This is a genomic window from Onishia taeanensis, assembly GCF_900100755.1.
Lineage (GTDB): Bacteria > Pseudomonadota > Gammaproteobacteria > Pseudomonadales > Halomonadaceae > Onishia > Onishia taeanensis.
In genome coordinates this window covers 115,344-171,150 of sequence record NZ_FNCI01000005.1, presented here as the reverse complement: position 1 = coordinate 171,150, position 55,807 = coordinate 115,344, and the positions used below count along the sequence as shown (strand labels likewise).

55 protein-coding genes and 1 other RNA gene (2 of these 56 only partly in view) are annotated in these 55,807 nt (G+C 64.7%); 19 read left to right on the top strand and 37 right to left on the bottom strand.

The features are described 5' to 3' along the window. The 3 genes in view from dxs to BLR71_RS09365 are tightly spaced (at most 47 nt apart) and all read right to left on the bottom strand, a layout consistent with a single transcriptional unit that may run on beyond the window. Positions 1–476 carry the 5' portion of a 1-deoxy-D-xylulose-5-phosphate synthase gene (gene dxs, locus BLR71_RS09375; RefSeq protein ID WP_092525384.1) on the bottom strand. The gene continues 1,447 nt to the left of window position 1, outside the view, so only the first 476 of its 1,923 coding nucleotides appear in the window; the start codon lies at positions 474–476; its stop codon lies off the left edge, out of view. A gap of 16 nt (positions 477–492) precedes the next feature. Continuing rightward, positions 493–1,371, bottom strand: a complete 879-nt coding sequence (gene ispA, locus BLR71_RS09370; RefSeq protein WP_092525449.1) for a (2E,6E)-farnesyl diphosphate synthase — start codon at positions 1,369–1,371, stop codon at positions 493–495. 47 nt (positions 1,372–1,418) lie between these two features. Then, positions 1,419–1,673: an exodeoxyribonuclease VII small subunit gene (locus BLR71_RS09365; protein WP_092525447.1), complete on the bottom strand. Its 255-nt coding sequence runs from the start codon at positions 1,671–1,673 to the stop codon at positions 1,419–1,421. Positions 1,674–2,121: 448 nt separating this feature from the next. Between BLR71_RS09365 and serA the strand changes: the two genes are divergently transcribed. The 3 genes from serA to BLR71_RS09350 all read left to right on the top strand — a co-directional run bounded on the left by serA (position 2,122) and on the right by BLR71_RS09350 (position 6,339). Further along, entirely contained in the window at positions 2,122–3,372 is a 1,251-nt protein-coding gene (serA, locus tag BLR71_RS09360; RefSeq protein WP_092525382.1) for a phosphoglycerate dehydrogenase, read from the top strand. Between the two features lie 274 nt (positions 3,373–3,646). Beyond that, the gene (trhO, locus tag BLR71_RS09355) at positions 3,647–4,630 is read left to right on the top strand and encodes an oxygen-dependent tRNA uridine(34) hydroxylase TrhO (RefSeq protein WP_092525380.1); all 984 of its coding nucleotides are present in this window, start codon (positions 3,647–3,649) and stop codon (positions 4,628–4,630) included. A 356-nt stretch (positions 4,631–4,986) separates the two neighbouring features. After that, a complete protein-coding gene (locus BLR71_RS09350; RefSeq protein ID WP_092525379.1) occupies positions 4,987–6,339 on the top strand; it encodes a uracil-xanthine permease family protein in 1,353 nt (450 codons plus the stop codon). A gap of 36 nt (positions 6,340–6,375) precedes the next feature. Here the strand turns inward: BLR71_RS09350 and BLR71_RS09345 are convergent, their stop codons facing one another. The 9 genes from BLR71_RS09345 to puuE form a co-directional block, all read right to left on the bottom strand. Then, the gene (locus tag BLR71_RS09345) at positions 6,376–7,578 is read right to left on the bottom strand and encodes an amino acid deaminase (RefSeq protein WP_092525377.1); all 1,203 of its coding nucleotides are present in this window, start codon (positions 7,576–7,578) and stop codon (positions 6,376–6,378) included. 119 nt (positions 7,579–7,697) lie between these two features. Beyond that, positions 7,698–8,186 carry an ureidoglycolate lyase gene (locus BLR71_RS09340; protein WP_092525445.1) on the bottom strand — a complete coding sequence of 163 codons (489 nt, stop codon included), beginning with the start codon at positions 8,184–8,186 and terminating at the stop codon, positions 7,698–7,700. A 20-nt stretch (positions 8,187–8,206) separates the two neighbouring features. Next, the gene (locus BLR71_RS09335) at positions 8,207–9,058 is read right to left on the bottom strand and encodes a bifunctional allantoicase/(S)-ureidoglycine aminohydrolase (RefSeq protein ID WP_092525375.1); all 852 of its coding nucleotides are present in this window, start codon (positions 9,056–9,058) and stop codon (positions 8,207–8,209) included. A 169-nt stretch (positions 9,059–9,227) separates the two neighbouring features. Beyond that, complete coding sequence (locus tag BLR71_RS09330) at positions 9,228–10,085, bottom strand: MurR/RpiR family transcriptional regulator (protein WP_092525373.1); 858 nt, start codon at positions 10,083–10,085, stop codon at positions 9,228–9,230. Between the two features lie 52 nt (positions 10,086–10,137). Beyond that, positions 10,138–10,866: an amino acid ABC transporter ATP-binding protein gene (locus BLR71_RS09325; protein ID WP_092525371.1), complete on the bottom strand. Its 729-nt coding sequence runs from the start codon at positions 10,864–10,866 to the stop codon at positions 10,138–10,140. Continuing rightward, on the bottom strand, positions 10,847–11,503 hold the full coding sequence (locus BLR71_RS09320; protein ID WP_092525369.1) for an amino acid ABC transporter permease: 657 nt from the start codon (positions 11,501–11,503) through the stop codon (positions 10,847–10,849). Before BLR71_RS09320 ends, BLR71_RS09325 begins: the two co-directional genes overlap by 20 nt. After that, the gene (locus BLR71_RS09315; RefSeq protein WP_092525367.1) at positions 11,500–12,171 is read right to left on the bottom strand and encodes an amino acid ABC transporter permease; all 672 of its coding nucleotides are present in this window, start codon (positions 12,169–12,171) and stop codon (positions 11,500–11,502) included. Before BLR71_RS09315 ends, BLR71_RS09320 begins: the two co-directional genes overlap by 4 nt. Positions 12,172–12,185: 14 nt before the next feature. Beyond that, a complete protein-coding gene (locus tag BLR71_RS09310; protein ID WP_092525365.1) occupies positions 12,186–13,001 on the bottom strand; it encodes a transporter substrate-binding domain-containing protein in 816 nt (271 codons plus the stop codon). Between the two features lie 406 nt (positions 13,002–13,407). Further along, positions 13,408–14,337: an allantoinase PuuE gene (gene puuE / locus BLR71_RS09305; protein WP_092525363.1), complete on the bottom strand. Its 930-nt coding sequence runs from the start codon at positions 14,335–14,337 to the stop codon at positions 13,408–13,410. A 435-nt stretch (positions 14,338–14,772) separates the two neighbouring features. Between puuE and BLR71_RS09300 the strand changes: the two genes are divergently transcribed. Together BLR71_RS09300 and BLR71_RS09295 are read left to right on the top strand one after the other, a co-directional pair. After that, complete coding sequence (locus BLR71_RS09300; protein ID WP_092525361.1) at positions 14,773–15,519, top strand: aspartate/glutamate racemase family protein; 747 nt, start codon at positions 14,773–14,775, stop codon at positions 15,517–15,519. 149 nt (positions 15,520–15,668) lie between these two features. Further along, entirely contained in the window at positions 15,669–17,033 is a 1,365-nt protein-coding gene (locus BLR71_RS09295) for an NCS1 family transporter (protein ID WP_092525359.1), read from the top strand. Between the two features lie 92 nt (positions 17,034–17,125). Here BLR71_RS09295 and BLR71_RS09290 read toward each other — a convergent pair whose 3' ends face one another. From BLR71_RS09290 to uraH, 3 genes are all read right to left on the bottom strand, one after another. Further along, on the bottom strand, positions 17,126–17,875 hold the full coding sequence (locus tag BLR71_RS09290; protein WP_092525357.1) for a GntR family transcriptional regulator: 750 nt from the start codon (positions 17,873–17,875) through the stop codon (positions 17,126–17,128). A gap of 73 nt (positions 17,876–17,948) precedes the next feature. Further along, positions 17,949–19,157 carry a urate hydroxylase PuuD gene (locus BLR71_RS09285; protein ID WP_092525355.1) on the bottom strand — a complete coding sequence of 403 codons (1,209 nt, stop codon included), beginning with the start codon at positions 19,155–19,157 and terminating at the stop codon, positions 17,949–17,951. Positions 19,158–19,177: 20 nt separating this feature from the next. Beyond that, positions 19,178–19,528, bottom strand: coding sequence for a hydroxyisourate hydrolase (gene uraH, locus BLR71_RS09280; RefSeq protein ID WP_092525353.1), 351 nt, complete (start codon positions 19,526–19,528; stop codon positions 19,178–19,180). Positions 19,529–19,624: 96 nt separating this feature from the next. Between uraH and uraD the strand changes: the two genes are divergently transcribed. The 3 genes from uraD (at position 19,625) to BLR71_RS09265 (ending at position 22,310) form a co-directional block, all read left to right on the top strand. Continuing rightward, entirely contained in the window at positions 19,625–20,176 is a 552-nt protein-coding gene (gene uraD, locus BLR71_RS09275; protein ID WP_092525351.1) for a 2-oxo-4-hydroxy-4-carboxy-5-ureidoimidazoline decarboxylase, read from the top strand. Between the two features lie 137 nt (positions 20,177–20,313). Continuing rightward, positions 20,314–21,144 (top strand): IclR family transcriptional regulator, encoded by an 831-nt coding sequence (locus BLR71_RS09270; protein ID WP_092525349.1) that lies wholly within the window; start codon positions 20,314–20,316, stop codon positions 21,142–21,144. Positions 21,145–21,194: 50 nt separating this feature from the next. Beyond that, the gene (locus tag BLR71_RS09265; RefSeq protein ID WP_340147966.1) at positions 21,195–22,310 is read left to right on the top strand and encodes an aspartate carbamoyltransferase; all 1,116 of its coding nucleotides are present in this window, start codon (positions 21,195–21,197) and stop codon (positions 22,308–22,310) included. Between the two features lie 103 nt (positions 22,311–22,413). On the opposite strand, the gene BLR71_RS09260 is transcribed toward BLR71_RS09265, so the two are convergent. Further along, positions 22,414–24,078, bottom strand: a complete 1,665-nt coding sequence (locus BLR71_RS09260; RefSeq protein WP_092525345.1) for a bifunctional diguanylate cyclase/phosphodiesterase — start codon at positions 24,076–24,078, stop codon at positions 22,414–22,416. A gap of 278 nt (positions 24,079–24,356) precedes the next feature. Between BLR71_RS09260 and BLR71_RS09255 the strand changes: the two genes are divergently transcribed. Then, on the top strand, positions 24,357–25,406 hold the full coding sequence (locus tag BLR71_RS09255; RefSeq protein WP_092525343.1) for a homocysteine S-methyltransferase family protein: 1,050 nt from the start codon (positions 24,357–24,359) through the stop codon (positions 25,404–25,406). A 41-nt stretch (positions 25,407–25,447) separates the two neighbouring features. On the opposite strand, the gene BLR71_RS09250 is transcribed toward BLR71_RS09255, so the two are convergent. Then, complete coding sequence (locus BLR71_RS09250) at positions 25,448–26,491, bottom strand: zinc-dependent alcohol dehydrogenase family protein (protein ID WP_092525341.1); 1,044 nt, start codon at positions 26,489–26,491, stop codon at positions 25,448–25,450. A 138-nt stretch (positions 26,492–26,629) separates the two neighbouring features. Between BLR71_RS09250 and BLR71_RS09245 the strand changes: the two genes are divergently transcribed. Then, entirely contained in the window at positions 26,630–27,094 is a 465-nt protein-coding gene (locus tag BLR71_RS09245) for an Lrp/AsnC family transcriptional regulator (RefSeq protein WP_092525339.1), read from the top strand. A 21-nt stretch (positions 27,095–27,115) separates the two neighbouring features. Here the strand turns inward: BLR71_RS09245 and ruvX are convergent, their stop codons facing one another. The 8 genes from ruvX to BLR71_RS09205 form a co-directional block, all read right to left on the bottom strand. Continuing rightward, positions 27,116–27,571, bottom strand: coding sequence for a Holliday junction resolvase RuvX (gene ruvX / locus BLR71_RS09240; RefSeq protein WP_092525337.1), 456 nt, complete (start codon positions 27,569–27,571; stop codon positions 27,116–27,118). Then, positions 27,571–28,128: a YqgE/AlgH family protein gene (locus BLR71_RS09235; RefSeq protein ID WP_092525335.1), complete on the bottom strand. Its 558-nt coding sequence runs from the start codon at positions 28,126–28,128 to the stop codon at positions 27,571–27,573. Before BLR71_RS09235 ends, ruvX begins: the two co-directional genes overlap by 1 nt. Positions 28,129–28,142: 14 nt before the next feature. Then, entirely contained in the window at positions 28,143–29,033 is an 891-nt protein-coding gene (locus tag BLR71_RS09230) for an energy transducer TonB (RefSeq protein ID WP_175491642.1), read from the bottom strand. A 10-nt stretch (positions 29,034–29,043) separates the two neighbouring features. Further along, positions 29,044–30,039, bottom strand: a complete 996-nt coding sequence (gene gshB / locus BLR71_RS09225) for a glutathione synthase (protein ID WP_092525443.1) — start codon at positions 30,037–30,039, stop codon at positions 29,044–29,046. A 134-nt stretch (positions 30,040–30,173) separates the two neighbouring features. Beyond that, positions 30,174–30,938: a CvfB family protein gene (locus tag BLR71_RS09220; RefSeq protein WP_092525331.1), complete on the bottom strand. Its 765-nt coding sequence runs from the start codon at positions 30,936–30,938 to the stop codon at positions 30,174–30,176. Positions 30,939–31,036: 98 nt separating this feature from the next. Continuing rightward, positions 31,037–31,777: a 16S rRNA (uracil(1498)-N(3))-methyltransferase gene (locus BLR71_RS09215; protein ID WP_092525330.1), complete on the bottom strand. Its 741-nt coding sequence runs from the start codon at positions 31,775–31,777 to the stop codon at positions 31,037–31,039. A gap of 27 nt (positions 31,778–31,804) precedes the next feature. Next, complete coding sequence (gene secB, locus BLR71_RS09210) at positions 31,805–32,314, bottom strand: protein-export chaperone SecB (protein ID WP_092525328.1); 510 nt, start codon at positions 32,312–32,314, stop codon at positions 31,805–31,807. A 62-nt stretch (positions 32,315–32,376) separates the two neighbouring features. Then, positions 32,377–32,799, bottom strand: a complete 423-nt coding sequence (locus tag BLR71_RS09205; protein WP_092525326.1) for a rhodanese-like domain-containing protein — start codon at positions 32,797–32,799, stop codon at positions 32,377–32,379. 241 nt (positions 32,800–33,040) lie between these two features. Between BLR71_RS09205 and gpmI the strand changes: the two genes are divergently transcribed. The 3 genes from gpmI (at position 33,041) to BLR71_RS09190 (ending at position 37,308) form a co-directional block, all read left to right on the top strand. After that, the gene (gene gpmI / locus BLR71_RS09200) at positions 33,041–34,612 is read left to right on the top strand and encodes a 2,3-bisphosphoglycerate-independent phosphoglycerate mutase (RefSeq protein ID WP_092525324.1); all 1,572 of its coding nucleotides are present in this window, start codon (positions 33,041–33,043) and stop codon (positions 34,610–34,612) included. Further along, complete coding sequence (locus BLR71_RS09195) at positions 34,609–35,886, top strand: murein hydrolase activator EnvC family protein (RefSeq protein WP_245696395.1); 1,278 nt, start codon at positions 34,609–34,611, stop codon at positions 35,884–35,886. The genes gpmI and BLR71_RS09195 overlap by 4 nt, the downstream gene beginning before the upstream one ends. A 114-nt stretch (positions 35,887–36,000) precedes the next feature. Then, positions 36,001–37,308, top strand: coding sequence for a S41 family peptidase (locus BLR71_RS09190; RefSeq protein ID WP_092525322.1), 1,308 nt, complete (start codon positions 36,001–36,003; stop codon positions 37,306–37,308). Between the two features lie 180 nt (positions 37,309–37,488). Here BLR71_RS09190 and BLR71_RS09185 read toward each other — a convergent pair whose 3' ends face one another. The 4 genes from BLR71_RS09185 to BLR71_RS09170 all read right to left on the bottom strand — a co-directional run bounded on the left by BLR71_RS09185 (position 37,489) and on the right by BLR71_RS09170 (position 42,070). Further along, positions 37,489–38,739, bottom strand: a complete 1,251-nt coding sequence (locus BLR71_RS09185; protein WP_092525320.1) for a UbiH/UbiF/VisC/COQ6 family ubiquinone biosynthesis hydroxylase — start codon at positions 38,737–38,739, stop codon at positions 37,489–37,491. Positions 38,740–38,814: 75 nt separating this feature from the next. Beyond that, positions 38,815–40,059: a 2-octaprenyl-6-methoxyphenyl hydroxylase gene (gene ubiH, locus BLR71_RS09180; protein ID WP_245696394.1), complete on the bottom strand. Its 1,245-nt coding sequence runs from the start codon at positions 40,057–40,059 to the stop codon at positions 38,815–38,817. 77 nt (positions 40,060–40,136) lie between these two features. Beyond that, positions 40,137–41,474, bottom strand: coding sequence for a Xaa-Pro aminopeptidase (pepP, locus tag BLR71_RS09175; RefSeq protein WP_092525318.1), 1,338 nt, complete (start codon positions 41,472–41,474; stop codon positions 40,137–40,139). Between the two features lie 20 nt (positions 41,475–41,494). Continuing rightward, positions 41,495–42,070 (bottom strand): UPF0149 family protein, encoded by a 576-nt coding sequence (locus tag BLR71_RS09170; RefSeq protein ID WP_092525316.1) that lies wholly within the window; start codon positions 42,068–42,070, stop codon positions 41,495–41,497. A 141-nt stretch (positions 42,071–42,211) separates the two neighbouring features. Here BLR71_RS09170 and BLR71_RS09165 point away from each other — a divergent pair, with 141 nt between their 5' ends. From BLR71_RS09165 to BLR71_RS09155, 3 genes are all read left to right on the top strand, one after another. Next, positions 42,212–42,511, top strand: a complete 300-nt coding sequence (locus BLR71_RS09165) for a cell division protein ZapA (protein ID WP_092525314.1) — start codon at positions 42,212–42,214, stop codon at positions 42,509–42,511. 45 nt (positions 42,512–42,556) lie between these two features. Next, positions 42,557–42,741: non-coding RNA, 6S RNA (ssrS, locus tag BLR71_RS09160), on the top strand. Positions 42,742–42,773: 32 nt separating this feature from the next. Then, entirely contained in the window at positions 42,774–43,460 is a 687-nt protein-coding gene (locus BLR71_RS09155; protein WP_092525312.1) for a 5-formyltetrahydrofolate cyclo-ligase, read from the top strand. A 638-nt stretch (positions 43,461–44,098) separates the two neighbouring features. Here the strand turns inward: BLR71_RS09155 and ilvA are convergent. Beyond that, positions 44,099–45,613, bottom strand: coding sequence for a threonine ammonia-lyase, biosynthetic (gene ilvA / locus BLR71_RS09150; RefSeq protein WP_092525310.1), 1,515 nt, complete (start codon positions 45,611–45,613; stop codon positions 44,099–44,101). A gap of 206 nt (positions 45,614–45,819) precedes the next feature. Between ilvA and rpiA the strand changes: the two genes are divergently transcribed. Further along, positions 45,820–46,500, top strand: coding sequence for a ribose-5-phosphate isomerase RpiA (rpiA, locus tag BLR71_RS09145; RefSeq protein ID WP_092525437.1), 681 nt, complete (start codon positions 45,820–45,822; stop codon positions 46,498–46,500). A gap of 8 nt (positions 46,501–46,508) precedes the next feature. Here the strand turns inward: rpiA and waaA are convergent, their stop codons facing one another. The 3 genes from waaA to BLR71_RS09130 are packed head-to-tail and all read right to left on the bottom strand — an operon-like array spanning position 46,509 to position 50,321. After that, entirely contained in the window at positions 46,509–47,828 is a 1,320-nt protein-coding gene (gene waaA, locus BLR71_RS09140; RefSeq protein ID WP_092525308.1) for a lipid IV(A) 3-deoxy-D-manno-octulosonic acid transferase, read from the bottom strand. Further along, entirely contained in the window at positions 47,828–49,258 is a 1,431-nt protein-coding gene (gene hldE, locus BLR71_RS09135; protein ID WP_092525306.1) for a bifunctional D-glycero-beta-D-manno-heptose-7-phosphate kinase/D-glycero-beta-D-manno-heptose 1-phosphate adenylyltransferase HldE, read from the bottom strand. Before hldE ends, waaA begins: the two co-directional genes overlap by 1 nt. Further along, the gene (locus BLR71_RS09130; protein ID WP_092525304.1) at positions 49,248–50,321 is read right to left on the bottom strand and encodes a glycosyltransferase family 9 protein; all 1,074 of its coding nucleotides are present in this window, start codon (positions 50,319–50,321) and stop codon (positions 49,248–49,250) included. Before BLR71_RS09130 ends, hldE begins: the two co-directional genes overlap by 11 nt. 118 nt (positions 50,322–50,439) lie before the next feature. Here BLR71_RS09130 and BLR71_RS09125 point away from each other — a divergent pair, with 118 nt between their 5' ends. Then, positions 50,440–51,081, top strand: coding sequence for a 3-deoxy-D-manno-octulosonic acid kinase (locus tag BLR71_RS09125; protein ID WP_340147963.1), 642 nt, complete (start codon positions 50,440–50,442; stop codon positions 51,079–51,081). Here the strand turns inward: BLR71_RS09125 and BLR71_RS09120 are convergent. Continuing rightward, positions 51,057–52,130, bottom strand: a complete 1,074-nt coding sequence (locus BLR71_RS09120) for a glycosyl transferase family 90 (RefSeq protein ID WP_245696393.1) — start codon at positions 52,128–52,130, stop codon at positions 51,057–51,059. The genes BLR71_RS09125 and BLR71_RS09120 overlap by 25 nt on opposite strands. 30 nt (positions 52,131–52,160) lie before the next feature. Beyond that, positions 52,161–53,195 (bottom strand): glycosyltransferase family 4 protein, encoded by a 1,035-nt coding sequence (locus BLR71_RS09115; protein ID WP_245696392.1) that lies wholly within the window; start codon positions 53,193–53,195, stop codon positions 52,161–52,163. Positions 53,196–53,428: 233 nt separating this feature from the next. Between BLR71_RS09115 and BLR71_RS09110 the strand changes: the two genes are divergently transcribed. Beyond that, positions 53,429–54,193 carry a glycosyltransferase family 2 protein gene (locus BLR71_RS09110; RefSeq protein WP_092525298.1) on the top strand — a complete coding sequence of 255 codons (765 nt, stop codon included), beginning with the start codon at positions 53,429–53,431 and terminating at the stop codon, positions 54,191–54,193. Here the strand turns inward: BLR71_RS09110 and waaF are convergent. Next, positions 54,177–55,217 carry a lipopolysaccharide heptosyltransferase II gene (waaF, locus tag BLR71_RS09105; protein WP_092525296.1) on the bottom strand — a complete coding sequence of 347 codons (1,041 nt, stop codon included), beginning with the start codon at positions 55,215–55,217 and terminating at the stop codon, positions 54,177–54,179. The genes BLR71_RS09110 and waaF overlap by 17 nt on opposite strands. Beyond that, positions 55,210–55,807 carry the 3' portion of an ADP-glyceromanno-heptose 6-epimerase gene (gene rfaD, locus BLR71_RS09100; protein WP_092525294.1) on the bottom strand. It continues 359 nt past the right edge of the window, so the window shows 598 of its 957 coding nt (coding positions 360–957); its start codon lies beyond the right edge, outside the window; it ends in the stop codon at positions 55,210–55,212. Before rfaD ends, waaF begins: the two co-directional genes overlap by 8 nt.

Below are 55,807 nucleotides of genomic sequence, written 5' to 3'. Positions count from 1 at the left end.
CCATCGCCGATGACCGCACAGACGCGACGATCCTCGCCCTGGGCGCGAGCGGCCAGCGCCATGCCGAGGGCCGCCGAGATCGAGGTGCTGGAGTGGCCGACCCCGAAGGTATCGAATTCCGACTCGCTACGCCGCGGGAAGGCGGCCAGGCCGCCATGTTGACGAATGCCAAGCATCGCCTCGCGCCGGCCGGTAAGAATCTTGTGCGGATAGGCCTGGTGACCGACGTCCCAGACCAGTCGGTCATGGGGGGTGTCCAGCGCCTGATGCAGCGCCACGGTGAGCTCCACCACGCCGAGCCCGGCGCCAAAGTGGCCGCCGCTGACGCCAACGCTATATAAGAGGTAGGCGCGCAGTTCATCGGCCAACTGGGCGAGCTGAGTCGCGCTCATCGCATGCAGCGCGGCAGGCGTCTCCAGGGTGTCGAGCAGCGGCGTGGCCGGACGCTCGGCGGGAATCTCGTCGAACAGCTTCATGTGGGCATCTATCGTGTCAGTGGTCGCGCTCGATCATGTGGCGAGCCAGGGCAGCCAGGGTAGCAGCCTCGTCGCCCAGGGGCGCCAGTGCCGCCAGGGCCTCGTCGAGCAGGTCATCGGCCATGGCGCGAGCGCCATCGAGGCCGAGCAGGGCCGGATAGGTCGGCTTGTCTCGGGCGGCATCGGCCCCCGAGGTCTTGCCCAGCGTCACCGTATCACTGGTGACGTCAAGAATGTCGTCCTGAATCTGAAAGGCCAGGCCGACCGCCGCCGCATAGGTGTCCAACGCCACCAGGCGCGGGTCGTCTGCCTCGACGGCCGTGAGGCCCCCCAGGCGAACGGCGGCGCGAATCAGCGCGCCCGTCTTGTGGCGATGCATGCGGGCCAGCGACTCGAGGTCGGCCGGCTGGCCCACCGCGGCGAGATCCAGCGCCTGGCCGGCGGCCATGCCGCTGCGGCCGGACGCCTCGGCAAGTGTCGCCACCTGGGCGGCCAGCCGTGGATGCGCCTGGTGCGCCAGGACCTCGAAGGCCAGGGTCTGCAAGGCATCGCCGGCTAGGATGGCGACGGCCTCATCGAAGGCCCGATGAACCGTCGGCTGGCCGCGGCGCAGATCATCGTTATCCATCGCCGGCAGATCGTCGTGCACCAGCGAGTAGGCGTGAACCAGCTCCACCGCCGCGGCGGGCGGATCGAGCGCCTCATCGCTGGCGCCCAGCGCCCGGCCGGCGGCATACACCAGTACCGGCCGCAGACGTTTGCCACCGCCCAGCACGCCATGGCGCATGGCGGCGTCGAGGCGCTCGGCCACGCTCGGTGTCGCAAATAGCGCCTCTAGCCAGGCATCGATGCGCGCCTGGTCGGCGCGCAGCGTAGGCTGCAGCGCGACCGACACGGCCGATGGATCTTGCTGGATGCTTTCCGGGGCACTTTCCTTGGCACTCACCGCACGTCCTCCGCACCGCCCGGGAAGGGCGCTTCTTCGAGTTCGCCATCGCCGCCCTCGACCAGGCTGCGCACCTTAAGCTCGGCAGCATCGAGGCGACGCTGGGCCTCACGGGTCAGGCCTACGCCTTGTTCGAAGGCGGTAAGCGAGGCTTCGAGACTCAATTCACCGGACTCGAGACGAGTCACCAAGGCTTCGAGCCGCTCGAGGGTCGAGGCAAAATCCTGAGGGGGCGCACCGGCATCCGGCATGCTGTCCTGATCGGCCATGGGCATCTCGCTGTCGTGGGCAGGCCGCCGGGCCCGCGCGCGTCAAAAATCTGGTCGGTCAGTATACACGCAACCCCCGGGGGTGCGTCTGCCCCGTGCCCGACTTGCATGGACAGCATGCCTGCCGCCCATGCAAGCGGTTCATGAGCCGCAAGCAGCATTTTCATTGCGCCCGCCCACGGCGGGAGCCGCGTCTGTGCTAGGATATGCGCCCTGTTGACCCTGTTTATCGCTTCTCGCGTCCTTTTGAGCTTTCTAGGGAGCTGGCTAGGGCGGCTGGGGTGACGCCTTGCCTGGGCGTGCGCCACGCCATTTGGAGCCACGACGGGCCAGCAGAACAGACGACATATCACCAAGAGGCGCCGCGCCCGTGGTTGGCCGGGTCTCGCAGAACTAGGCGACTCACGCCAACGATAGGGTTGATTCGACAATGGCCAAAACGTCCCTGGACAAGAGCAAGATCAAGATCCTGCTGCTCGAGGGCGTCCACCAGAGCGCGGTGGACAACTTCCTGAATGCCGGTTACACCAACATCGAGCATCTCTCCACCTCGCTGGATGAAGAGACCCTGATCGACAAGATCAGCGATGTTCACTTCATCGGCCTGCGGTCCCGCACCCAGCTGACCGAGCGCGTGTTTGCCGCCGCCGAGAAACTCGTCGCGGTAGGCTGCTTCTGCATCGGCACCAACCAGGTCGACCTGAATGCGGCGCTCAAGCGCGGCATCCCGGTGTTCAACGCCCCCTACTCCAATACGCGTTCGGTGGCGGAACTGGTGCTGGCCGAAGCCATCATGCTGCTGCGCGGTATTCCGGAGAAGAATGCTCAGGCCCACAAGGGCGGCTGGCTGAAGAGCGCCAAGAACTCACACGAAGCGCGCGGCAAGACGCTGGGCATCGTCGGCTACGGCAGCATCGGTGCCCAGCTGTCGGTGCTCTCCGAGTCGCTTGGCTTCGACGTCATCTACTATGACGTGGTGACCAAGCTGGCCATGGGCAACGCCCGCCAGGTAGGCAGCCTCGAGGAGCTGCTGGCCCGCGCCGACATCGTCAGCCTGCACGTGCCCGACCTGCCCTCGACCCGCTGGATGATCAGCGCCGAGCAGATCGGCCTGATGAAGCAGGGCGGCATCCTGATCAACGCCTCGCGCGGCAGCGTGGTGGAAATCGAACCGCTGGCCGAGGCCCTGAAGGCAGGGCGCCTGCTCGGTGCGGCAGTCGATGTCTTCCCGGTCGAGCCCAAGGGCAACAACGAGGAGTTCGTCAGCCCGCTACGCGGCCTGGAGAACGTGATCCTGACCCCGCACATCGGCGGCTCGACCCTGGAAGCCCAGGAGAACATCGGCGTCGAGGTCGCAGAAAAGCTGATCACCTACTCCGACAACGGCACCACCATCACCTCGGTCAACTTCCCCGAAGTGGCGCTGCCGGCGCACCCGGACAAGCACCGCCTGCTGCACATCCACGAGAACGTGCCCGGCGTGCTCTCCGAGATCAACCGCGTGCTATCGGAAAACGGCATCAACATCTCCGGCCAGTACCTGCAGACCAACGAAGAGGTCGGCTACGTGGTCATCGACGTCGACAAGGCCTATGGCCAGCAGGCTCTCGATGCCCTCAAGCATGTCGCGCACACCCTGCGCATCCGCGTGCTCTACTCCGAAACCAACTATTCGGAGTGATCGGGTCTCGCCTGACCGGGTCTCGCCTGACCGGGTCTAGTATGAACCCGCGAGGCTAGCCCCACCTCAATGCAACGACCCCGGCTCTGAAGGCCGGGGTCGTTGCGTTTGGGCACACCGGCCCCTCTGATCATGCCCCTTGAGCACGCCAACTTGCCGCGAGGCTGATCGAGATCAAGGCCAGCGGGATGCGAACGCCTCGTCGGGCGGGTAAAATGCTCGCCACTTTCAACCCCGGTCCGTCCTTTGCGAGGACGACAACCAGGAGAGCTTCATGGCATCACCTCACTCCGAGGGGGGCATCGTCGTTGCCGCCCTGTACAAGTTCGTAACACTGGATGACTTCGAGGCCCTGCGCGAGCCGCTGCGCCAGGCCATGCTGACCCATGACGTCAAGGGCACCCTGCTATTGGCCCGAGAAGGCATCAACGGCACCGTCTCCGGCACCCGCGAGGGCATCGACGCCCTGCTGGGCTGGCTTGGCCGTGACCCGCGCCTTGCCGACGTGGATCACAAGGAATCCTACTGCGACGAACATCCCTTCTATCGCACCAAGGTCAAGCTGAAGCGCGAGATCGTCACCATGGGCGTGCCGGACGTCGACCCCAACGCCAAGGTCGGCACCTACGTCGATCCCGAGGAGTGGAACGCGGTCATCGCCGACCCCGAGGTGCTGGTCATCGACACCCGCAACGACTATGAGGTGGCGATCGGCTCCTTCGAGGGCGCCATCGACCCCCAGACCAAGTCATTCCGCGAGTTTCCGGATTACGTCAAAGCGCATTACGACCCGGCCAAGCACAAGAAGGTGGCCATGTTCTGCACTGGCGGCATCCGCTGCGAGAAGGCCTCTAGCTTCATGCTCCACGAGGGCTTCGAGGAAGTCTTCCATCTCAAGGGCGGCATCCTCAACTACCTGGAGAAGGTCTCCGAGGATGAATCGATGTGGCGCGGCGACTGCTTCGTCTTCGATAACCGGGTGACGGTGCGCCACGACCTGAGCGAGGGCGTGTTCGACCAGTGCCATGCCTGCCGCATGCCGATCTCCGCCGAAGACCAGCGTGCCGAAACCTATGAACCGGGTGTAAGCTGCCCGCACTGCTTCGACTCGCTGCCCGAGAAGACCCGAGCCAGCGCCCGCGAGCGCCAGCGTCAGATCCAGCTGGCCAAGCAGCGCGGCGAGCCCCATCCGCTGGGCCGGGATCCGCGTCAGATGAAGGAAGGCGCGAGCAAGCAAGCCAGCGACGATAGCCGCTAACGTCGCAACCCTCCCGCGTGACCCGCAGCGCCGCCCTCGAGGCGGCGTTTTTGCGTACGCGCCTGGTCACCACCTAATCGCCGCCTCGAGGCTACCCGCCACGCGATCCTTCTCGTTCCCTTGTTCTCACTTAACGGTCACTTCAAGCTCTCTTCAGTCTTGGCATCCACCGACACAGCTTGCGGTCGAGCCAGTTGATGATATACAAGGAATGTATACAAAATATTCCAAGGTGTGGACCCTCGAACAGGCGACCTGTCGACGCCACCGCACCCGCCCGCGATGGTTTCGCGGGCCATCCCACGCCCGCTCCAGCATCCCCAATCATCAACAACAATGCATGCGGAGAACCCAGGATGACCCTTCACAGCGACTCGCTCGCCGATGCGCCCTCGCGCGCTCGCAGCACCCATGACGTCAATGCCCTGCCACCCCTGACCCGAGCGATTCCGTTGGGGCTGCAGCACGTGCTGGCGATGTTCGTCGCCAACGTCACCGTCCCCATCATCATCGCTGGTGCCGCCGGCCTGCCCGCCGAGCAGACCGCCTTCATGATCCAGGCGGCGATGTTCGTTGCCGGCGCCGCGACCCTGCTGCAATCGCTGGGCCTGGGGCCAATCGGCGCGCGACTGCCGATCGTGATGGGCACCAGCTTCGGTTTCGTGCCGGTGCTGATTCCCATCGCCGTGGGCATGGGCCTGCCCGCCGCGCTCGGCGCCGGGCTGTGCGGCGGCATCGCCATGGCGCTGGTCGGCAGTTGCCTGCGCTGGGTGCGCTTCCTGTTCCCGCCGGTGGTGACCGGCAGCTTCGTGGTCATGCTCGGCACCCTGCTGATTCCGGTTGGCTTTGCCTATGTGGGCGGTGGCTTTGGCGCCGAGGACTTCGGCGCCCCGCATCACCTGCTGCTGGCGGCACTGGTGCTGTTGGTGACCCTGGGGCTGCATCAGTTCGGCCGCGGCATCTGGTCAGAGGCCGCACCGCTGATCGGCCTGCTGGCGGGCTACGCCACCGCCGCGGCCTTCGGCCTGGTGGATGTCTCGGCGGTGGGTGAGGCGAGCTGGCTATCGCTGCCGACGCCGTTTGCCATCGGTGTCGAGTTCCATCTGGCGGCGATCCTGCCGGTGGTGCTGCTGGCGGTGGTGACCTGCGCCGAGTCGATTGCCGATATCGTCGGCACGACGTCGGGCGGCATGGATCGCCAGCCGACCCGCCGCGAGCTCTCCGGTGGCGTAATGGCCGACGGCCTGTCCAGCGTGTTCGCCGCGGTGTTCAACGCCTTCCCGCAGATCAGCTTCAGTCAGAACGTCGGCATGGTAGCGCTGACCGGGGTGGTCAGCCGCTATGTGGTGGCGATCGGCGGGGCCTTCCTGGTGATCGCCGGACTGGTCCCCAAACTGGGTGCGCTGATCTCGAGCATTCCCGACGCCGTGCTTGGCGGCGCGGTACTGATCATGTTCGGCATGATCGCCAGTGCCGGCATCAAGATGCTTTCCCATATCGCCTTCGACAAGCGCAACATGGTGATCATCGGCGTCTCGCTGTCGGCGGCCATCGGCCTGCCGGCGCAGCAGGGCCTCTATGCGGGCCTCGGCGAGAACCTCCAGGCGATCATCGAATCCGGGCTGATTCCCGGCGCACTGTGCGCCATCATCATGAACCTGGTACTGCCCAACCGCGAGGCCGGGCCCGCCGAACACAAGCCGTCCTGATGCTAGGCCTCGCCGACAGGGATCACGCATGCCGATCTAGAAATAGGTCGGCATCTCTTCGATAACGTTCAGCGCCGCGTCGACCCGACAGACGCGGCGCCACTTGTCGAAGGTCAGGCAAGGATGCGAGGTGCCGAAGGCGATCACGTCGCCAACGGCGATAGGGGCGTCTTCAGGGATCTTAAGGAAGGTGTGCTGATCCATGATGTGAGTGGTCTGCCAGCCGCTCACATCGACCGGCTCCCTGCCCCCCTCGGGATTCGAGGCCAACGCATAGCGCCGCAACGGCAGCGGTAAGTCCGGTTCGTGGCCGATGTCACGCTTGCCGAGCGCGACGATCGCCAATCCCGGCTCGGGCAGCGACTGCACATGAGCGAACACCTCGAGTGCTGGCTTAAGCTCGCCTTCCAGCTGTGGCTGACGCGCCTTCACGTCCGCCATGGCACCGGCATAGAGGCGATGATCGTGGACCACGTAGCAGCCCGGGCGCAGCACTGGCGTATAGCCTTCGCGCAACGCCGCCTTGTCGAACGCCTCGGCGATCAGGTCGAACCACTTGGATCCGGAGGCGGTGACGATCGGCGCCTCGCGTCGCAAAACGCCGCTTGCCCGCAGTGCCTTGACGGTATCCACCAGACGCTCGCCGTAGGCGCGAACCGCGGCGACCTCGTTGCCTCCAGCGATCATTCCCTCGTAACCCTCGACCCCGACCAACGCCAGTGCCGGCTGCGCGGCGATGGCCGCCACCAGCGCCTCGATCTGATCGGCATCGCGACAGCCGCAGCGCCCCCCCATGACGCCCAGCTCTATCAGTACGTTAAGCGACTGGCCTCGCGCGGCAAAGTAGCGCCCCAGGTGCGCGACATTGGCGGCGCTATCGACCACGCAGTAGACCTCGGCGCCTTGTTCGACCAGCTCGGCGATGATTGCCATATTGGGCTCGCCGACCAGTTGATTGGCCATCAAAAGCCGCGTGACGCCATGAGCGAAAGCGGCCCGACACTGCGGCGCGGTGGCCAGGGTGATACCCCAGGCCCCCGCCTCGAGCTGACGTGTGAAGAGCGAAGGCGTCATGGTGGTCTTGCCGTGCGGAGCCAGGTGCGCGCCATGGGCGTCGGCGAAGCGCTGCATCCAGGCCAGGTTATGGGCAAGTGCCGGCTCGAAGACCGCCGCAGCAGGCAGGCTGACGCCGCCCAGCAGGCTAGGGCCAGTTTCGGTGGTGCCCTTGTCGGTGTTCATGGGGCCTCCTGGGGAGGGGGAAATGGGGGATAAGGTGAGCCGCCATCATGCCCCAGGAGCGGAGGTGGTAACCAGAGAGCCGCCCGAAGGCGGCTCTCAGCTAATGCGTATCATGATCGTCAAGAAAGGCTGACCCGCACCGGTAACGCCTGCTCGTCGCAGTTATTGCCGGGGCCGCCCCGGTCGACGACCAGAAACTCCCCTTCGCGCTCGAGCACCGACTGCACCGCGTGCCAGGTGCCGGCATGGTAGTTGACACCCTGGCGGCCATCGGTGACGAAGGCGCATACCTGACCGGGGTCGATGACGTCCCCCGGGGGCGCCACCACGATCAGGAAGCGCTCTTCGTGCAGCGGCATGAAGGCCTGGCTGCCCAGCGGATGCCGCTCGAGATGCGCGATCTCGAGCGGCAGGCTGACCGGCTGGCTGACGAACAGGCTGATCAGCGGTCGGGCGCCCTCTCCCAGGAGCTCGACGCTTGCCAGATCATGGTGGCGCTGGGTGCGCCCGGCATTGATGGGGAAAGACGCCGTGCCCCGGCTATCGATGACGTCGCCGAAGGTCGCGAAGGCCTCGTGAGTCAAGGGGCGGGCGATCAGCTCGAGCATGGCAAACTCCTCAACCAGCATTAACGTGTCAGGCCACGATAAGCCGCCGAGGCGTTCAACGCCATATGGCGATTGACGTCCTTGTAGAGCAGATAGCGGAAGGGACCCGGGCCACCCGCATAGCAGGCCTGCGGGCAGAAAGCGCGCAGCCACATGTAATCACCGGCCTCGACCTCGACCCAGTCTTGGTTGAGATGGTAGACGGCCTTGCCTTCCAGCACGTAGAGGCCGTGCTCCATCACATGGGTCTCGTCGAAGGGGATCACGCCGCCGGGCTGGAAGGTGACGATATTGACGTGCATGTCATGGCGCATGTCGCTGGGATCGACGAAGCGCGTGGTCGCCCAGTTGCCGTCGGTATCCGGCATCGGGGTCGGCTCGATGTCCTGCTCGTTGGTCACGAAGGCAGTCGGCGGGTCGATACCCTCGACGGCTTCATAGGCCTTGCGAATCCAGTGGAAGCGCACCTCGCTCGAGGCATCATTGCGCACCTGCCAGTCGCTCGCCGGCGGAATGAAGGCATAGCCGCCCGGCATCAGGCGATGGGTCTCGCCGGCAATCGTCAGGGTCAGCTCACCTTCCACCACGAACAGCACCCCCTCGGCGCCGGGGTCGAGCTCGGGCCGCTCACTGCCGCCGCCCGGGGCGATTTCCATGATGTACTGGGAAAAGGTTTCCGAAAAACCGGTCATCGGCCGCGACAACACCCAGAGCCGGGTCTTTTCCCAGAAGGGCAGATAGCTGGCAACGATATCGCGCAGCACGCCCTTGGGAATGATCGCATAGGCCTCGGTAAACACCGCCCGGTCCGACAGCAGTTGGGTTTGCGGGGGCAACCCGCCCTTGGGTGCGTAGTAGGAACGCTGTGGCATGCTCACTCCTCGATCCATCGTTATGGCCTGGCAAGCGCCAGGCGGCTTTATTGATCAGCTCATCGCTGACGGATGCGTCGTCATGCTGCGCGTCGGCTGACGCGCCATACCGGCAAGCAGGCTGCCCTGCCTGGCTATCAGGTCTAGCTATCAGGCCTATCTATCAAGTCTAAGGCGCCAGCTCTTCGAGCTCCTGGTAGAGCTCCATCACTTCGCCAATGCGGGCTCGCCCTTGCGCCAGGCGGCGATGCAGCATGGCATTGGCGAGCAGGCTGACTAGGCTCATCGCACTGGCGTAGCTATCGAACGCTGAAAGCGTTTCCAGCGAACATTCCAGCCGCCAGGTCACACGGTCAGCGTATTTGGCGGTGGTCGGGTCCCCGATCAGCAGCACCCGCTGCTCGCGCTGGGCAAGGGTCTCGATCAGCGCCTCGAACAGCCGAGGGCGACGCCGAAAACCGATCAGCACGATCAGTGCCTGGGGGTCGAGCTCGACCAGTTCCTCCGCCAGCGACTGATTGGGCGACGGCAGTAGCTGTACCCCCGACCGCGCCTGCAACAGCTGCTGTCGCATATGCAACGCAATGGGATAGCTATTGCGATAGCCGATAACGGCCAGTGCCGGCGCCTCGTCCAGCGCGCCGACCACCTCATCGAACAGCACCGGCGTCAGCCCCTCGAGGCACTGGCGCAGGTTATTCTGCTCACGCTCGGCATGGCGCCGGAAGCGTTCGACCCCATCGCCCAACGAATCGGCGCCCGACGCCAGCGGCACACCGTAATGGCGCAGTTGCCGCGCATGCGCCTTGACCGCCTTGAAGTCGTCATAGCCCAGGCGCCTGAAAAGACGCGTAACGGTCGCCTTCGACACCCCGCTCAGCCGAGAGAGGTCGGCGGCACTGTAAACCGCCAGATCCTCGAGGTGGGCGAGAATGAAATCGGCCACCCGCCGCTCCTGGGGCCCCAGTTCGGAAAAATGCTGCTGTAGCCGACGCCCGATATGGGTCTGCGTGCTCGCTTCCGCCATGATGCTTCTCGCCTTCCCTCTCAATTGCCAACACGTTAGCGCACCCAGCGGCTTACAACACCGAAGCGATGAACTGGGCGAGCTCCGGCGTCTTGGGTTGGGTGAAGAGTGTCTGCGGATCACCTGATTCGTGAATGCGCCCCTGGTGCATGAATACCACTCGGTGGCTGACGTCACGGGCGAACTTCATCTCGTGAGTGACCAGAATCAGCGTCATGCCTTCCTTGGCCAGGCTTTCCAGCACCAGCAGCACTTCCCCCACCAGTTCAGGGTCGAGCGCCGAGGTCACCTCATCGCACAGCAGCACCTTGGGGTCCATCGCCAGCGCCCGGGCGATGGCCACACGCTGCTGCTGGCCGCCGGAAAGCTGGGCCGGATAGGCATCGATCTTTTCCAGCATGCCGACCTTGTCGAGCACTTCCTCGGCGATCTTGCGGGCCTCGGCACGGGGCGTCTGCTTGACCACTAGCGGTGCCAGCATGACGTTCTCGACCACCGTCTTGTGCGGGAACAGATTGAAGCTCTGAAACACAATGCCGACGTTCTGGCTCAACTCCCCCGGCGACATCGCGGTACCATCGAGGCGCTGATCGGCCAGGTGGATGGTGCCCCAGTCGTGCTGCTCGAGCTGATTGAGACAGCGCAGAAAGGTGCTCTTGCCGGAGCCGCTGCGCCCGATGACGGCGACCACTTCCCCCGACTCGATCTCCAGGTCGATGCCCTTGAGCACCTCCAGGTCGCCGAAGGATTTATGCAGGTCTTTAACGGATACCAGCGCCATAGAGTCGTTTCTCCAGATAACGGGCATAGCGGGACAGCGGATAGCAGAGGATGAAATATCCGAGCGCCACCAGCGCGAAGATGGTGAAGGGAGCGAAAGCTGCGTTATTGAGCATGGTGCCGGCCTTGGTCAGCTCGACGAAGCCGATCACCGAGGCCAGGGCAGTGCCCTTGATGACCTGCACGGAAAAACCGACGGTCGGTGGCACAGCCAGGCGTAGCGCCTGAGGCAGGATGACGTGGCGCATCGACTGCAGGTAGTTCAGCCCCAGCACCCGCGAGGCCTGCCACTGACCGCTGGGCACCGCTTCGATGCAGCCCCGCCAGATGTCGCACAGGAAGGCGCTGGTAAATAGCGTCAGTGCCAGGCTGGCAGCGGTCCAGGCGGACACATCGAACCCAAGTGCCGCCGCACCGAAATAGGCCAGGAATAACTGCATCAACAGCGGCGTGCCCTGGAACACATCGACGTAGAGCCGAATCAGCCAGCGAATCGGCTTGAAACCGCCCATCCGCAGCAGGGTCAACACCAGACCGACAGCGGCCCCGCCGGCGAAGGCAATCAGTGACAGGACCACCGTCCAGCGCCCTGCCAACAGCAGGTTGCGGACGATGTCCCACAGCGTGAAATCCGTCATGCCGATCCTCCTTGGCGAAAGGCGAACAGTCGCCGCCCAACCAGCTCGAACGAGCGCCGCATGCCGACAGCCAACAGCAGATAGATCAGGGTCACGACCAGATAGACTTCGAAGCCGCGGAAATTGCGTGACTGGATGAAGTTGGCGGCGTAGGTCAGGTCGAATACCGAAATCTGGGACACCACCGCCGAGCCCAGCATCACAATGATGCACTGGCTGATCAGCGACGGATAAACCCGCGAAAAGGCCGGCACCAGCACCACATGGCGATAGCTCTGGAGCCGGGAAAGTCCCAGCGCCCGCGCGGCTTCATGCTGGCCGCGGGCGGTCGAGTCGATCCCCGCGCGCAGGATCTCGGCGGTGTAGGCGCCAAGGTTCAAGACCATCGCCACCAGGGCCGCGACCGGCGCGCTGATCGGGATGCCCAGCGCCGGCAGTCCAAAAAACAGAAAGAACAGCTGCACGATGAAGGGCGTATTGCGCACCACCTCGACATAGCCGCCCAGCAGGCGGCTCATGATTCCCGATTCAAGGTCACGCACATAGGCGACGACAATCGCCAGGGCGATGCCGGCGAAGGTGGTGACGACCGTTAACCATAGCGTCGTCACCAAGCCCTCAATGATCACGCCCGAGTACGGCAGCAGCGTGGAAAAATCCAGCGTCATGGTCGGTCACCCGCTCAGTTGGACAGGTCGTCAGGCAAGGCGGTGTGGAACCACTTCTGCGACATCGCTTCCAGGCTGCCATCCTGCTTGGCCTGCTCGATCAGCGCGTTGACCTTGTCCTTGAGCGCCGTATTGCCCTGGCTCAGGCCGATGTAGCAGGGCGAATTCTTGATCCGGAACACCATGGTCGGCGCCCGTTCGGCATTGCGCTCGGCGATCTGTGCCGCCACCACGTTACCGGTAGCGATGTAGTCGACCTGGCCGGAGAGAAACGCGGAGATGGTCGTCGCGTTGTCCTCGAAACGCTGGACGGTGGTATCGCTCGGCGCCAGCTCGGACAGCTCCATGTCCTCGACCGAGCCGCGGGTCACGCCGATGGTCTTGCCGGACAGCCCGTCCGCGTCGTCGATCATTGCCGCCTCAGGCGTGCCGAAGACCCCCAGGAAGAAGGGCGCATAGGCGTCGGTAAAGTCGATCACCGCGGCACGCTCGGGATTCTTGCCCAGGCTCGAGATCACCAGGTCGACCTTGTCGGTTTGCAGGAACGGAATACGGTTGGCGCTGGTCACGGCCACCAGTTCCAGGTCCACCTCCATCTGGTCGGCCAGGTAGTGCGCCATGTCGATGTCATAGCCCTGCGGCTGAAGGTCAGTACCCACCGAGCCGAACGGCGGGAAATCCTGCGGGACAGCGACGCGCAGCGTCCCGCGCTCCTCGATGGTGGCCAGGTCGCTGGCCTGCGCCGAGACGGCGGCCAGGCCGGTAACGACGGTACAGCAGAGCGCCAGTAGGGCCTGGCGGTAGAATCGATGCTTGGTGAAAGCAAACATGACACATCTCCTGATGAGCTCGGTGTTGTTGTTCATAGGGAGAAACGATTGGCGACTTCTATTAGCCATAAGAAACCTTCGTTTCACCTTTAGCTCTGCAAACACGACGCCAATCTTTGTTCTATTGGCGTCAATTCAGGGGATTAGCCAATATTCACAGCCGCAGCACGCTCACTGCAGGGCTCACTTGAAATGCTAAAACGCACGCATTGAGTGCGTGCAACGGGCCTTGTGCGCCATCGGGGCACACAATGGGGGCACATGGGCGATGGGCCCATGACGGCGAGCTCCATCACCACTAAGCCCTATCACCAACAAGCCCTATCACCAACAAGCCCCGCGACAAGCCTTTGGATAGACCGCAACGAATCACGGCCAATCCTCACCGCCTCAATCTAAGGGCCGCTCAGGCCGGATGCTCGGCCTGCCAGTGGCGTGCGATATCCACACGCCGGGTTATCCACACCCGGTCATGGGCCTCGATATGGTCGAGGAAACGCTGCAGCGCACGGAACCGCCCGGGGCGCCCGATCAGCCGGCAGTGCAGGCCGATCGAGAGCATCTTCGGTGCCTCCGCTCCTTCGGCGTAGAGCACGTCGAAGGAATCCCGCAAGTACTGGAAGAACGGCTCGCCGTGGTCGAAGCCGGTCGGCGAGGCGAAGCGCATGTCGTTGGTGTCCAGGGTGTAAGGCACGATCAGATGACGATGCGAATGCCCCTGGCTGTCCTCGGCGTCGGTCCAGAACGGCAGATCGTCACCGTAGTAGTCGCTGTCGTAGAGGAAGCCGCCCTGATCGAGCAACAGGCGCCGAGTATTGGGGCTGTCACGGCCAGTGTACCAGCCCAATGGCGGCTCACCGTAGAGCGACTCGAAGATCGCCAGCGCTCGCTCGAGGTGGTCGCGCTCCACCGCTTCCGGCACGTTCTGATAGTGAATCCAGCGATAGCCGTGGCAGGCCACTTCATGGCCGAGCTCCTTGAAGGCATGGGCCACCTCGGGGTGGCGCTGCAACGCCATGGCGACGCCGAATACCGTCAGCGGCAGGCCGCGGCGCTCGAACTCCTTAAGCACCCGCCACACGCCGGCCCGAGAGCCATACTCATAGATCGACTCCATGCTCAGGTGGCGGTCAGGGTAGGCCTCGGCGCCGGCGATCTCGGAGAGAAACTGCTCGGAGTGGCTATCGCCGTGCAGCACGCAGTTCTCGGCGCCCTCTTCGTAATTGAGCACGAACTGCACGGCGATGCGGGCCTGCCCGGGCCAGTTGGCCTGAGGCGGCGTGCGGCCGTAGCCGATCAAGTCGCGGGGATAGCCGTCATGCGCGGGAGAGTTCATCGCGGGATTCCTGTTGTTCTAATGCTCGCGCTAGTGCCCGGTGTCCAATGCCGGCGCTTGTACCGGCGGCGCGAGGCTCCATGAATACAATAATAAAATGAATTGTATCCATTCATTGTGCAAGCCTGCCCCATGATGCGCTGAGGTGGACATCCTGTTTCGCGGTCGCCGACTGCCTAAGCCTCTGTATACGAAAAAAACCACCCGACCAATAGCCGATTATAAACGCCAAACCATTGCCATATTGGGAAAAAATTGGGCTTATCGGCACTCAAACTGCACCTGCAACAGACGTTGGCGAGGCCATCCCGCTTGCGTTCCAGAACAATCTCGCCTAGTTTTTTTGTATACAAAAACCTCGATTTGTCGCTAGTACGCTTGGCCTCGCTGCCCTGCTGCTCCGTCGAGCCCCGTTCACTCAGGAGTCACTCCAGGATGCGCATTCGCGTCATCAATCCCAACACCACCGCCAGCATGACCACGACCATCGGCGAGGCAGCCTCGCGTATCGCGGCGCCGGGCACCGAGATCGTGGCCACGACCCCCAAGAGCGGTCCGGTGTCCATCGAGAGTCACTTCGATGAAGCCATCAGCGCCGTCGGCATGCTCGAAGAGGTGATGGCCGGCGAGCGCGAGGGCGCGGATGCCTACATCATCGCCTGCTTCGGCGACCCAGGGCTGCTGGCCGCCCGCGAGCTGACCCGAGCCCCGGTCATCGGCATCGCCGAGGCGGCCTTCCACATGGCCTCGCTGATCAGCACCCGCTTCTCCATCGTCACTACTCTGGGCCGCACCGGCATCATCGCCGAGCACCTGCTCGACCAGTATGGCTTTCGTCATCACTGTCGCCGCGTGCGGGCGGCCGAGATTCCGGTACTGGACCTGGAGGATGACGGCGAGGCGGCGCTCACTCGCATCATCGAGGAGTGTCGGCGCGCCCGCGACGAAGACGGCATCGGCGCCATCGTCTTGGGCTGCGGGGGCATGGCCGACCTGACCGGGGAGATCAGCGACGCCGTCGGCCTGCCGGTGGCCGAGGGCGTGACCGCTGCGGTCAAGCTCAGCGAGGCCCTGGTGGGGCTGGGCCTGGGCACCAGCAAGGTAGGCGACCTGGCCTTTCCGCGACCCAAGGCCTTCACCGGACGCTTCGAGCATCTGTCTCACATGCCCCCGCGGACCTGAGACCCGCGACCGAGATAGCCGCAGTGCCCTAACGCACTGATGCAGTACATAAAACATATAAAAAACGCTAAATAGCACGCCGCAAGAGTCCGCCCGGTTCACCGCCGGGACAACAACAACAGAGACCCCCTTCTTGCGAGGACGACAGCATGAGTCATGACCCCAACCCGGCCCAGACCCTATCGGCCGGGCTAAACGATACGGCCACCAAGGCCGCCGGCGAGGAATCGCTAGCCCCACAGAAGACCCGCATCATGGGGCGCACCTCCTACCTGCTGGCCTGGTTTGGCGGCTGCGTGTCGATCGGCACCTTCACCATGGGCTCCAGCGTGGTCGGCACCCTGAACCTGCTCCAGGCGACGCTGGCCATCGCCATCGGCTGCTTCGTGATCGGTATCGCGCTTGCCCTGAACGGCGCCGCCGGCTACAAGTACGGCATTCCCTTCATGGTCCAGGCGCGCAGCGCCTTCGGCTTCAGCGGCACCCGGCTGCCGGGGCTTGTACGCGCCGTACCCGCCATCGTCTGGTACGGCTTCCAGAGCTGGATCGGCGCCGGCGCCCTGAACATGGTCTCGGCGACCCTGTTCGGCTTCGACAACCTGATCTTCTACTTCATCGCCTTCCAGTTCCTGCAGATCGCCCTGTCGGTGACGGGCTTTCAGGGCATCAAGTGGCTGGAGAATATCGGCAGCGCCTTCATCCTGGCCTCGCTGGTCTACATGTTCTACAGCACCGTGCAGCGCTACGGCGACGAGCTCTCGGCCAGCATGCTGACCATGGAGGGTTCCTGGGGCATGCCCTTCTGGGGCGCCACCATGCTGTTCCTGGGCATCTACAGCACCATGATGCTCAACGTCAGCGACTATTCCCGCGAGCACAAGGAGGGCAGCGGCCCGGGGCTTCTGACCACCCTCTACGCCATGTCGATCCTGCCCTGCACTCTGTTCATGGGCCTGATCGGCTATATGGTCTCCGAAGCCACCGGCGTCGCCGATCCCATCAAGGTATTCGCCAATGCGGTCGACAACACGCCGCTTTTGATGACCACCCTGCTGTTCATCGCCTTCGCCCAGGTCACCACCAACGTGCTCAACAACGTGGTGCCGCCGACCTATGTGCTGATGGATACCTTCAAGCTGAAATACCGCACGGCCACGGTGATCGTCGGCCTGCTGGCCTTTGCCACCTTCCCCTGGGAGCTGGTCAAGGATGAGTCCGCCGCCGGCCTGCAGGTCTTCGTGCAGACCTACTCCGCCTTCCTCGGTCCTATCTTCGCCATCCTGGTGGTCGACTACTACCTGATCCGCCGCCGCACTCTGGACCTCGGCAAGCTGTACGACGAGAACGGCCCCTACCGCGGCGTGAACCACGGAGCGCTGATCGCCACCCTGGTGGGTGTGATCGCGGCCTTCAGTGTCTCCACCGTCTCCTGGTACGCCAGCCTGCTTCCGGCCGGGCTTACCTACTTCCTGCTGATGAAGTACTGGTCTCGGTGCCAGCGCTTCTGCAGCTGATCGGCCGCCTTACCCTGCCACAAAAAAGCCCTCGCTTCGGCGTGGGCTTTTTAGATTGATTCATATTGATAACGGCCTCAGCAGGCCGCCTTTCAGCGCGAAAATATCGTATAGAGATCCGGGGCCTCATCTTCTTCGCTATGGATGGAGAGCGAGGCCTCGATGGCCTTGAGGTGGCGCCCCATGAAGGCCTGGGCGCGTTCGCCGTTCCCCTTTTCCAGATAGCTCACCAGATCCTCGTGATCATGGGACTCGCAGCCCAGATGACCCGGGTTGCCATAGACGGCAAGAATCAGCGAGGAGCGTGAGCACAGGCGTTCCACGAAAGCCGCCAGGGTGGCGTTTCCTGACAGGTGCGCCAGGTGGCCATGGAAGGCCGCCGAGAGCTTGATGGCCGTACTCTGTTCCCCGGCCCGCAGCGCCTCGCGTTCCTGGGTCGCCATGTCACGCAGCGTCTGGATATCCTCGCGGGTGATGCGCCGGGTGATTTCTGGGATCAGGCCACACTCGATCATCTGCCGGGCATCGAAGACGTCTTTCGCCTCATCGGCGGAGGGCCGCGTGACACTGGCCCCACGGCGCGGCGTCAGTGTCACCAGTTCCTCGAGGGCGAGACGCTGCAGAATCTTGCGGATACCGGTACGGCTGATGTCGAAGACATCGGCCAGGGCATCTTCTCTAAGCCGGGCTCCCGGCTTCAGGCGATGCTCGATGATGGCGTCGCTGATCGACTGGTAGATGACCTCGTGGCGCTCCGCCCCATCGCCATCCTTGCCCCGGCGCGTCGCGGCCTTCGGGGCCGTTCCTTCCTTGCCCTCGGGCCATCGTTGGCGCTGGTTCATGACCTCACTCCTCGCTGCAGGCTGCCCTTGCTAGAGCGCCCATTGTATACGATTTGCCGAGGTGAGCCGCTCATCAGTGAGCCGCGTGCTCGATAAAGGCGCCAAGGGTCGCCCGCTCGTCGTCGGTCATGCCGGTCACGTTGCCAAGCGGCATATAGTGGGTGGTGACGGCGACGCGCTGAATGTCCGCCAGGTGGCGGCGAATCTGCTCATCGGTGTCCAGCTGCACGCCGGCCGGTGCCGCGGCGAAGCCCCCGAAGGTCGGCACGACGGCGTGGCAGCCCGCGCAGCGCTCCTCGATGATCGCCGACACCTCGCTGAAGGCGATCTCGGGGGCAGCGTTCGCAGTGCTCTCGGCGGTCTCGGTGGCAACAGACGACGGGGCCGGCTTGGGCACCATCGCCGCCATCAGCGTCACTAGCACCAGGCCGGCGGCGGGCAGCACCCACACTTTGCGCCCCGCCAGATGGCGGATGTTGAAGTAGTGACGCACCAACACGCTGAACGCCATCAGCCCCGCCAGCACCAGCCACCCCCACTCGGAGGCGTAGGTCATGGGATAGTGGTTGCTGATCATCAGGAACAGCACCGGCAAGGTCAGGTAGTTGTTGTGCCGCGAGCGCAGCAGGGCATGGCGACCGTGGGCGGGGTCCCGCTCGGCGCTGGTCTTCATCGCCGTCACCAGCGCCTTCTGGCCGGGTATGATCACCCGGAAGACGTTGGCCACCATGCAGGTGCCGATTGCCGCCCCGACATGGATATAGGCCGCGCGGCCGCTGAAGACCTGCATCAGCGCCCAGGTCAGCCCGATCAGCAGCGCAAAGCCGATCAGCGCCAGCCAGGCCGGGCGGCGCCCCAAAGGGCTTCGGCACAGGCCGTCATAGACGAACCAGGTGCCGAATATCACCACCAACCCCACCAGCACGCCCTGCCAGGGAGCCAGTGCCGAGCCCGGCGGCAGCAGCATGGTATCCGCTTTCAGGTAGTAGACCACCCACAGCAGGGCAAAACCGGTCAGGAAGGTCGTGTAGGCTTCCCATTTGAACCAGTGCAGCGGATCAGGCAGGCGAGGTGGCGCCAGCTCGTACTTCTGCAAGTGGTAAAAACCGCCGCCGTGGATCGCCCATAGCTCGCCGGCTACGCCGTCGCCCAGAGAGGCATTCTGGCGCTCGAGATGGTTCTCGAGCCAGTTGAAGTAGAAAGAGGCGCCGATCCAGGCCACGCCAACGATCAAATGGCCCCAGCGCAGCAGCAGGTTGGCCCAGTCATGAAGATAGTCCATGAGCATTCCTCGAAGCTGGCTTAGCTACCGCGATAGGTGGTATAGCCGTAGGGCGAGAGCAGCAGCGGCACGTGGTAGTGCTCATCGGCACTGGCGACCCGAAAGCGCAGCGGAACCCGCTCGAGGAAGACACCCGACGCCGGTTCGCCCTGCGCGCCAAGATAATCACCGGCATGAAAGAGCAACTCGTATTCGCCCTCGGTGAAGGCATCGCCCTCCAGCAGCGGCGCATCGCAGCGGCCATCGGCATTGGTCACGGCCTCGGTGAGGCGGGTGCGGGACTCGCCGTCGAGGCGATAGAGTTCGAGTCGGATGCCATGGCCCGGGCGTCCGCGAGCGGTATCGAGCACATGGGTTGTCAGATACCCCATGAGACCTCCTGTGGGTTGTCGGGACGTGTTTCGCCCCTGATTATTGTATACAGTTACTGTATCGCATATCTGCCGCCGCCGCGCAAAGGAGTCGCCATGGCCGATCGTTCCTCCGCTCCCCTGCCACTGCAGCTTCGCCCTAGCCGCCTCGACCGCGCGGCCTTTATCGCCCGCTTCGGCGATCTCTACGAGTCTTCGCCCTGGATCGCTGAGGCCGCCTGGGACCTCGGGCTCGGCCCGGAGGCGGACAACCTCGATGGCCTCGCCACGCGGCTCGCCGCCGTGCTCGATGCGGCGGATGAAGACCGCCAGCTCGAAGTGATTCGCGCCCACCCGGACCTTGCCGGTAAGGCGGCGCTGGCCGGCGCCCTCACCGACGATTCGCTCAAGGAACAGGCCGGTGCCGGGCTGGATCAGTGCACGCCCGAGGAGCTTGCACGCTTTACCCGCCTCAATGAGGCCTATCAGGCGCGCTTCGCCTTTCCCTTCGTGATCGCAGTCAAGGGCAAGGATCGCCATGCCATTCTCGCCGCCTTCGAGGACCGGCTCGACAACAGCCCGGAAGAGGAGCGCCGCACCGCCATCGACCAGATCCACCGCATCGCACGACTGCGGCTCGAATCCCGCGTCGCCGAGTACGCGCAGTAGCGACCGGCCCTGTCCCAGTGAAAAGAGGCCAGCGAGAAGGGCCTAGTGAAAAGGTGGAAGGCCTTTCCGTTTTCACGACAGCCCACCGCCGAGGCGGTATCCTGTGAACCGACTAGGCAGGCCATGAGGAGCACGGCGTGACAGACGGCAAACGCAAGACGGTGGGACGCCCCGCCGGCACGGGCAAGAGCGGCGGCGGCCATAGCCAATCGCTGGTGCGCGGGTTGAACATTCTCGAGGTGCTGGCCGCTGAGCCCCAAGGGCTCGCGCTTTCGGACATCGCCGCGCGCATGGAGCTCGCCCCTTCCACCACGCACCGGCTGCTGCAGGCCCTGAACGGTCAGGGCTTCATCACCCAGGAGGCGGAGCTCGGCCGCTGGCGCATCGACGTCAAGACGTTTCGCATCGGCAATGCCTTTCTCGAGGCCCGCGACCTGGTCGCCACCGCCCGGCCCTTTCTGCGTCGGCTGACCGACGCCAGCGGCGAGTCCGCCAACCTCGGCATCGAGGACAGCGGCCAGGCGGTCTTCCTGGCCCAGACCGAGTCGCCGCAGATGATGCGCATGATCACGCGACTCGGCTCACGCGCCCCGATGCACGCCTCCGGCGTCGGCAAGGCCCTGCTGGCTTGGCTGCCCGAATCCGAGGTGGCGCGCATTCGCGAGGCCCACGGACTAGCGCGTGTTACCCCCAATAGCCTGGATAGCTCCGCCGCCCTCGAGGCCGCCATGGCCGAGATTCGTCGTGCGGGCTATGCCTGCGACCGCGAGGAGCACGCCATTGGCCTACACTGCGTGGCCGCTGCCATTCACGATGAGCACGGTCGGCCGCTGGCGGCGATCTCGGTCTCCGGCCCGATGGCCCGCATCCCCGAGGCGCGCCTCAATGAGCTTGGCCAGCTGGTGCGTGAAGCGGCCGACGAGATCACCGCCCTGCTGGGCGGTCGGCGACCCGATGCCCAGGCCTGAGCAGACCAGCCAAACAGACAGACAGGAATTAGCCGCCAGGGCTTAGACGACTGAGCGGCGATGCGCCGAGGCTGAAGCATGGCGCCACCCAGAGTACACTAGCGCCCACCGTATCCAGTCAGCCGAGGCCCGCGATGAGTTCCCACCTGCTCTCCGTCGATTCCCTGTCACGCGACGATGTCGATCACCTGATGCGCGTCTCCGCGCTGATGGAGCCGATCGCCCAACGCCGCAAGGTCACCCGCGTGCTGGAAGGGGCCGTGCTCGGCAACCTGTTCTTCGAGGCCAGTACCCGCACCCGCGTCAGCTTCCACGCCGCCTTCAGCCGACTCGGAGGCAGCGTCTGCGATACCACCGGCTTTACCTTCTCGTCGATGGCCAAGGGCGAGTCGCTCTACGACACCAGCCGGGTGATGAGCGGCTACTGCGACGCCATCGTGCTGCGCCACCCCGAGCAGGGCGCAGTGGCCGAGTTCGCCCGCGCCACCAACGTACCGGTGATTAACGGCGGCGACGGCCCCGGCGAGCACCCCAGCCAGGCGCTGCTCGATCTCTATACCATCGACAAGGAATTCACCCGGCTCGGCAAGTCGCTTGCCGGCGCCCATATCCTGCTGACCGGCGACCTGAAATACGGGCGCACCGTTCACTCGCTGATCAAGCTGCTGTCGCTGTACGAGCCGATGCGTATCACCCTGGTGGCGCCGCCGGGGCTCGAGATGCCCAGCCACCTGATCGACCTGGTCAGCAACCGCGGCCACCGGATCGAGACCCGCGAAAGCCTGGCCAGCGACTTCAGCGACCTGGACGTGGTCTACACCACCCGCATCCAGAAGGAACGCTTCACCGCCGAGATGAGCGAAAGCTTCGGCGGTCTGACCCGCGACTTCACCGTCGACCGCGCCTTCATGGACCGCTACTACAATCGCGACACCATCGTCATGCATCCGCTACCCCGCGACAGCCGCCCCGAAGCCAACGACCTGGACGTGGACCTGAACGGCGACCCGCGCCTGGCCATCTTCCGCCAGACCGATAACGGCATACCGGTGCGCATGGCGATCTTCGCCACCCTGCTCGAGGTCGATCACCTGATCGAGAAGGACCTGCGCGACGTTCGCTGGTTCGTACCCGATACCGTCGGCGTCGACGACCTGCGCGGCTGATACACGACAGGCACTCGGCCTCTCAGCATGAAAGGGCCCGCTCAATGAACGGGCCCTTGCATGCTGAAGGTAGAAGAGGAAAGTTTAGGCAAGCGCATGCCGGCTACTCAGTACAGACCTGATCGCGGCCTGCGCGCTTGGCGGCATAGAGCGCGGTATCCGCGCGCTTGAACAACTCCGCGAACGCCTCGCCCTGAGCATACTCGCTAAGACCGATACTAATGGTGATGGACAGTTCACTGTCGTCCTGGAGGGTGACAGCGCCGGCCTTGATATATTGGCGCACCCGCTCCATGACGTTCTCTGCGGCTGGCAGGCTTGCCTGTCGCATCACGACGACGAACTCCTCACCGCCGGTTCGCGCCACGATGTCGCCATCGCGCAGACACTCCGAGATACGGCTACTCAACCACTGAATCGCGATATCCCCCACGTCATGGCCGTGGGTATCGTTGACTCGCTTGAAGTGATCGATATCTACCACCGCAAGCGAGAAGCGCTCTTGCCGAGCGATCAATGTCGCCAGATGCTGATCCAGGAACGCGCGATTGGGTAGTCCCGTCAAATAATCCCGGGACGCCTTGTCGGCCATCAGGTCGAGTTCCTGACGGACCTGTTCGATCTCGGCTTCGTTAGTGATAACACGCTCCACCGCATCGGCAATCAGCCTGACCAACTCGACTTCCACCTGGGTGAAAGGCGCTTGACGCGGGCTTGGGCTCGAGAAATTGAGCGTTCCCCATACCTCACCATTCAAACGTAACGGCGTACCGATGTAGGCCTCGAGACCAAATTGCTGATAACAGGGATGACCGCTGATGCGGGCATCCTGACTCGCTTGAGTGGTGTACAAGACATCCTGAGTATCGAGCATCAAACGACAGTAGGTATCGCCCAGGGCGAAGGAATCCCCCGGCGAGATACCGTCGTCTGACGCAGCCCATTTGACGATGTACTGATCATCGATGATGCGGCTGACGAGGCCGATTTGCAGAGAGAGGGTGTCCAACGCATCGCGAAGCAGTCGATCGATGATCTCGCTGGTGCTGATATCTGTACGATTCACGCTGCTGTGGATATCACGCAATAGCTGGATCATGGCACGGTCTTCTGTGACATCTTGGATCACCGCATAGAAACCGAGCACGTCCTGTTCCAGAAAGTCGGGGACGTAATTGACTTTGAAGTAACAAGTACGGCCGTCCGAGAGCGAGATCCGGTCCTCATAGTTGACTTCCTGACCGGAGAAGGCCCGTTGAAAGCGGGGCCACACCTTGGCGTAGGACTCGGCATCGAGGACCGACGACACCGGCTGACCAAAAAGCGCTTCCTGGCTTATGCCGATGAAATCCACATAGGCCTGGTTATTGAAACGGAAACAACCCTCGCGGTCGATATAAGCCACCATGACAGGCAGCTGGTCGGCGAGCCGCCCGAGAATGCCCTGATTGGATTGGAGCGAAGCCGTCAGCTTGATGACGATGCTGCCATCCGAGAGCCCGTAATAGCTGCCGGCGCTATCCTCGAATCGCCAAGTTGCACCTGGCCGCACCTCGCGCCTAGCCAGGCATTCCGAAACGGCGACGCCGAGCTGGGTGCGAATGTCCTTCAACTCCCCCGGAGACAGGCCAATCAGCGCTTCTGGATGACGCCCCAAAAGCGAACGAGTGTCGCCTACGGCATCGGTGATTATCCGCTCACTCGAGATGCGCAGATAAACAGACTGGGAGAGCGACAAGACCTCATTCCACCATTGCGGTTGGCTCACGGCGTCATGTTTCCTTTGTTAGTGAAGCGGTACCAATGTCTCGTGCTGATACCTCTAACTACGACTATGCCGAGCCGAGCGTGCACGATCAATCAATCGACATCATCGCCTTCTGGGCAGAGAGGCGTCTGGCGAGCATTCATCATGCTATTTAAGCCAGACATGAAAGTGAATTCCATTCATTTTCATGCGGAAATCCTTCATTGGTGGTAATGGCCAAGAGCCTGCCAAAATGCGGCCTCAATCGAAGACGCATAACGCCACGGAGGCATCCCGCCATGACCCAAGACCTGATCACCCAGCGACTCGACCAGGGCCCGCTTATCTGTGCCGAAGGCTTTCTGTTCGAGCTCGAGCGGCGCGGTTATCTCTCCGCCGGTGAGTTCGTGCCCGAAGTGGCGCTGCTGCGCCCGGACGCGCTGGAAGCGCTGCATCGCGATTTCCAGCATGCGGGATCGGATGTCGTTCAGGCCTTCACCTACAACGGCCACCGCGAAAAAATGCGGGTGATCGGCAAGGAAGACCTACTGGAACCGCTGAACCGGGCTGCCCTGAAGATCGCTCGCAAGGTGGCCGATGAAAAGCCCGGCAACCTGATGGCCGGCAACATTTCCAACAGCAACGTCTGGGACCCTGAAGATCCGGCCGCTCAGCAGAGCGTGCGCGCCATGTTCGACGAGATGGTGCAGTGGGCCGTCGAGGAAGGCGCCGACTTCATCATCGCGGAAACCTTCTACTATGCCGGCGAAGCGCAAGCGGCCCTGGCAGCGATCAAGGCCCAGGGGCTACCTGCCGTGGTCACCTTGGCGCCGATGGCCGAGAACCGCATGGTCGATGGCCCCGGCATCGTGGAAACCTGTGTTTCCCTCGAGCAGCAGGGAGCCAGCGTGGTCGGCCTCAACTGCTTCCGGGGGCCGGATACCATGCGCCCTTGGATCCAGCAGATTCGCGACGCCGTTTCCTGCCATGTGGCAGCACTGCCGGTGACCTATCGCACCACCGAGCAGGAACCGACCTTCTTCAATCTCTCCGACAATCATGGATGCAGCTGCCCCGCTCCCCACGGACGCGCCTTCCCGACCGCGCTGGACCCGCTGTTCTGCAACCGTTACGAGCTTGGCGCCTTTGCGCGCGACGTTCATGCCCAGGGGGTCAACTACCTCGGCGTATGCTGCGGGGCATCGCCGATGCACGTGCGCGAAGTGGCCATGGCGGTGGGACGTGAACCGGAAGGTGCCCAATTTGCGGAGCGCATGGAGAACCACTTCATGTACGGCACCCATGAGCGCCTGCCGGAGCATATCGCCGCCCTGGGCGAAAAGGCCTGACGAGGCCGACTGGCCCTTCCGACAACGCCTCGCGGCCTTCCCTAGCGGAACGAGGTGATCACCGTCGCGCCGACGCCGGTGAACGCCTCCATGTTCATGAGTGCGCTTGGCGCGTCGTCCAGGCCGATGCGCGTCCCCACCAAACGCGACGGTGCTAGACGACCGTAGCGCACCATGTCGAGCATGGCGCCATAGCGATGGGCCTGCATGCCATGACTGCCCAGAATCTCCAACTCGTCCGCGATGACCTTGTGCATGGGCAGCGCTGGCGAATGCTGATCCCCCGCTAGCAGGCCCACCTGCACGTGCTTGCCACGGGTGCGCAGGCTCAGGATCGAGTTGCTGCAGGTGGTATGGCTGCCCAGGGCATCCAGCGACACATGGGCGCCGCCCCGGGTCAGGTCGCGCACGGCGTCGACGACATCCGAACACTCGTTGGCATTGACGCTCGCGCTCGCCCCAAGCGCCTCGGCCAGGGCCAGCTTGTCGTCGTCGATATCCACGGCGACGACCTGGGCGCCGAGGGCATGGGCGATCATGATCGCCGACAGGCCGACGCCGCCACAGCCATACACACAGACCCACTGGCCGCCCGATACCCGCCCCTGGTCGACGACGGCCCGAAACGCCGTGGCGAAACGGCAGCCAAGCCCGGCAGCGGTGGCAAATTCCATGCTGTCGGGCAGGGCCACCAGGTTGAGATCGGCCTGGGGCAGGCGGGTGTACTCGGCATAGGAGCCCCAGCGGGTGAACCCCGGCTGGGCCTGGTGATGACAGACCTGCTGATGCCCCGCATGGCACTCGAGGCAGGCGCCGCATCCGCTGACGAAGGGAACGGTAACGCGATCGCCCGGCTGCCAGCGAGTCACGTCCTTGCCGGCGGCAACGACGATGCCGGCCAACTCGTGGCCGGGAACGTGTGGCAGCACGATGTCGGCATCATGGCCCATCCAGGCATGCCAGTCGCTGCGACACACTCCGGACGCCTCCACTTGCACCACCACCCCATGGGGCTCGGGTGACGGGTCCGCCACCGTCTGGATGCGGGGAGTTTCCTGGAACGACTCGAAGACCACGGCTTTCATGGCGGCGCCTCACGACAGCAGAGAATGGAGAGGAACAGGCTACCCAAGTTGACAGAAATGTTATTGCTTTCTTCCCCTAACATGCGCTTCAAATAGCATAATCTTTCCCTGAAACCTCATGGATAGAAGGATGCTTTCTTGAGTCTTCTCGACAACACCAACCTGCGCCTGCTGGACCTGCTGCAGCAGGATGGCCGCAAGGCCAATGCCAAGCTGGCCGAGAGCCTATCGCTCAGCGAGACGCCCTGCTGGCGTCGACTCAAGCGGCTAGAAGAAGCCAAGGTGATCACGGGCTATCAGGCCAATCTGGATCGCAAGCAGCTGGGGCTTGGGGTAATGGCCTTCGTACAGCTGAACTGTTCGGCGCACGATACGGCGTCGGTGCATGAGTTCGAACAGATCGTCGACGCCAGCCCCAACATTCTGTCCTGCCATAACACCACCGGCGACGATGACTTCCTGCTGATCATCGTCGCTAGGGACCTTGACGACTACAGCCACTTCGTGGAGAACGTGCTGAGGCGGCTGCCCGGGGTGACCAACATTCGCTCCAGCCTGTCGCTGCGTGAGGTCAAGTCGACCAACCGCCTGCCGCTGTTCTAAGGCCTAAGTGAGCGCCCCGCCTCAGCCGCTCGTGCGACCGCCGGGCAGGCCTTCCTCGTGAGCGAACCAGCCCTCGAGAATCAGCGCGGCGGCGAGGCCGTCGACGCTGTCCTCCCGGTAGTTGCCGCGATGGCCAGCCTCACGAGCCAGGGTCTTGGCTTCGCGGGTGGAGCCACGCTCGTCGACCATCTCGCAGGGTTTGCCGTAGCGCCCGTACAGCCGGTTGCCGAACTTGCGGGCGCGGGTGCTCATCTCGGACTCGCTGCCATCCATGTTGATCGGCAGGCCGACCACGAAGAGGTCCGGGCGCCACTCCTCGATCAAGCGCGAGACCTGGGTCCAGTCGGGGATGCCGTCGCGGGCCGGCAACGGCTCCAGCGCCGTGGCGCTCTTTAGCATCTCGTTGCCGACCGCCACGCCGATGCGCCGGGTGCCGAAGTCGAAGGCCAGGATCAGCCGTTCGCCTGGGTTGGCCATCAGGAGTGCCCCGCCTCGCGGCTCATCAGGTTCAGATCAATGCCGAGAATGCCGGCGGCGGCGTGCAGGCGTTGCTCCGACGGGGTATCGAAGAGAATGCGGCTATCACCCTCGACGGTCAGCCAGGCGTTGTCCTTCAACTCGTCCTCGAGCTGGCCGGCTTCCCAGCCGCTACAGCCCAGGCAAATCAGGAAGTCGTCGGGGCCTCGGCCTTCCGCCAGCGCCTTGAGCATGTCCATCGAGGTGGTCAGGGCGATGTCGTTATCGACCTGAATGCTGGAATCCCAGGGCTTGGCGGAGCCGCGGTGCAGGATGAAACCGCGATCCTGATGGACCGGCCCACCGTAGTAGACAGGAGCGTTGCGATGCAGGCTCTCGCTGGCATCCAGATCCAACTGCTCGAATAGGGCGTCGAGACTCATGTCCAGGGGATGATTGACGATCACGCCCATGGTGCCGTTGTCGTCGTGATCACACAGGTAGCTCAGGCTGCCCGCGAAGTTGGGATCTTCGAGGTGGGGCATCGCCAGCAGAAAGTGGTGCTTCAAGCTTTGCATGGGCCTCCCGGGCGTCAGCGCACGCCGAAATCATTGCCGGTGCCGAATCGCCAGATGCGGCTGATGGACAGGCGGTCGAGCCCGGCCATGCCAGAATCGAATGGCCGGTAAGGCGCCGCACCACGAATGGTATCCAGCGCCGCCTGGTCGAGTTCGGGATGTCCCGACGATTGTACCACCTCTGCCTGCAGGAGCCGCCCACGGTGGTCGATCACCACGCGCACCTTCAACTGACCATCCAAGTCCGACGGCGCGGAGTAGAAGCGATTGCCGTAGTCCTGCACCCGGCGCGTCCAGCCATCCACATAGCGAGCCTCGGCGGCTTCCCTCGCCGCCTGCTGCTCGCGATCGGCCAGTTCGGTGGAAGGCGCACTCATGGTGAAATCCCGCTCGCGCACCGAGGCGGTGGCACTGGCGGCCAACTCGCGGGCAGATCGAGATGGCGACGTCTTGGGCTCGCTCACCGGTTCTGCGACGCCCGATGACTCAGGCGTCGGAGCTTGGACAGGGGCCTGCTCGGACCTAGACTCCTTTGAAGTCGGCTCAGGTGATGGCTCAGGTGATGGCTCAGGCGTCGTGTCGGGCGCCGCCTCGGAGGGCGTCGCCGCAGTGCGTTCGGACTGGGTATCGGCGCTCGCCGCCTGCTGCGATGCCTCGGCGATGGCGGTGGCTCGCTCCGGCGTCGCTGCCGGGCGGCTGACCAGCACCACATCGAGGCTTTGCGACGATTCTGGCGCGGGCGCCTTGGGCAATGACACGCCCGCCACCAGGGCGAGCAGTATCAGGTGCAGGACGATCGCCACTCCCCAGGCGATGACATGCCGATAGCCCCGGGTAACCGGAACCTGGCTAGCATCAGGCGCCACGCCGAAGGGCAGGCTGACGACATCGCCGAACCAAGCCATGGCGCAGGCGCTAGCCGGCCCGCTGGGCGTCGAGGCGACGCTCGATGGCATCCATCAGGGTGCCGGCGATGTCGGTGCCACGCTGGTCGTCGATCTCGCGCACGCAGGTGGGGCTGGTCACGTTGATCTCGGTGATGTAATCGCCGATCACGTCGAGGCCGACGAACAACAGGCCCTTCTCGCGAATCATCGGCTGCACCTGTTCGATCAGCCAGTGATCGCGAGCGGTCAGCTCGCGGCTGACGCCGCTTCCGCCAGCGGCCAGATTGCCACGGGTTTCGCCGGCCATCGGCACTCGAGCCAGGCCATAGGGAATCGGCTCGCCGTCGACCAGCAGGATACGGGTGTCGCCGTCCTTGATCTCGGGAAGATAGCGCTGGGCCATGATCTGGCGATGGCCGCGATCGGAAAGCGTTTCGATGATGGCGCCGATATTGCGCCCGTCCGGGAGCACGTGAAAGATGCCGCTGCCGCCCATGCCGTCCAGCGGTTTGAAGATGACATCACCATGCTCGGCCTGAAAAGCCCGCAGCACCGGCTCGCTGCAGGACACCAGGGTCGGCGTGCAGCACTGGGGAAATTGCTGGGCGAAGAGCTTCTCGTTGCACTCGAGCAACGCGCGGGTCGGGTTGACCACCAGCACGCCCTCGCGCTCGGCGAAGCCCAGCAGGTGCACGGCATTGAGGAAGTTGCCGTCCACCGGCGGGTCCTTGCGCATCAGGATCACGTCGAGCTCGGCAAGCGGCGTGGCCACCGGCTCACCGAGGCGATACCAGGCCTCGGGGTCGTGGAAGACCTCGAGATCGCGAAGCCGGGCATGGGCGCGACCATCGCGCAGGTAGAGGTCTTCCTGCTCCATGTAGTGAAGCGAGGCACCGCGCGCGGTGGCCGCCCACAGCATGGCCATGGTGGTGTCCTTTTTGTAGGTGATGTCGGCGATAGGGTCCATCACCACCCCGATCTTCAAGGCGCGACCGCCCCGTGCTGGATTCTTCGATTCGTTCATGGGCTCGTTAATCGGCTCGCTCATCAAGACGGCTCTCGGCTAGGGGGATGCCGCAAGGGGCATGTTGGCCGCAGTATGCCGCAGCAACGCGGCCGGCACCAAGGTCGACGCACCAGGCAGTTGGCCGCTGCGTATCAGCCCTGGTCGTCGTCGCGTCGGCGAATGCCATTGGCCTCGAGGACGATCTGACGTGCCTTGTAGAGGCCGCCGATGGCCTGCTTGAAGGCATTCTTGCTGACGCCCAGCCGTGCCTTGATCGCCGGCGCCGGACTCTTGTCGGTCAGCGGAAGGAAACCGCCGGCCTCATCGAGGGCCGCCAGCACCTTGTCGGTGGCCAGGTCGCGCTTGGCGACGCCCGCCGGCATCAGCGACAGATCGAGCCGGCCGTCATCGCGCCGCTGCTTCACGTAGCCGGTCACCCGCTCGCCGCGCCGCACCTGGCGTGGTAATTCGTCGTGATACAGAAGGCCCCAGATACGGTCCTCGACCACCGCCTTGAGCCCCAGGTCGGTGCGATCGCCGATCACTAGCGTCACTGCCCGGCCAGGCACCATCGCCTTCGCCGCGTCCTCGCTCAAGCCGCCTTCCTTCAGGGCATCGTCGATGCTGTCGTGAAGAAAGTCGTCCAGGCGCATCGAAGCGGTAGGGCGGCCCTGATCGTCCTCGAAGATGATCACCAGCACGCGCTTGCCCACCGCGGGGCGGTAAGGCTGCTCGTTGAAGGGCAGCAGCAGGTCCTTGGGGCGCCCCCAGCCGAGGAAGGCACCGGTGTTATTCACCGCTACCACCTCCAGATAGGCCACCTGGCCGACCTCAGCCAGCGGCACATCGGCAGCTGGGGCAGGGCGTGAGGCGCGGGCACCACGGGTGTCGGGGCGATCCTTGGAAGACCGGGTCATGGGCATATCCTGGCAATTAACGATGAGGGGCAATGGTGAGGCGAACGGCGCTGGCGGAACGCAGCGGCAGCACCGGGAGGTAGCGCGGAGTCACGCCGCTAGGGCGACAGATCGCCGAAGTGGTGCTGCAGCAGCGCAAGCGCCACCACGGGGGCAGTCTCGGTGCGCAGGATGCGCGGCCCCAGGGTCAGCGGCGTGAAGCCGTCCGCCAGGGCTCGATCGACCTCGCGAGGCGAGAGCCCGCCCTCGGGGCCGATCAGCAGGGCTGCCGTCTCGGGCGCTGACGACTGGCCACCCGCCGCGAAGACGCCTTGCGTCGCCGGGTGCAGCACCAGGCGCAGCGGCTCGCCGCGTTCGGCGAGCCAGTCGGTCAGGGCCATCGGCGCATGCACCGGCGGCAGGGTGGCACGGCCGCACTGCTCGCAGGCGCTGGCGGCCACCGCCTGCCAGTGAGCCAGCTTCTTGGCGGCGCGATCACCCTTGAGGCGCACGTCGCCATGCTCGGTGTAGAGCGGCGTGATCGCCGCCACCCCGAGCTCCACCGCCTTCTGAATAGCGTAGTCCATGCGATCGCCCTTGGAGATCGCCTGGCCCAGGTGCACCCCGAGGGGCGATTCGCCGCGCCCGGGGGTCACCGACTCCAGGTGCGCCACCACCCGCTTGCGAGTGACCTCGACCAGCACGGCGGCGGCCTCGTGACCCGCGCCGTCAAACAGCGTCAGCGCCGCGCCTTCCTTGAGGCGCAGCACCAGCGCCACATGACGCGCAGGGCCCTCGGGCAGAACGAGTTCGCCACCGGCCTGAAGGTCGGCGGCGACATGGATGCGCGGGCCGCTCACGGCCGCTCTCCCACGATCGGCGTCATCTTACTGAGTCGTCTCGCTGGCCTGAGCTTCGCGCTGCTTCTTCTGGGCGTACATGGCTTCGAAGTTGACCGGCGCCAGCATCAGCGGCGGGAAACCGCCACGGTTGACCAGGTTGTCGATGCACTCGCGGGCATAGGGGAACAGCAGGTTGGGGCAGAAGGCACCCAGGGTGTGCTCGAGCTGCTCGCCTTCGATGTTGGCGATGCGGAACAGGCCGGCCTGCTCGATTTCCGCCAGGAAGGAGGTGTTGCCGGTCTCGCTGTGGGAGACCTGGGCGGTGACCTTGATCACGACCTCATAGAGGCCCTCGCCGACCTGGCTGCTGGTGGTGTTCAGATCGAGGCCGACCTTGGGCTTGAACGGCTGCTGGAACACCGCCGGCGAGTTCGGCGACTCGAAGGAGATATCCTTGACGTAGATACGCTGCAGGGAAAACTGCGGCTGGTTCTGCTGCTCGCCGGAGGCGGCACCTGCGGCACCACCGGTGGTTTGGTTGTTGTCTTCCGCCATGGCTTTTGTTCCTTAAAGCGTGCGTGATGGTTATAGAGGGATGAGAGACGGTACGCAGCGGTTTACTTGCGCACCATCGGCAGGCCGTCGGCCTGCCACTGGGCCATGCCGCCCTTGAGCTTGAACGCCCGAGTGAAGCCAGCCTTCTGAAGCTTGGCAAGCACCGTTCCGGAGGCCTGGCCCTGCTTGCAGACCACAATCACCGGCTTGTCCTTGACCTTGTCGAGTTCATTGAGGCGATTGTCGAGTTTGCTCTGGGGAATATTGCGGGCACCGGCCAGGTGGCCTGCCTTGAAGTCCTTGGCATCGCGGATATCGAGAACCACTGCCTCTTCGCGATTGATCAGCTGGGTGGCTTCGCTGGCGTCGACGCCGCTACGACCACTCTGCATGGTTTCGTAGGCGATCCAGGCCGCCAGCACGATCACGAAGGCGCCAGCCAGCAGCGCATGGTTCTGCACGAATTCGAACAACTGATCGATCATGGGTCCGGGACACTCTCGTTGGGAATCACTGGTGTTGATAATCGCGGGTGTTGAGAAACACAGGATGCCCCGCCGCCGGGGCGGCGCCCAGTATACACAAGGCATCCTGGCGCGTCTGGCACCCGGGCGGCTGACGTTGTGTACCACCCTAGGATATGATGCCCCAAGGAGCCGTGAGTCGCGACCCCGAGCCTACACCGCCGGCCGGGGACTCTCCGACGTTTACCAACGAGGCCTTTTCATGTCCGATGCCAACTCCCGCCCGCGCCCGGTGGCCCTGATCATTCTCGATGGCTATGGCCACAGCGATTCGCTGGAATCCAACGCCATCGCCGCCGCCAATACGCCAGTGATGGACCGCCTGGCCAGGGACTATCCGCATAGCCTGATTCATACCGATGGCAAATATGTCGGCCTACCCGAAGGCCAGATGGGCAACTCCGAGGTCGGCCACATGAACCTGGGGGCCGGTCGCGTCGTCTATCAGGACTTCACCCGCATCACCAAGGCCATCGAGGACGACACCCTCAAGGACAACGCCACCCTGACCGCGCCGATCGATGCCGCCGTCGCGGCGGGTCGCGCCGTGCATCTACTGGGGCTGCTGTCCCCCGGCGGCGTGCACAGCCACGAGGATCACATCCTGGCCGTGGCCGAACTGGCCGCCGCGCGTGGCGCCAAGCAGATCTATCTGCATGCCTTCCTCGACGGCCGCGATACCGCGCCGCAAAGCGCCAAGGCCTCCATCGAGCGCGCCGACGCCAAGCTCGCCGAGCTGGTGGGTGAGGGCAACGGTTTCATCGCCTCGCTGGTCGGCCGCTACTACGCCATGGACCGCGACAACCGCTGGGACCGCGTCGAGAAGGCCTACCGAGTGGCCACCGAAGGCGTGGGCGAGCATGTCGCCGCCAGTGCCGCCGAAGGCCTGGCCGCCGCCTATGATCGCGGCGAGACCGACGAATTCGTCGCCGCCACCAGCATCCGCCCCCAGGGTGAGCCAGTGACGATGGCCGACGGCGATGCGGCGATCTTCATGAACTTCCGCGCCGACCGGGCCCGGGAACTGACGCGGGCCTTCGCCGAAGACGACTTCTCCGGTTTCACCCGCCAGGCGCGTCCCGCGCTTGCCGGCGACGGCCTGGTGATGCTGACCCAGTATGCCGCCGACATTCCGGCACCGGCCGCCTTCCCGCCTGCTGAGCTGACCAACACCCTGGGTGAGGTCATCGCCAAGCGCGATATGAAGCAGCTGCGCATCGCCGAAACCGAGAAGTATGCCCACGTGACCTTTTTCTTCTCCGGCGGTCGCGAGGAGCCTTACAGCGGCGAGACCCGCGAGCTGATTCCGTCGCCGCAGGACGTCAAGACCTACGACGAGAAGCCCGAGATGAGCGCCGTCGAGGTCACCGACAAGCTGGTCGAGGCCATCGACGGCGGCAGCTACGACCTGATCGTATGCAACTATGCCAACGGCGACATGGTCGGCCATACCGGCAAGTTCGATGCCGCGGTCAAGGCCATCGAGGCCGTGGATGCCTGTGTCGGCCGCGTGGTAGAGGCCCTGGAGCGCGTCGGTGGCGAATGTCTGATCACCGCCGACCACGGCAACGCCGAGCAGATGGTCAACCCGGAAACCGGTGCGCCACAGACCGCTCACACCACCTGCGAGGTACCGCTGATCTGGGTCACCCAGCGGCAGGCCAAGCTGCGCGATGATGGACGCCTCTGTGATCTGGCCCCGAGCCTGCTGACCATGATGGGCGAGGCTGTCCCCGAGGAAATGACCGGCCAGGTACTCACAGAGCTGTCGTGACCTCGCCGCACCTCAAAGCCGCTTCGTCAGCCAGCACTCGTCGCCTGCCGACCGGCGCGGCGAAGCGGCATCTCGCGGCTCGGCTGGTAGGCGCCCTAGCGGCGCTGCCCCGGGCCGGGGCAGTGCTGCTGATGGGCTGTGCCCTGACGCATGCCCCGAGCGCCATCCCGGTCATTGATCTGGTGACACCCGCCCTGGCCGCCCCCGACGAGGAGGCGGCCAAGGCCCGTGTGGACGCTCTGGCCAAGGATATTCAGGCCCTGGAGCGCGAGCTTTCCGGACGCCGCGAAGCCCGCGACGATGCCGCCGAATCACTTGCCGAGGTGGAGACGGCGCTCGCCGCCACCCACCGCCGGCTGGACGAGCTCCAGGCCGAGCGGCGCTCGCTGAACGATGACATCGCCGATCTCGAGGATCGGCGGGATATTCTTGAAGGTGAGCGCCGCGCCCAGGAGGCGGCACTCGCCAAGCAGCTCGACGCCCTCTATCGCCTCGGCGTCACTCCCGAGCTTAAGCTGCTGCTCAACCAGGACGACCCGGCGAGGCTGGACCGCCTGCAGACCTATCTCAATCACCTGTCACGCGCTCGCCAGGCTCGCCTGGACGAGCTCGCGACGCTGAATACCAAGCTTGCCGACAACCGTCAGACCCTGACGACCCAGCTCGGTCAGTTGGGCAAGGTGCGCGAGGAAGTCGAGGCACGCAGCCAGGCGCTGGCCTCGCGGCGCAGCGAACGTGAAGCCTTGCTCAGCGAGCTCGATGCCGATATCAGCCGTGGTCGCACGCGTCAGGCGCGTCTCGAGGAAGAGCGGGAAAATGCCGAGCAGGTCTTGGGCCAGGTTCGCGACCGGCTCGCCGCGCTCAAGCGTCCGCCCCCCACCACGGCGATCGAATCGACCCGTGGCGATCTGCCCTGGCCGACTCAGGGCCAAGTGCTGTCGCGCTTCGGGGCCGGCGAGGGGGTGGATCGCGATGGCCTGCTGATCAAGGCCGCGTCGGGCAGCCCGGTCAAGGCGGTGCATGCCGGGCGGGTGGTGTTTGCCGACTGGATGCGCGGCTTTGGTAACCTATTGATCATCGATCATGGCGACGGCGTGATGACGCTGCATGCCCATCTGCAGCACTTCACGGTTTCCCCCGGCGATGCCGTGACCGCGGGCCAGACCATCGCCGCCGTGGGCGTGAGCGGCGGCCGCAGCGTGCCGGCGCTCTACTTTGCGGTACGCCGCAACGGCGAGCCGATCGACCCCTCGACCTGGATCGCCCGACGCTAGGCGCCTCGATGCCAGCCTCCCAGGCAGCATAAAAGAGGCACCTCTAGCAATGGATTCCTGCCCCGCTGTAACGCTATGCTGGGCACTTGCCCCCAGTTCCGCGACGGAGACCGAATGCGCGTCAAGGCCCCTCTCTCATTTTCGACCCGGCTGTTCTCGTCCCGGCTCACGGCCTGGCTATTCGCCGCCCTGCTGACGCTGCCCGTTTCCGTTCAGGCACAGCCCCAGACCTCGGATGACGACCTGCCGGTCGCCGACGTCCAGACCTTCGCCGAGGTCTTCGAGCGCATCAAGCGCGCCTACGTCGACGAGGTCGATGACAGCACCCTGTTGCATAACGCCATGCGCGGCATGCTCAGCGAGCTGGACCCCCATTCGACCTATCTCGACCCGCAGGAATTCCAGAGCCTCAAGGAAACCACCGAAGGCGAGTTTGGTGGCATCGGCATCGAGGTCGGCATGCGTGACGGTCAGCTGATGGTCATCTCGCCCATCGACGACACCCCTGCGGCCCGCGCCGGCCTGCAGTCCCAGGACGCCATCCTGCGTATCGATGACACCGCCACCGACGGCCTGTCGCTGCAGGAAGCGGTAGAGCTGATGCGCGGCGAGCCGGGCAGCGATATTCGCATCACCATTCTGCGCCAGGGGGAAAACATGCCCCGCGATCTGACGCTCACCCGTCAGGTGATTCGCACCGAGAGCGTCAAGCACGAGGTGCTGACGCCCGGCTATGGCTATCTGCGTATCAGCCAGTTCCAGAGCAGCACCGGCGAGCAGGTCAACGACGCCCTGGCCGACATGCGGCAACAGGGCAACCTCGAAGGTCTGGTGCTGGATCTACGCAATAACCCCGGTGGCGTCCTGCAGGCGGCAGTCGAGGTCGTCGACGCCTTCGTCGACCAGGGCCTGATCGTCTACACCGAGGGGCGCCTGGAAGACAGCCAGATGAGTTTCTCCGCGCACTCAGAGACCACCGCCCCCGAGGTACCGATGGTGGTGCTGATCAACGGCGGCAGCGCCTCGGCCTCGGAGATCGTCGCCGGCGCCCTGCAGGATCAGCGCCGCGCGGTGATCATGGGCACGGAAAGCTTCGGTAAGGGCTCGGTGCAGCAGATCATGCCGCTGGGCAACGACGACGGCCTGAAGCTGACCACCGCGCTCTACTACACGCCCAACGGCCGCTCGATCCAGGCGCTGGGCATTACCCCAGACGTGCAGGTGGTGCGCGGACGCCTGGAAGTGGCTGACGGCTACGCCCAGCAGTTGCGCGAGTCCGAGCTGTCAGGTCACCTCAAGGGCAACGGCGATAGTGCTGCCGCGGCCGAGACGTCGCCCAAGGTACGCGACGACTATCAGCTCAGTGAGGCGCTGAACCTGCTCAAGGCACTCAACGTGCTGGGGCCCCGGGCCGAGCGCTAAACGACCCGCACAGGTCCGGACAGCGCCGCACAGCGCCTTCCTTAAAAGCGCTTCCTCAATCAAAAGGGCGCATCGACGATCAGTCGGTGCGCCCTTTTTTGTTCCTCGACGCGTGCGGATTGTCCGGGACACGCTGTCTGGGGCACGCTGCCTACGGGCGGTCGATCCGCACCCGATGCATCAGCGGCAGCTGGCGGGCAGGCGGCCGCGCTCGCCGATGGCCTGGCGCATCATCACCCGCTTGAGGGGTGTCAGCCGGTCGACGCCAGAAAGCCCCAGGTTGCGCGCCAGGGTCAGCGCCGGCTGACGGGTCCCGAACAACAGCCGGAAGCCGTCCATCAACATCAGCATGCTGGCGTTGTCACCGCGCCGACGCCGGACATAGCGTGACAGAATGCGCTCGTCGCCCATCGCCGCGCCTCGCTCACGGGCCGCCAGCAGCTCCTCTGCCAGCACGGCCACGTCCATCAGCCCCAGGTTGACCCCCTGGCCGGCCAGCGGATGGATGCTGTGGGCGGCATCGCCGACCAGCGCCAGCCCCGGCAGGACATAGTCACGCGCGTGGCGCTGGGTCAGCGCCACGCTGATCGCACGGTCGACCGGCGTGACCTCGCCCAGCCGATGGTCGATGGCCGCCGCCAGTTCCTCGCCCAGCGCCTCAGACGAGAGCCGCGTCAGCCGGCTCGCTTCGTCGGGGCTGGTCGACCAGACGATCGAGCAGTGATCATTGCGCCCTTCGACGCACAGCGGCAGGAAGGCCAGAGGGCCCGTGGGGAGAAATGCCTGGCGCGCCACGCCGCCATGCGAACGGCCAAGGCGCACGGTGGTGACCACGGCGACATGCCCCGTCTCCCGGGACACCGTCTCGATGCCCGCCCGTTCGCGAAGCGGCGAGCGGGCACCGTCGGCCGCCACCACCAGCGGGGCGCTGAGCCGGCGGCCGTCTTCCAAGACCAACTCACGCCTCGGTGGATGGCCCTGCAGGGTTTCCTCGAGCGCGATCACCCGCGCCTCGGCCTCGCACTGTACGTTGGGCAAGGCGGAGAGACGCGCCTCCAGGGCCGCCTGGGTGACGTCGTTCTCGACGATATGGCCAAGAACCGGCACGCCGGCTTGATCGGCGTGGAAGCGAATCTCACCGCTGCCTTCGGCGTCCCACACCTGCATCGCGGTGTAGGGCGACAGGCGGCGCTCGGCCATCGTCGACCAGACGCCGAGACCTTCCAGCAGCCGCTGAGATACTGGCGTCAGGGCGCTGACCCTGAGGCTAGGCCGCCCGCGACCGGCCGCCTCATCGGGCAGGCTGGCCGGCCGCGCATCGAGCAGTCGCACCGCCACGCCGGCCTGGCCCAGCAGTATCGCCAGGGTCGCACCCACCATGCCGGCGCCGACAATGATCACCTCATCCGCTGTGCCTTGCTGTTCCTGCATCTCGTTCTCCCTTGTTTCCTATCCCCAGAACTGAGGGCCCGCCCCGATGGCCTTGCACGGGCGTTCACTGCCGTCTCAGCGCTCCCGACCCATGGCCCGACGCCCCAGGGCCCGACGCAGCGGTCCCGCCAGGTTGAGGCCAACAAGCCCCGCGGCCCGGGCATGAGAGAGCAGCGGATGATCAACGCCAAAGAGCCGAATCAGGCCATCGCTGAAGCGGGTGACGCTGTGACGGTCGGCGGCGCGCTGCGCCTCGAAGGCCTGCAGGGTCGCCATATCGCCCGGCGCGCGGCCGTCCTCCAGTCCCGCCTCGATGGCGGCGACCAGATCCATCACGCCACGCAGCGCCAGATTGAAGCCCTGGCCGGCCACCGGGTGCAGGGCATGAGCGGCGTTGCCAAGCACCGCCAACCCCGGTCGCACCTGCTCGGTGGCCGTGATCAATGACAGCGGGTAGGCGTGACGCTTGCCGACCCGGCGAAAGTGGCCGGCCCGATCGCCGAAGGCCTGCTGCAGGTGTGCCAGGAAGTCGCCGTCGCTGGCGGCCAGCGTCTTAGCCTCGGCGCCGCCCTGGTGCGTCCAGACCAGTTCCATGCGCTGGCCCGACAGCGGCAGCAACGCCACAGGGCCTTCGGGGGTAAAGCGCTCGAAGGCCACGCCGTCGTGGGACCGGCTGACCTCCAGATTGGCGATCACCGCCACCTGGTCATAGGCCTCGTGGCGGCTCTCGATGCCGAGCCGCTCCTTGAGCCCAGAGCGACCGCCATCGGCCAACACCGTCAGGTCCGCCTCGAGCCGGCTGCCGTCGTCCAGTTCGAGCAGATGGCCGCCCTCCTGAGGGCTGATCGACATCACCCGTGCCGGACAGTGCCAATCCAGCGACAGCTCGCCGAGCCGTTGATGCAGCACCCGCCCCATCCAGGCATTGGGCAGCACATAGCCCAGCGCCTCGACGCCGAACTCCTCGGCATTCAGCCGGGTAGCCCCCAGTCGCCCGCGCTCGCTGACATGAATGCGGCGGATCGGCTCGGCCTCCTCGGCCATCGCCGTCCACAGTCCCAGCGCTTCGAAGCGATCTCGAGAGCCCTGGGCGATGGCGCTGGCCCGGGCATCGAAGCTTGGCTGATAGGCCGTCTCGTCGGGGTCGGGAAGCGGGCTGGCCTCGATCACCGCCACCTTGAGCCCCGACCGCTCGATCAGGGGCGCCAGGGCACAGGCTAGGCTAGCCCCCACCAAGCCGCCGCCGACGATGGCGATATCGACCCGCCGGCATGGTCTATCCTGCGTATTACGGGCGTCTGGGGTCATGCGCTCTTGCATTGGCTGTCGCTCAACGTAAAGAAAATCACGCCATTACGTAAATTACGTAAGGCAATCTCATCGGCCGTTCGCGTTGATCATTCCTTGGCCATCAGGGCTTCGATATCAGCAACCCGCTTGGGCACGCCGTCGGTCAGCACCTCGTGACCCTCGGCGGTCACCGCCACATCGTCCTCGATGCGGATGCCGATGCCGCGGAAGGGCGCGGGAATGTCCTCGTCGTCGGGAATGTAGAGGCCGGGCTCCACCGTCAGCACCATGCCCGGGACCAGCGGCCGTGGCTCGCCGTCGCGGCGATAGCTGCCCACGTCGTGCACATCCAGGCCCAGCCAGTGAGAGGTGGAATGCAGATAAAAGCGCTTGTAGCGCTCTTCGCTGATCACCGCCTCCAGGTCACCGTCGAGCAGGCCAAGTTCCAACAGCCCGCGAGACAGGTCCCGCACCACGCCCTGGTGGATGGCCGCCAAGGTGGCGCCGGGCGTCACCGCCTCGATGGCGCGCTCCTGGGCGGCCAGCACGATGTCATAAAGCTGGCGCTGAGCGCTCGAGAAGCGGCCACTGACGGGGAAGGTGCGGGTGATGTCGCCGGCATAGAGATCGAACTCGGCGCCGGCATCGATCAGCACCAGCTCACCGTCTTCGAGCGGAGCGCGGTTCTCAATGTAGTGCAGCACGCAAGCGTTGGCACCGCCACCCACGATGCTGTCGTAGGCCGGGCCCTGGGCGCCCTGCCAGAGGAACTCATGCTCGAGCTCGGCCTGCAGATGATACTCGTTGAGCCCCGGGCGGGCGGTGCGCATGGCGCGCACATGGGCCTTGGCCGAAACGTCGCCGGCGTGGCGCAGAAGGGCGAGTTCGGCCTCGCTCTTGACCAGTCTCTGCTCGTGCAACAGCGGCGCTAGGTCGGCCAACGCCTGCGGGGCGACGGCACCGCGCCGGGCGCGCCCCTTGAGCTCGCTGCGCACCTCATCGGCCAGCGCCAGGCTCTCGGCGTCATCGAGCAGCAGATAGAGCGTTTCGCGACCGTCGATCAGCTCGGCGAGATGCTCGACCCGCACCGGATTCTCGAAGGCCTCGTCGATGGCAAAGTGGGCCAGCGCCCCCTCGATGCCCAGACGAATGCCGGTCCAGGCCTCGATGGCCGGATTGCGCTCCTGGCAGAACAGCACGCTCTCGCCGGCCTCGCGCCCAGGCAACAGCAGCAGCAGGGCATCCGGCTCGGGGAAACCGGTCAGGTAGTGGAAATCGCTGCGCTGACGAAAGGGATAGTCGCTATCGTTGCTGCGCGTCGTCAGGCTGGCGGCAGGCAGCAGCACGGCACTCTGCGAGGGGAGGGCGGCCATCAGGGTCTGGCAGCGCTGGCGATACTCGTCCCGGCCGATGGCGGCCGGGCGGGGAAGCAGTTCGGGTGACATCTCGACTCCTGAGGCGGGGTTCACTGTTTGGGGGCGTCAGCCTCTTCGACCTGCGGCTGGCCGGGATGTTGCTCGGTGTAGAGCAGCATGGCCGCCATGCGGGCATGTTCGGTCAGCGCGAAGAGGTCATTCTCGTTCTCGCTGCTATCGTCCAGGTCGACCTCGATGGTCGCCAGCGCCTGCAGATCGTCCAGCGCTTCGCGCAGATTGGCCGTCCAGGCGTTGCGGGTCTCGGTGTCGACGGCCTGCACCAGCTCTAGGAAGCCCAGTGTCCACTCTTGCAGGCCCTGGGCGCGCTCGGCCAGGGAGAAGAGGTCATCGGGCAGCAGCGGCTCGTAGTTGAGCTCGGCGGCGGACAGGGCATCCAGGGCCTGGCGGCGCCAGCCCAGCAGCACCTCGGCGCTCTCTTGATCCCGAGGCTGCTCGATGCCGAAGGTCGCGCACAGCTCGTCGAGCCAGGCCTCGGCGGTCAGGTCGTGGAGCGCCAGGGCGCCCGCCAGCCGACCATCCTGGAAGGCCGGGGACTGCATGCTGCCGTGCATCAGGAAGACATCGGCGACGGTGGAAAAGTCGAGGCGATCGTTGATTAGGGACATGTAACACTCTTGGATCGGGCCGGCATGGCGGCCGGCTAACATGGCTTGCGTTGACCGCTCGTGAGCGGCTCTCTTATAGTGAATCGATATCTTTCATAGTAACGCATCGGGCCCGTCGCTGGCCCGGTCTGGAGCCCACCGATGACCGACGACGCCCGTCGCACTGCCGACATCACTCTCTTGGGCCGCAGCTACGTCATCGCCTGCCCGCCGGACGAGCAGGACCAGCTCGACCGCGCCGCCCGTTATCTGGATCGCGCCATGCACGGCATCCACTCCCAGTCCAAGGTACTAGGAACCGAGAAGACCGCCATCATGGCGGCGCTGAACATCACCAATGAACTCCTGCAGCTCATCGATGAACGCAAGGCCGACGAGGAAAACCTCAACCGCCTCAACGAGCGTCTCGAGCGTGCGCTGGATGCGGGCAAGGTCGATTGAGCAATCTGCGCTTTGGCGCTTAGCCCCGCTCTGGTAGGATGAGGACGTTCCCTGGAATGTACGCCAGTCGTTATAGTCCCTCGAGCCTATGCGCATTACCCAGGGGGCCAAATGCTAGACAGACCCGTGTGCATGTCCGCGCGACGGAAAGCCTGACGGTCTGTCTGCGGCCACCCACCTTGAACCAATGGGTTCAAGGGCCAGAACGACAGCGGCATTCTGGGGAACCTCTTTTCCGCCGCCCGCCGTGAGCTCGCACGCCATGCCTCATGCGCCCCTGACTGACACCATCCTCCCGCGTGATACCCATCACGTCGAGACACTACCCGACCCGGTCGCCGATACGCCCACGCAACGCCGAGAGCTGCGTCGGACCCTGCGCCGTCGTCGTCGCGCACTCACTCCCAGACAACAACGCCAGGCCGCCAAGGCTCTGTGCCACCGCCTGCGGGGGCTGCCAGAGTGTCGTCTCGCCAAGCGCGTGGCACTCTACTTGCCCAACGACGGCGAGATCGATCCCCGCCCACTGATCGCCTGGCTCGAGCGCCGTGGGGCGGACGTCTACCTGCCGGTCCTGGCACCGCTGACCCATAACCGACTCTGGTTCGTGCGCTATCACTCCGGCACGCCGATGGTGACTAATCGCTTCGGCATCAGCGAGCCCGACACCCAGCACGGCGCCCACCGGGCCCATCGCCTGCCTGCCTGGGCGCTGCAGCTGGTGCTGATGCCGCTGGTTGGCTTCGATGAGCAAGGGCAGCGCCTGGGCATGGGGGGCGGCTTCTACGATAGAAGCTTCGCCTTCACCCGCCAGCGCGGCCCACGCCCTCGGCTGGTCGGCCTGGCGCATGATTGCCAGCGCGTACCGATGCTGCCGGTGGCGAGCTGGGACGTGCCGCTGGACGCCATCGTCAGCGACGCCCGCGTGCTGCGCTCCCGGAAGCGATAGGTTACCGCCACCGCAAAGCGTTCTCCCGTACCGGTGTCAGCCTCATCGCTAGGCTGAAGCCACAACGTTCAGGCCACAAAAAAGACCGGCCGCTGCCTATTAGGCAACGGCCGGTCTTTTATCTGACCCGCTGTTAACGACGTATCGTGCACGCGTGCGGGGCAGGGGGCATTCACAGTCGACATGGCGTGGCGTTGGTCGTAAGCGCCTGATGCAAGAGCCTTTTTCAAGGGCTCTATCCAATAAACCTCGGCAAATACGCCTTGTCTGACGGGCCCCAAAGGCCTGGGAAGATCGGAAGAACCTTGCGATGAAAGCCGGACGGTGGCGCCTATCACGCCACCGCTGGCTCAGCGAAGTATCAGTTGCCGACCAGGGCCTGAGCGTAACCGGTGGCGACCACTCCGAGACCGAAGATCAGCACCAGCGCCATGACCAGATCGGGCTTGCGTTTCATTGCCAACTCCGTGATGTCGTAACAAAAGATGAAAGTGTCGTCTGACTAACGACGCTTGAGACTATAGGGCTAAGTCTAAAGAATGACAATTGCCCCAATAGCCTGAGCACATGATAAAACGCCTGCCATATCTATGGCTAGCCGTTAGTCAACACTTACCTACTGTTACGACCACGAATCATCAGGCCATGAAGAGTCTATAGGCCGGGTTATGGGTTTCCTTCCAGTACCGATAGCCAATGGCGTCGAAATATTCCTCGACGTGCGAGCGATCGTCACTAGGCATCTGCATGCCGACCAGCACTCGACCATAGGCGGCGCCATGGTTGCGGTAGTGAAACAGCGAAATGTTCCAATCGGCCGGCAGGTGCGTCAGGAAGTTCATCAAGGCCCCGGGACGCTCCGGGAACTCGAAGCGATACACCTCCTCTTCGAAATGCTCCTTGGGTCGACCGCCCCCCAGGTGACGAATGTGCAGCTTGGCCATCTCGTCGTCGGTAAGATCGACCACCGGATAGCCCTCATCGCGCAGCTTGTCGATCACCGCCTGGCGATCCTCGCCGCCCGGCTTGACCTGTACGCCGACGAAGATATGGGCGGCGTCGGGATCGGCGTAGCGGTAGTTGAACTCGGAGACCATGCGCTTGCCGATGGCCTTGCAGAAGCGCTTGAAGCTACCCGGGCGCTCGGGGATGGTCACCGCCAGAATGGCCTCGCGCTGCTCGCCAAGCTCGGTGCGCTCGGCGATATGCTGCAGACGATCGAAGTTGGTATTGGCGCCGGAGTTGATGCACAGCAGCGTTTCGCCTTCGGCGTCTTCACGCTGGATGTACTTCTTGAGGCCGGCAAGCGACAGGGCGCCGGAAGTCTCGGCGACCGCGCGAGTGTCCTCGAAGATATCCTTGACCGCGGCACACATCTCATCGGCGTTGACGGTGATGATTTCATCGATCAGATCCTTGGCGATGGCGAAGGGCACTTCACCGGCCTGGGCCACCGCAACGCCTTCGGCAAAGACGCCAACCTGGTCCAGCACCACTCGCTCGCCGGCCTCCAAAGCGGCCTTGAAGCTGGCGCTGTCTTCGGATTCGACCCCGATGACCTTGACCTCGGGGCGCAGGTACTTGATGTAGGCCGCCACGCCGGCGATCAGGCCGCCGCCGCCCACCGGCACGAAGACCGCATCCAGGCGACCGCTGTGCTGGCGGAGGATTTCCACTCCGATGGTGCCCTGACCCGCGACCACGTCGATATCGTCGAAGGGCGGAATGTAGGTATAGCCGTGCTGGGCGATCAATTCCTGGGCATGGGCGGCGGCGGCGGCAAAGGCGTCGCCCTTGAGGATGACCTTGGCGCCCCGGGCGCGCACCGCCTGTACCTTGATTTCCGGCGTAATGCGCGGCATCACGATGACCGCCTTGACGCCCATCAGCTTGGCCGCCAGCGCCAGCCCCTGGGCATGGTTGCCCGCCGAGGCGGCGATCACGCCCTTGGCCTTCTGCTCTTCGGTCAACTGGGCCATCTTGTTGTAGGCGCCGCGAATCTTGAAGGAGTAGACCGGCTGAAGGTCTTCACGCTTGATCAGAATCTGGTTGTTCAGACGCTTGGAAAGGATGGTGGCCGCTGAAATCGGCGTTTCTCGTGCCGCTTCGTAGACTCGGGCGGTAAGTATCTTCTTGACGGTTTCTTCGAGCATCCTGATATCCCAAGGGCGTCGGCATGGCCCAAAGCCATGCGACCAACGCGTGCGTGACAAAACATCTATTGGTAGCAGACCCGCCGCCGTGGCGTCCAGCGCCTTTGATGACGGGACAGGGGACCATCAACACGGCCGCGGAACTGGCCTATAATCGCGGCGCTTCTTGCGCCTATCCCAACTCCGACAACCCCAAGCGAGCTCTCATGACCCAAGACGAACTGAAGGAGGCGGTAGCCGCCGCCGCTATCGAGGAAATTCGCCCGCTGCTCGGCAGCGAAGTGATCATCGGCGTTGGCACCGGCTCTACCGCCGACCGTTTCATCGACCGCCTGGCCGCCCTGCGCGACGACTTCAAGGCCGCCGTGGCAAGCTCCGAAGCGACCGCCAAGCGCCTGAAATCCCACGGTATCGACGTGGTCGAGATGAATTTTGCCGGTACGGTGCCGGTGTATGTGGACGGCGCCGACGAGATCAACCCGCGCCTTGAAATGATCAAGGGGGGCGGGGCGGCCCTGACTCGGGAAAAGATCGTGGCCGCCTGCGCCCAGCGCTTCGTCTGTATCGCCGATGCCTCGAAGCGGGTAGACGTGCTGGGCGACTTCCCGCTGCCGGTGGAAGTCATCCCCATGGCCCGCTCCTACGTGGCCAGAGAGCTCGTCAAGCTCGGTGCCACGCCGGTCTATCGTGAAGGCGTGGTGACCGATAACGGCAACCAGATCCTCGATTGCTACGAGTTCATGATCGAGGACCCGGTAGCCATGGAGGCCCGCATCAACGCCATCGTTGGCGTGGTCACCAACGGCCTGTTCGCCGCTCGCGGTGCCGATGTGCTGCTGCTGGGCGGCCCCCAGGGCGTGGAGCGCTTCGAAAAAGCTCCAGCGTAAGCGAGCGCCTACTTCGCCTCTAGCATCCTTTCCAGGCCTTCCAGGGTGCGTGAGAGCGCGCCCCGGCGGGTCGCCACCACCTGCCGGCCCGCCTCGCCAAGCCGCGCTCGAGCCGGTGGGTCATCGAGCAAGGCTTCCAAGGCTTCCGAAAGCGCCTCGGCATCGGCGACTTCAGTGAGGGCGCCGGCCTCACGCAGAGGCGCGGCGACATCGCTGAAATTCTCAAGCGACGGGCCGGTCATCACCGGTACGCCCCGAACCGCGGGTTCGAGCAGGTTGTGCCCGCCGATGGGAACCAGGCTGCCGCCCACGAAGGCGACATCCGCCGCCCCATAGCAGGTCGCGAGTTCACCCATGGTATCGGCGAGATAGACGCTGGTGTCGTAATCGGGGCGCTCATTTTTTGATCGCCGCGCTAAGCGCATGCCCTGGGCTTTACATAGCGCGGCCACGTCATCGAAGCGCTGAGGGTGACGGGGGACCAGGATCAGCAGCGCATCGCCGTGGGTCTCGCGCAGGCGACGATGGGCGGCGAGAAGCGGCTCATCCTCGCCCGGGTGCGTCGAGCCGGCGACCCAGATCGGCCGCTCGCCGAGCCAAGTATGCAAGCGATCACTATCGGCAACGTCCTCATCGGAAGCGCTGATATCGAATTTCAGCGAGCCCACTACGCTAGTGCAGTCATCGGCCATGCCCAGCAACCGGTAGCGCTCGGCATCCTCATCGGACTTGGCGGCCAGCCAGTCGACATGCCCCAGTGCATCCGCCATCAAGGGGCGAATCTTCAGGTAACGCGCGAAGGCGCGGGGCGACAGGCGGCCATTGACCACCGCCACCGGCACGCCTCGCCGCTGGCAGGCGGCCAGCAGGTTGGGCCAGAGCTCGGTCTCGAAGAAGATCGCCTGCAGCGGGGCGAGCCGGGCGACGAAGCGCCGCGCGGCGCCGGGGAAGTCCAGCGGCACGAAGTGATGACTCACTATCGCACCAGCGCCTTTGCCATTGAGGGTGTCGGCCAGGGCTCGAACCCGGTCGGCACCGGTCGCCGTCATGGTGGTGACCACCAACTGGTGCCCGGGGCGCGCAGCGGCCAGGGCCTCGATCAACGGGCGCGCCGCCAGCACCTCGCCCACTGACGCACAGTGCAGCCAGGTCACGGGACGCTTGCGGTGACGCTGCGCCGAGGTGCCCGCAGAGCGGCGGGGAATCAACCCGAGGCGCTCACGCCGAGGGTTGGTAGGTACCTGCTCACGCCAGACTCGCCGCCAGATCAGCGGTGAAAGCGCATAGAGCGCCGCCGAATAGAGGCAGCGCGGCCAGCGGGCCAGCATCAGCGTTCCCGGTCGAGAATGGTCGAGATCATCGCGGTGGTCGAGACGCCGTCTTCGAAGTCGAGCACCCGCACTTCACCGCCGTTGGCGATTACCGCCTCGCCACCGGCAATATCGGCAGGCTGATAGTCGCCGCCCTTGACCAGCACGTCGGGCAGCACCGTCTCGATCAGCGACGCCGGGGTGTCCTCGCTAAAGGGCACCACCCAGTCCACGGCACCGAGCCCCGCGAGCACCTGCATGCGCCGCTGCAGGGGATTGATCGGCCGGGTCGGTCCCTTGAGGCGGGCGATGGACGCATCGTCGTTGACCGCCACGATCAGCCGATCACCAAGCCGCCGGGCCTGTTCCAGATAGGCCACGTGACCGGCATGCAGGATGTCGAAGCAGCCATTGGTCATCACTACCTTCTCGCCACGGGCCTGGGCGGCACGCACCGCCTCGACCAGCGGCGCGGACTCGATAAGGCCGAACTCGGCCAGCTTGTCGCCATGAAGGGCCGTGTAGAGCTCGGCGATCGACAGGGTCGCGGTACCGGGTTTGGCCACCACCAGTCCGGCGGCCAGGTTGGCAAGCGTCATGGATTCCGGGAAGCCGTGCCCGGCGGCCAGCGCTAGCCCCAGCACGCCGATCACGGTATCGCCGGCACCGGTGACGTCATAGACCTCGCGGGCCCGAGTGGGCAGATGCAGAGGCGCATGATCGGCCCGGATCAGGGTCATGCCCTTCTCGCTACGGGTGATCAACAGCGCCTCCAGGTCGAGCTCGGCCCGCAGTGCTTCGCCCTTGGTGGCCAGTTCCTCATCGGTTCGACAAGGGCCAGCCACGGCCTCGAATTCGGTCAGGTTGGGGGTGACCACGCTCGCCCCGCGATAGCGGCGGAAATCGCTGCCCTTGGGGTCGACCAGCACGCGCTTGCCCGCAGCGCGCACCATCTGGATCAGCGATTCGACGCGATTCAGGGTGCCCTTGCCGTAATCGGAAAGGATCACCAGATCGGCGTCGCCAAGCTGCGCCGCCACCCGGTCATGCAGGTCCTGAGTATCCACTTCGTCCAGCGCCTGTTCGAAATCCAGACGGATCAGCTGCTGATTGCGGCTCATGACCCTGAGCTTGGCAATCGTTGGAATATCGGGGCTACGCTGAAAGTGAGTGCTTACTCCACTATCTTCTAACCGGTGGGTCAGCAGACTGGCATTCTCATCGTCGCCGACCAGACCCGCCAAGGCGGCATGGGCGCCCAGCGAGGCAATATTGAGCGCCACGTTGGCGGCCCCACCGGGTCGGTCCTCGCCATCGTTGACCTTGACCACGGGGACCGGCGCCTCCGGGGAGATCCGCGAGGTGCCGCCGTGCCAGTAGCGATCGAGCATCACATCGCCTACCACCAGCAGACGGGCCTGTTCGAGGGCAGTCAGATCAAACTTCATCGCGGGACTCCAGGAGTAGAGCGTCGAGGTGAGCGATCACGTCATCGGCATGGATCAAGGACATGGCATCGGGGTGGCGTACACGGGTGCCCCAGACGATCTCGTCAGGCGACTTGTGCAGATAGGTGCGCACGGCCTCGGGATAGCGATTGACGACATGCTCGCGCCAGCGATAGGGAGCGGCGCGCTCGGGGTTGGTGGTGGCATAGAGCCCCACGGTGGGCGTATTCAGGGCGTTGGCCATATGCACCGGACCGGAGTCCGGGGCGACCACGGCACGTGCCGCGTCGATCAATGCCAGTAACCCTTTAAGCGAGGTGCCGCCGATGGCGTCGATCACCGCACCCTCGGAGCACAAGGCCTGGATACGGGCGCCCATCTCACGCTCGTGGGTGCTACCGCCGCCGCTCATCACCGTGGCGAGGCCATGGCGGCTCCACAGGTGCTCGATCACTGCGGCATAGCCTTCGGCAGACCAGTTACGGAAGTTGCGCAGCCGCGGGTTGGCGCAGGGGCTGATCAGCACATAGTCCTGCTCGCCGCTGACCTGGCGCGCCTCGCGACGGGCCTCATCGGGAATCGCCAGGCCCCATTCAGGGGTCAAATCCTGGACTCCGAGTTCGCGGGCGAAGTCCATGAACGACTCGAGCACATGGGCGCGCGGATGAGGGGCCAGCTGATGCTGGGTGAACCAGTGCTGCCAGTCCTTGGCGCGGGCCTTGTCATAGCCGATGCGCACCTGGGAGCGCAGCCCCAGCGACAGCACGCTGGCACGTATCGACTGCTGCATGTGCAACAGCGCATCGAAGCGCGTGTCCTTGAGCGCACGCCATATCTCGCGCATGCCGGCCAAACCGGTCGACTTGTCGTAGACCACGAACTCGACCCCGGACAGGCCCGACAGTAAACTGTGCTCCGCCTTACCGACGATCCAGGTAATACGCACGCCCGGCCACTGGCGCTGAAGGGCACGCACGGTCGGCACCAGGTTACAGACATCACCCAGGGCCGAGAGCCTAAGCACACACAGGTGCGAGGGGTGGACGGGCAGAGGATGCTTCATGCAGTTGGCAACGTTCCAGAAAGACAGGGCTCTCATTCTATATGATGCGGAGCGTTTTTGTGACGGGGGAAAACCGGCACCGGGACGCGAGACTGCCACCGCTCATTTGGCGCCTCCTATGCCCCTGGAGCCACGCTGGTTCTGTCCGGACTATTGGCGCGCGCATGGCACCGTGACCGGCGAGGCCCCCGGCCGGGGGGCGAGCCTGTTCCTCGAGGCCCCTGACCGGCCGGACGAGCAGTGGGTGCTGCGGCCCTATCGGCGCGGCGGACTGATCGCGCGCGTCAACGACTCGAGCTACCTGTGGACCGGTCTTGAGGGAACCCGCGCCTTCCGCGAGCTACGCCTGACCGCCGCGCTGCATGCCAAGGGGCTGCCCGTGCCTCGCCCAGTGGCAGCAGGCGTCTGGCGCCGTGGCCTCGTCTACCAGGCGGGCTTGATCACCGTGCGCCTGACCGGTGCCCGTGCCCTGGCCGACTGCCTGCCGAACGCCGACGCAGCGCTGCTCATGCGGGTCGGCGCGACCATCCGCCGCTTCCATGACGCCGGCCTCGACCACGTCGACCTCAATGCCCGCAACCTGTTGGTTGGCCCGCAAGGCGAGGTATTCATGATCGACCTAGACCGCTGCCGCCTGCGGGCTCCCGGTCGCTGGCAGGCGGGAAACCTAGCACGACTCGAACGTTCGCTCGAAAAGTTCGCCTCAGCGACGGCACTGCCCACCATTCTCGCCGGTTACCACGGCAACACCGACGTCTGACCCGAGCGGGCGAAGTACTTGTCTATCACCAGCAGGCTAATCAGGCGCTCGCGCCGCTTGTTCTCGAACTGCGCCACGAACGCGTTGGCGTTGGCGATGATGCGTCTGGCCTCATCGGGGTGGTCACGATAGTAGGCCATCTTTTCCTCGAGATCGCGATAGTCGTCGGCGAGCTGCACATAGTGGTGACCGGGAATCAGCAACCCCTCCATGAACCAGGTCTCGAAGCGCGGCGCGGCCATGAAGCACAGCGAATTCGAGGCCATCACCCACTTCAGATTGGTCGCCACATCCTTGCCTTCGATGCTTAACACGAACTTGTACTGAAGCTGATCCCCGATACTCATGAAGCGGCGGTGATAGGGCTGCCCCCGCGCGCAACGACGTACATCGCCGACATCGCATAGCGGATGGTCGTGGAAGCGTTCGACGAACGCCTGGCGGTGCGCCCGGTGGCAGGCGCCGCGCCATACCAGCAGGTCCTTCTTGGCCTCGAAAGGCATGCGGTCGGGAACGACGTAGTAATGGCGCACGGAATTCAGCTTAAGCAGCACCGAGTGCTGATTGTCGCCGCTCACCGGCCGGCTCTTCAGGAAAGTGGGGCTTGCGGGTATTTCGCGAATATCGCCGAAGAGATGGCGAAAGCGCAGGCGGCGGGGAAAAAAACGCAGGTAGCGCAGCAGATCGAGGTAGTAGGCCCAGCTGCCGTCGCGGCTGAAGTCGCCAATCGTCGTGGCGTTTGCACCTGGCTCGAAGGGCGAGTCGCAGCGGTTATAATAATTGACCCGCGTCTCGACCTCCTGCCGCGTCGCCTCATCGAGGCCTTCAAGCTCGGCCAAGAGACCTGCCAGGCGTCGTCTCTGTATGGCAGCCGGCACCAGCAGCCCCGTCGCATGCCTGGCATAGAAACGAAACTTGTGCGCGTTCTTGTGCAGCTTTGCCAGTAGCGTCTTTATCCGGACCATCACGTCGCCATTGCTGCCGGCAAGCACGCTCAGCAGAGCGCTTGCGCCAGTGTCTGAAGGCCTCCATGCATCTTGTCGTCTCATTAACGCCACCGTCCCTGTGGCCGAGTCCTGCTATACCATGTCCCGATAGAGCCGCCAATAAGCCTCGGCCATGGCCTTGGGCGTGTAGCGATCAAGCTGTGCGCTCGCCCCGTCGGCCAGCCGCTGGGCCAGATCCGGGTCATCATGCAGCCGGGCGATGGAGGCGGCCAGGGCCTCGGCATCGCCGGGTGGTACCAGCAGCCCGGTATCGTCATCGCGGACGATGTCGGGAATGCCGCCGACCTGCGAGGCCACGATCGGCACGCCGGCGTCCATCACATCCAGCAGCACCGACCCCAGGCCTTCGTTGCGCGAAGGAAACGCGAAGAGGTCGAGCCCCGGCAGATAGTCACCGATATTGTCCTTGAACCCCATGAAGGTAACGTTACCAAGATCGGCCGCCGCGGCCTCTAACACTTTGGCATCCTCACCCTGGCCGAAGAACAGCACCTGCAGGTCGGGCCGGGTCTGCTGGAGGCGGCGAGCGGCATCGATCAACACTCGCTGGCCCTTGTGGCGATCGACCAGGGCACCAACATGGCCGACCAGATATTTGCCCGGGAAGTCGGCCCGCAGGGCCTTGGCCCCCGCCGGATCGGCCTTGAGTCCTGACAGGGCGCTGGGAATCAGCGCCACCTCGCCCCAGTTACGCGCCTCGAGCTGACGCTTGATCAGCGACGAGATCGCCACTCGCCAAGCGGCGCTGCGATAGAAGAGGCGATTGCTGCATTTATCCTTGACCAGCGCATCGACCCGACGTGTCAGCAGATAAGGAACGCCATGCCGCCAGTGGTGCAGGCCCGCCCAGTGCACCGCCTTGGCATCGTGGGCATGTATGACATCGGCACCCAGGCGCCCCGCCTGGACGTGGCCCGAGAGCTGATGGTCGGCATCGATGAAGGCAAGCCCGGACACCTCGGCGAGACGGGCGCGCAGCGGCGAATCCCGTCGGCAGGCGAGCCATTGCCTTGCGTCTTGGCGAACGGCCAGGGCACGAATCAGCAGCTCGGTCTGACGCTCGCCGCCGCGGAACCCCTTGGCCAGATTGACATGGATGATCTTCAACAATGGCTCCCACTAAAAAACAGGCTGACTCGGGCGATGGCTGGACGCCGTGGAGTGATTCACGCCATGCGGTGGCGCGGGCAAATGGCCCGCCCCGGCCACAGCGAGGTACTATACCCCTTTGCACGACGAGGCTTAAGGCACGCTACGGTACCCGCCCAGTGCCGAGCATTGCTCACGGCCTGATTCGACGCCACCATGCCCACCGCACTTGCCCAACAAGAGATCGCACCATGACGCCGATTACCGGAGTGGTCATCACTCTTAACGAAGAAAAACAGATCGCCGACTGCATCCGCTCGCTGTTTCGGGTCTGTGACGAGGTTATCGTGGTGGATTCGCTCAGTCAGGATGACACCGTCAGGATCGCCGAGGCCGAAGGCGCCCGAGTGATCGAACAGGCCTACCTGGGTGATGGGCCGCAGAAGGCCTTCGGCGTGCCTTACGCAAGCCATGACTGGATCCTGGCCCTGGATGCCGATGAGCGGCTCGACGACGATGCCGTTACCTGCATCCAGTCGCTAGGCCTCACCGATCCATCCACGGCCTATGCGTTTCGGCGCAAGAACTACGTCGGCCACCACTGGATTCGAGCGGCCGGCTTCTATCCCGACTCGGTGGCACGGCTGTATAACCGTACCCAGGCCGGCTACGAACCCAAGAAGGGCCATGCCGCCGTCAAGGCGCCCAAGGTCGAGCCCACCGGCACCCACCTGCACCACTTCACCTATCACGATCTCAAGCACTGGATCGAGCGCATCAATCAACTGTCATCCCGAGATGCCTGGGCGATGAAGGACCGCGGCGTGCCCGCCTCGAACTGGGCTCCGGCGCTACATGCCCTGACCGCCACCCTGCGCAAGCTGATCCTCAAGGGCGGTATCTTCCAGGGCAGCGATGGCATGACCGTCGCGATGACCACCGCCTTCAGGGCCTATATGAAGTACGCCAAGCTCAATGAGCTGTACGAGAACGAACGGGTCAACCGGCAGGCGTAAGTACCTGGGGCGACGCGGGCAGGATCGACGCCAACATGCGATCGGGCGTGATGTCCTTGAGGCAGTTGGTGTGGCCAAGCGGGCACTCCCGGGCAAAGCACGGCGAGCAGGACAGCGCTAGGTAGTGGATTTGCGCATTACTGGTCAAAGGCGGCGTGTACTCGGGCGACGAGGAGCCATAAATGGCATGCACCCGGGTGCCGACCGCGGAGGCCACGTGCATCAACCCGGAGTCGTTGGTCACCACCTGCTCACAGTCGGCGAGCAGATCAACGGCATCGGCAAGCCGCGTTCGCCCGCACAGATTATGGGCGTGAGACAGGCCCGTGCAGATCACCTCACCGGCGGGGGCATCCTTGGGGCCTCCCAAGACTCGAACCTCGTAGCCCTCAGCCACCAGCTTTTCCGCCAGCGCATGAAAATGCTCGAGGGGCCACTGCTTGGCAGGGCCGTATTCGGCCCCCGGCATCATGCCGATGGCCGGCCGTGATGACAGCTGATGCGTGAGCCTGAGCTCGACCAGATTGTCCGGATCAACGGCCAGACGTGGGCGCGGAATGGCGAAGTCACCGCCGGCCGCTTCCTCCTCCGGTAGCCCCAGAGAGACAAAGCGCTTGACGGTCTGGTCGAGCACCGTCTTGTCCAGGCGGCGCCGCTCGTTGAGTAGCCACAGCCGCTGCTCGCCGGTAAAGCCTCGGCGCTTGGGAATGCGCGCCAGGAAAGGCACCATCGCCGACTTCCAAGAGCGCGGCAGCACGATGGCCCGATCGAAGCGATTCTTGAGACGACGCGCCAGTTCACGGCGAGCGGCGAAACCGAACTCGCCATGACCCACCTCCAATGCCAATGCCTCGTCGACCTCCGCCATGCGCTCGAGAATAGGCAGCGACCAGCCTGGGGCGACCACCCCCAGCGTGCAGCCGGGATGGTGCGCTTTGAGCGTCATCAAAAGGCTCTGGGCCATCACCATGTCGCCGACCCAGGACGGCCCCACTACCAGAATCCGCTCGCCGGCGTTAGCCATTCAGCCACTCCAGATACTCGTGCACGCCCTCGGCAACGGTCTTGAACTCGGCGGTATAGCCGGCCTCGCGCAGGCGGGTGATATCGGCACGGGTATAGCTCTGATAGCGCCCCTTGAGTTCATCCGGGAAGTCGATGAAATCGATCTGACCCTTACCGTAGTAGTCGATCGCGGTCTCGGCGATCGCCTTGAAGGGTTCGGCCCGACCGGTGCCCAGATTGAAGATGCCCGAACGCTCCGGGTTGTCGAGGAACCACAGGTTCACCTTCACCACGTCGCCGACGTAGACGAAATCGCGGCTCTGCATGCCGGCCTCATAGCCGTCCCAGGCGCCGAAAAGCTTGGGATTCTGCCCGGCCTGTACCTGGGTGTGGTGATGATAGGCCACGCTCGCCATCTTACCTTTGTGCTGCTCTCGGGGTCCGTAGACGTTGAAGTAGCGAAAGCCCACCACCTGGCTGGTGAAGGTATCCCAGCGCGCCCGCACATACTGATCGAACAGCAGCTTGGAGTAGCCGTAAACGTTGAGCGGCTTCTCGTGCTCTGGGGCTTCGAAGAATACCTCACTACCGCCATAGGTAGCCGCCGAG

What these genes read in the sequence shown, in the direction of transcription:
- BLR71_RS09205 (WP_092525326.1), bottom strand. Translation starts at nt 32,799, where the DNA reads ATGATCGATCAGTTGTTCGAATTCGTGCAGAACCATGCGCTGCTGGCT.
- BLR71_RS09250 (WP_092525341.1), bottom strand. Translation starts at nt 26,491, where the DNA reads ATGAAAGCCGTGGTCTTCGAGTCGTTCCAGGAAACTCCCCGCATCCAG.
- BLR71_RS09220 (WP_092525331.1), bottom strand. Translation starts at nt 30,938, where the DNA reads ATGACCCGGTCTTCCAAGGATCGCCCCGACACCCGTGGTGCCCGCGCC.
- trhO (WP_092525380.1), top strand. Translation starts at nt 3,647, where the DNA reads ATGGCATCACCTCACTCCGAGGGGGGCATCGTCGTTGCCGCCCTGTAC.
- uraD (WP_092525351.1), top strand. Translation starts at nt 19,625, where the DNA reads ATGGCCGATCGTTCCTCCGCTCCCCTGCCACTGCAGCTTCGCCCTAGC.
- BLR71_RS09345 (WP_092525377.1), bottom strand. Translation starts at nt 7,578, where the DNA reads ATGAACACCGACAAGGGCACCACCGAAACTGGCCCTAGCCTGCTGGGC.
- BLR71_RS09230 (WP_175491642.1), bottom strand. Translation starts at nt 29,033, where the DNA reads ATGGCTTGGTTCGGCGATGTCGTCAGCCTGCCCTTCGGCGTGGCGCCT.
- puuE (WP_092525363.1), bottom strand. Translation starts at nt 14,337, where the DNA reads ATGAACTCTCCCGCGCATGACGGCTATCCCCGCGACTTGATCGGCTAC.
- ruvX (WP_092525337.1), bottom strand. Translation starts at nt 27,571, where the DNA reads ATGGCCAACCCAGGCGAACGGCTGATCCTGGCCTTCGACTTCGGCACC.
- waaA (WP_092525308.1), bottom strand. Translation starts at nt 47,828, where the DNA reads ATGCTGGCCCGCTGGCCGCGCTGCCTCTATTCGGCGGCGCTCTATGCG.
- BLR71_RS09325 (WP_092525371.1), bottom strand. Translation starts at nt 10,866, where the DNA reads ATGGCGCTGGTATCCGTTAAAGACCTGCATAAATCCTTCGGCGACCTG.
- BLR71_RS09155 (WP_092525312.1), top strand. Translation starts at nt 42,774, where the DNA reads ATGCCTCATGCGCCCCTGACTGACACCATCCTCCCGCGTGATACCCAT.
- pepP (WP_092525318.1), bottom strand. Translation starts at nt 41,474, where the DNA reads ATGTCACCCGAACTGCTTCCCCGCCCGGCCGCCATCGGCCGGGACGAG.
- rpiA (WP_092525437.1), top strand. Translation starts at nt 45,820, where the DNA reads ATGACCCAAGACGAACTGAAGGAGGCGGTAGCCGCCGCCGCTATCGAG.
- serA (WP_092525382.1), top strand. Translation starts at nt 2,122, where the DNA reads ATGGCCAAAACGTCCCTGGACAAGAGCAAGATCAAGATCCTGCTGCTC.
- BLR71_RS09255 (WP_092525343.1), top strand. Translation starts at nt 24,357, where the DNA reads ATGACCCAAGACCTGATCACCCAGCGACTCGACCAGGGCCCGCTTATC.
- ilvA (WP_092525310.1), bottom strand. Translation starts at nt 45,613, where the DNA reads ATGCTCGAAGAAACCGTCAAGAAGATACTTACCGCCCGAGTCTACGAA.
- BLR71_RS09330 (WP_092525373.1), bottom strand. Translation starts at nt 10,085, where the DNA reads ATGGCGGAAGCGAGCACGCAGACCCATATCGGGCGTCGGCTACAGCAG.
- BLR71_RS09340 (WP_092525445.1), bottom strand. Translation starts at nt 8,186, where the DNA reads ATGCTCGAGCTGATCGCCCGCCCCTTGACTCACGAGGCCTTCGCGACC.
- secB (WP_092525328.1), bottom strand. Translation starts at nt 32,314, where the DNA reads ATGGCGGAAGACAACAACCAAACCACCGGTGGTGCCGCAGGTGCCGCC.
- BLR71_RS09295 (WP_092525359.1), top strand. Translation starts at nt 15,669, where the DNA reads ATGAGTCATGACCCCAACCCGGCCCAGACCCTATCGGCCGGGCTAAAC.
- BLR71_RS09365 (WP_092525447.1), bottom strand. Translation starts at nt 1,673, where the DNA reads ATGCCGGATGCCGGTGCGCCCCCTCAGGATTTTGCCTCGACCCTCGAG.
- BLR71_RS09235 (WP_092525335.1), bottom strand. Translation starts at nt 28,128, where the DNA reads ATGCAAAGCTTGAAGCACCACTTTCTGCTGGCGATGCCCCACCTCGAA.
- waaF (WP_092525296.1), bottom strand. Translation starts at nt 55,217, where the DNA reads ATGGCTAACGCCGGCGAGCGGATTCTGGTAGTGGGGCCGTCCTGGGTC.
- BLR71_RS09290 (WP_092525357.1), bottom strand. Translation starts at nt 17,875, where the DNA reads ATGAACCAGCGCCAACGATGGCCCGAGGGCAAGGAAGGAACGGCCCCG.
- BLR71_RS09320 (WP_092525369.1), bottom strand. Translation starts at nt 11,503, where the DNA reads ATGACGGATTTCACGCTGTGGGACATCGTCCGCAACCTGCTGTTGGCA.
- ubiH (WP_245696394.1), bottom strand. Translation starts at nt 40,059, where the DNA reads ATGCAAGAGCGCATGACCCCAGACGCCCGTAATACGCAGGATAGACCA.
- BLR71_RS09185 (WP_092525320.1), bottom strand. Translation starts at nt 38,739, where the DNA reads ATGCAGGAACAGCAAGGCACAGCGGATGAGGTGATCATTGTCGGCGCC.
- BLR71_RS09165 (WP_092525314.1), top strand. Translation starts at nt 42,212, where the DNA reads ATGACCGACGACGCCCGTCGCACTGCCGACATCACTCTCTTGGGCCGC.
- uraH (WP_092525353.1), bottom strand. Translation starts at nt 19,528, where the DNA reads ATGGGGTATCTGACAACCCATGTGCTCGATACCGCTCGCGGACGCCCG.
- BLR71_RS09310 (WP_092525365.1), bottom strand. Translation starts at nt 13,001, where the DNA reads ATGTTTGCTTTCACCAAGCATCGATTCTACCGCCAGGCCCTACTGGCG.
- BLR71_RS09190 (WP_092525322.1), top strand. Translation starts at nt 36,001, where the DNA reads ATGCGCGTCAAGGCCCCTCTCTCATTTTCGACCCGGCTGTTCTCGTCC.
- BLR71_RS09120 (WP_245696393.1), bottom strand. Translation starts at nt 52,130, where the DNA reads ATGAGACGACAAGATGCATGGAGGCCTTCAGACACTGGCGCAAGCGCT.
- BLR71_RS09130 (WP_092525304.1), bottom strand. Translation starts at nt 50,321, where the DNA reads ATGAAGCATCCTCTGCCCGTCCACCCCTCGCACCTGTGTGTGCTTAGG.
- BLR71_RS09350 (WP_092525379.1), top strand. Translation starts at nt 4,987, where the DNA reads ATGACCCTTCACAGCGACTCGCTCGCCGATGCGCCCTCGCGCGCTCGC.
- BLR71_RS09315 (WP_092525367.1), bottom strand. Translation starts at nt 12,171, where the DNA reads ATGACGCTGGATTTTTCCACGCTGCTGCCGTACTCGGGCGTGATCATT.
- BLR71_RS09285 (WP_092525355.1), bottom strand. Translation starts at nt 19,157, where the DNA reads ATGGACTATCTTCATGACTGGGCCAACCTGCTGCTGCGCTGGGGCCAT.
- BLR71_RS09335 (WP_092525375.1), bottom strand. Translation starts at nt 9,058, where the DNA reads ATGCCACAGCGTTCCTACTACGCACCCAAGGGCGGGTTGCCCCCGCAA.
- hldE (WP_092525306.1), bottom strand. Translation starts at nt 49,258, where the DNA reads ATGAAGTTTGATCTGACTGCCCTCGAACAGGCCCGTCTGCTGGTGGTA.
- BLR71_RS09170 (WP_092525316.1), bottom strand. Translation starts at nt 42,070, where the DNA reads ATGTCCCTAATCAACGATCGCCTCGACTTTTCCACCGTCGCCGATGTC.
- gshB (WP_092525443.1), bottom strand. Translation starts at nt 30,039, where the DNA reads ATGAACGAATCGAAGAATCCAGCACGGGGCGGTCGCGCCTTGAAGATC.
- BLR71_RS09125 (WP_340147963.1), top strand. Translation starts at nt 50,440, where the DNA reads ATGCCCCTGGAGCCACGCTGGTTCTGTCCGGACTATTGGCGCGCGCAT.
- gpmI (WP_092525324.1), top strand. Translation starts at nt 33,041, where the DNA reads ATGTCCGATGCCAACTCCCGCCCGCGCCCGGTGGCCCTGATCATTCTC.
- BLR71_RS09110 (WP_092525298.1), top strand. Translation starts at nt 53,429, where the DNA reads ATGACGCCGATTACCGGAGTGGTCATCACTCTTAACGAAGAAAAACAG.
- BLR71_RS09300 (WP_092525361.1), top strand. Translation starts at nt 14,773, where the DNA reads ATGCGCATTCGCGTCATCAATCCCAACACCACCGCCAGCATGACCACG.